This is a genomic window from Lysinibacillus sp. NPDC056185 (assembly GCF_047737915.1).
GTDB lineage: Bacteria > Bacillota > Bacilli > Bacillales_A > Planococcaceae > Lysinibacillus.
In genome coordinates this window covers 1-57,671 of sequence record NZ_JBLLLQ010000014.1, presented here as the reverse complement: position 1 = coordinate 57,671, position 57,671 = coordinate 1, and the positions used below count along the sequence as shown (strand labels likewise).

Genomic DNA, 57,671 nt, shown 5'->3' with positions numbered 1-57,671 from the left:
TTTGAATAATATAACAGTGGTTGCAGACAGAGGGATGTAAGCCACGACGTGATGTATGTTATCAAGATGGATGACCACATCGCTACATAATAAAGTAACCTGGGAGACGCTAGGTTGCTTTTTTTTTTTTTTTGAAAATATAATACCTAGTTTTCCAATCTTTTATAGAGAATTAAAACAATTATCTATATAATAGGATAAATAAGTAATTTGTGGAGGGCTTCAGATGAACATTGACCATATCGAAGCGTTTTTATATGTAGTGCATTATAAAAGTATTCATAAGGCAGCAAATGCATTGTTTTTATCTCAACCAACTGTGACAGCACGTATTAAATCATTGGAGCGAGAGTTGAATGTGGAGTTATTTCATCGTGATGGGCGAAGTGTAATATTATCGGATAAAGGCAAGGATTTTGTACCGTTTGCGACACAGATTGTGCAAACCTTCGAACAAGGAAAGAAACAATTAGAGGAAACGAAGGAGCCTGATGAGGTGTGCATTGGTACAAATGGAGTCACAGCACAATATTTTTTAGCTTACGCATTGCCTAAATGGAAAAAGGATTTTCCTCATTTGCGCTTTCAGATTATCACAGGTTCAACAGCAGTGATTTTAGAGAAATTGCAAAGTCATCAAATCCATCTTGGTCTAGTTCAATACGTGCATATGGAAGGAATTTGCAATGAGCTATTATTAAGCAATGCTGTTAAACTTGTGATGCATCGTGAGCACCCATTTATACAACAAAATCTAATGAAAGCAAAGGATCTGGCACAGCAGAAAATGGTGTTTTTTGAATGTGGGGCTTTTGATTGGAATTATGTGCATAAAATGTTTGAGGTAGAGGGCGTATCTGCAAATATTGAAGTGCGAACGGATCATTTAGAGGTAGCGAAAGAATTTATTCGTACGAGAGAATATATGAGCTTCTTACCACATCTTTGTGTAAAAAAGGAGCTTGAAAGTGGGGAATTTGTTGAGATTGATGTGAAGCATTTACTTGATATGAATCAACACATTTTTTTAACGTATAAAAATAAAGCGACGCTGGCGCCAGCCTTTTGGAAAACATTACAAGAAACTGCTATACAATATGAAAGTATTCAAGAAAATTCGAATTGATAAAATATTTTATAAGACAGTAAATTTTTTTCTATTATGTAGCCTATTGCAAATTGTATAAATGAACTGTATTATCTTCCTCAATCCTATTTTATCTATGCGCAACCATAAATAAAATATTTTTTTAATAATAAAGCATACTTAACCACTATGTTTAGTAAAAATAAGATTTGAGGAGGAACAAATGGTGAGACAGGACAAAATTCGATTCGGGGCTATTATTCATGGTGTAGGTGGCAATATTTCAGGTTGGCGTCATCCTAAGGTGGCTAGCAATCAAAGTGTAAGTTTGCCGTTTTATATTCAGCAAGCACAAAAGGCTGAGCAGGGGAAATTTGATGTTGCTTTTATTGCAGATGGTTTATTCATCAATGAAAAATCTATTCCTCATTTTTTAAATCGTTTTGAGCCAATTACAATTCTTTCGGCGCTAGCAGTAGCAACTAAAAACATCGGGTTAGTAGGTACTGTATCAACCTCTTATAGCGAACCATTTACAGTTGCACGCCAATTTGCCTCTTTAGATCATATTAGCGGGGGCCGTGCAGGATGGAATGTCGTCACGACACCATTAGAAAGCACTGCCTTGAACTATAATAAAACAATTGAACAGCATCCTAGCCACGCAGAGCGCTATCAAATTGCTGAGGAATATTTAGAAGTGGCAAAGGGCTTGTGGGATTCATGGGAAGATGATGCTTTCATTGCCGATGTAGAAAATGATGTATTTTTCGATCCTGAAAAGCTGCACACACTAAATCATAAGGGCAATTATTTTTCAGTACAAGGTCCGCTAAATATTGCACGTTCTAAGCAGGGGCAGCCTGTTATTTTCCAAGCGGGTTCTTCAGATCCAGGTATTCGATTAGCGGCAAAGGATGCAGATGCAATTTTTACACATGGTGCATCGTTAGAAGAGTCACAGAAATTTTATAAAAGGGTGAAGACTGAGGTTGCGACATTTGGACGCAATCCAGATGAAGTTAAAATTTTCCCAGGAATCTCTCCGATTATTGGCGATACGCTCGAGGAAGCGGAAGCGAAGTATCAGGAAATCGTTGAGCTTGTTTCGATAGAGCGCGCACTTGCTTATCTAGGTCGATATTTCGATCATCATGATTTTTCACAATATGATGTAGATGCTCCGTTCCCAGAGCTTGGTGATATTGGAGCAAACAGCTTTAGAAGTACGACTGATTATATTAAAAAATATGCCAAACAAGAAGGGCTAACATTGCGACAAGTAGCGTTACGTGAGGCAACCCCAAAAACAGCATTCTTTGGTACAGCAGAGCATGTTGCTGACCTCGTGCAGGAATGGTTTGAGCAAGAGGCGGCTGATGGCTTTATTATAGGCGTTACTGTACCTGGAGCACTGGATGATTTTGTAGACAAGGTTGTGCCGATTTTACAAGCAAGAGGGTTATACCGTGAAGAATATGAGGCTGACACATTACGTGGTAACTTAGGTTTACCATTTAAAGAAAGCCGTTATGTCAAACAGTCTGTCTGAAAACCTAGTAAATGTATATGAATAAATGTATTTAAGGAGGCAATGTATGAGCTATTCATTAGGTATATTAGATCAAAGTCCTATTATTGAGGACGCAACGAATGAGAAGACCTTACAAAAAACAGTGGCTCTAGCACAAAAAGCAGAGCAATTGGGCTACTCACGTTTTTGGGTGTCAGAGCACCATAATACAGATACATTAGCGGGGTCATCTCCAGAAGTATTAGTATCTTATCTACTTGCTAAAACTAAATCTATCAATATTGGATCGGGTGGAGTGATGCTACAACATTACAGCCCTTACAAGGTAGCAGAAAATTTCCACGTTCTCGCATCGTTGGAACCAGGACGAGTTGATTTAGGCATAGGAAAAGCACCGGGCGGTTTACCTCTTTCTACGAAGGCGTTGCAATATGGCACGCTCAATCAAGGCGAAGATTTTGAGGAAAGATTAACATTTTTACAGCAATTAATTAAGCAAACAATACCAGCAGAGCACGAGTTATATGGAGTACAGGCAACGCCGATTCCAAAGATAAAGCCAGCGTTATTTTTACTTGGGGCAAGTCCACAAAGTGCCGCTCTTGCAGGCACACTAGGCATTGCGTTCGTCTTTGCGCGATTTATTAATAGTGATAATGATGTATTAGCACAAGCAGCTACAGCTTATCGCAAGCATCATCCAAACGGTCATTTTGCCGTCTCCATCGCAGCCCTTGCAGCCCCTACAAAAGAGGAGGCAAAAGAGCTTATTGGTGATCAAAAAATTACGAAGGTGCATTTAGCGAGTGGCAGAAGCCTAACATTACAATCGGTAGAGCTAGCAGAGAAATTTGGTCAGGAATCTGGAGAGTCATATGTGGTGAAGCAATATGATGCAGATATTTTATATGGGACTCCGGATGATATTAAAACGATATTAGATGACTACCATATGCGCTATCAAATTGATGAATTTATTTTGCATACGCCTGTGTTAAAGGAATTTGAACGAGAACGATCATTTGAGCTATTAAGTCCAATAAATTTAAATTTACACTTCCAGCAAAAAGAAGCGGTTAGCTAAGGAGGAAATAAACATGGCAAAAAATATAGATGTAATAGTTTGGTCAAAGCAAGGCTGTAGTTATTGTGATGAAGTGAAAACATACTTGCAACAACAAGGCATTTCTTACAAAACAGTGGATGTGACACATAATGACGCATTCCGTGACATCCTTGAAACAAAATATGGTGTCCGTTATGTTCCGGTTGTCGAAATTGGATCAAATGGCATCTTTAAAGCAGTAACAGAAATTGGACTGGAGCATTTAAAAACAGCACTTGCCGTTGATATACCGTCGCACGCATAAGAAGAGAGGGAATTTCTATGAAAAAATTATCATGTTATTTACTATTGCTGTTAGCTTTACTTTTAACAGCTTGTAGTTCTGAAAAGTCCGAAGGGGATGCTAGTGAGAATAATGCAGCACTAGGTGGAAAGGGAGTTCAAAAAATTGTTGTCGGTACCGGTACTCAATTTCCAAATATCTGCTTCATTGATGACAAGGGGAATTTAACCGGTTATGATGTGGAGCTTGTTCGCGCTATCGATGAGAAGCTACCAGAATATGAGTTTGAATTTAAAACAATGGAATTTTCAAATTTATTACTAAGTTTAGAGACAAGGAAGATTGATTTTGTTGCCCATCAAATGGAAGTCAATAGTGAACGAGAGGAGAAATTCCTCTTTAATAAGGAGCCTTATAATGTATTCCCATTAAAAGTAACAGTCAATGCAAAAAACGATTCTATTCAATCCATTGATGATTTGAAGGGGAAAAACGTTAGTGTTTCACCAACTAGTAACTCTGCTGTCTATATAGAGAAATACAGTAAGGAACACAATTTAGGCGCTAATATTATCTATTCGTCCGGCTCAGTTGATGTTCACAATCAACTTGCGACAGGGCGAATCGATGCAATCATTACAACACCGTTTGCAGTAAAGTACTATAACGAAAGCAATAAAGCACAGGAGAAGGTTGTAGGAGATGCTTTATTAAATTCAAAAGTTTACTTCTTATTAAATAAAGACGAGGTTGTCTTGCAGGAGCGACTTGATGATGCTATTCGAGAATTAAAGGCAGAAGGCGTCATTAGTAAGCTAAGTAAGAAATGGCTTGGTGACGATTATTCGGTAGACTTCTAAACGAAATAGAGAGGGAGAAGGAAGTATGGCTAATGACTTTGACTTCACACTAATTGCAAAAGTACTTCCAATATTGCTTCAGTATTTACCCGTAACACTTGAAATTTTAGTGTTCGCAATCTTTTTTGGCATGCTGCTTGGTATAGTGATTGCTATACCAAAGCTGCTACACATACCAGTTTTGAAGCAAATCATAACGATTTATATTTCGTTTATTCGAGGTACGCCGATTTTAGTGCAATTGTTTTTAGTGTTTTATGGTATACCAGCGTTATTAAAGCTTGTGCATATTGATGTAACAAGAATGGATGCTATGTATTTTGTAATTATTACTTATACGTTGAGCAATGCTGCATCGTTTGCTGAGATTTTTAGAGCGGCTATTTTAACGGTTGATCGTGGGCAAATGGAGGCAGCTTATTCAGTTGGATTAAATGGAATACAGTCCTTTCTACGTATTGTTCTCCCTCAGGCGATTCGTGTCGCCTTTCCAAATATGACAAATACGATGATTAGTTCATTAAAGGATACCTCTTTAGCATTTTCAATTGGTGTCATGGATATGGTGGGACGTGGAGAAACTCTTATCGCTTCAACGACAAGGGCGCTGGAGATTTATTTGGCGCTGTCCATCGTTTATTATGTCATTGTTATGCTGGTAGAAAAGGGTTTAAAACGCAATGAACGATATCTTAATCGATATATGCCAAAGGAAGCTACATCTAGCTAGGGGGATATGCTATGACGATAGATTTTGCTTTTATTTTTGAAGCTTTAATAGAAATTAGTAAAGTATTGCCGTTAACTTTGTTCATGGCAGTTACGCCTGTCTTATTGGGCATATTAATCGGCATAATTGTTGCTTTTGTGCGGATACAACAAACAAAAATTCTCGCACCATTGCTGAATTTTTACGTATCTTTTTTTAGAGGAACACCAATCATTATGCATATTATGCTTATTTATTTTGGAATACCAATTGTTGTTGATGTCATTGCAAAAGCTTTCAAGATAGAGTATCAATCAAGCTCTATCCCTATTTTATTTTTTGTTATTTTGGCTTTGACGCTAAGTGCAGGAGCATATGCCTCCGAAATAATTCGGTCCGGTATTTTAAGTGTACCTAAGGGACAGCTAGAGGCAGCTTATGCAGTCGGTTTAACATTTTCACAGGCGATGCGACGCTATATTTTACCGCAAGCATTTAGTAAATCCATTCCTAACTTCACAAATGTCTTTATCGGTTTCTTACATGCTACGTCACTAGCTTTTTTCCTATCCGTTAAAGAGTTAACAGGAGTTGCGAATATCGTTGCTTCTATTAATTTAAAGTTTTTGGAGGCATTTATCGCTGTCGGGCTAATTTATTGGGGTGTTTCAGCTATCGTTGAATGGCTGGCACATCGTATCGAAAAAAGAGTAACTGCCTATAGTAGGGGCGGCATTTAAATAGAGTTGTTTATATAGAAAGGGGATAGAACGATGACAGTAGCTGAAATAGTGATTGAACATTTGAAAGAGGAAGACTATGCAAGGTATTTAGAAGTCCTAGTAGAAAGTTATGCACAATATGAAAAAGAATATGAAAACCCAGAGAACTGGGCTTCTTACTTAAGCGATATTCGGGCATCTGTTGGTAATCCTAATGCAGAAACAATTTTAGTGGCAAAGCGTGGCGATGAAATTTTAGGAGGACTGCAATTATTTACAGATGCTGAAAAAGCATACGGTTTGCCAGAGCTTAACATACAGTCTACCATTGTGCGCTTGCTTGGCGTGCATCCTAAAGGAAGAGGGCTAGGTGTTGCTAAAAAATTATTGCACGAAAGCTTCGCCTTTGCACGCAATCGTCAGGATCAAGCATTATATTTGCACTCAGGTGATATTATGCAGGCTGCTATTAATCTTTACTTATCGCTAGGCTTCGTAAGAGATGAATCAAAGGAATTTTATAAAGGAGATAAGCTAGTAAAAAGCTTCCGCTATGATTTTTAAAAATGAACCCGTTGATATTGTGTATTAGTAAGTATTGTCAAATAACCATTGATATTAAAGGGAGCAAGGGGGTGTATCCTTGCTCCCTTTTTGCTCCTTAAAGGTTAGTTTTGAGGTAATATTCAAATTTTTTCGAAAATATAGAAACTACTATAATAAAAGAAACAGTAAAAATAGATGAAGGACAAATATTACAAATTATATTCTACGCATTAAGTTTACTATTTTGGTAACACCCCCTTATTTCGATATTGTGGATATATATTTGTTTATCCAGGATTAGTTCAATAAAAATACCTTTATATACAAATTTTCAAAAATACATAATAGAGTTTTATTAGATAAATTATGTTAAAACGTAGGAGTTTTAACAGAGTTTTAAGCCTCCAAAAAAACTTATGATTAAAGTGTTCCAAAAACAACACAAAGGGAGGAATTAATTATGGCAATTATCAATGGTAATACAAATTTTAATTTGAAGCTTTCACGTTCGGGTGACAAAGGTCTCACAGTAAGCTGGAGCAAATCAGGTGGTATTGGATATGGCAATCGTATTCAAATTTTTGATGGATACGGTAAATTAGCACACACCAAGGAATATGCTCAAACAGATACTAAGGGATCATTTACTTTCCAATGCAGCTATTACGGGGAATTCAAAGTATTCATACAATCGGGTACTTACATGACTGACTGGGCTTATATCCCAATTTATTTGACTACAATAAAAAAACAACCATATACGTATACAGCTGCTGATATCAAAAATATTCAAAATACTGGTAACTTTATAACTGGTATTTTAGCAACAATTGGAGTTTATTTAAAAGTCACAAGTACACTATTAACAATTGGTTTTGGCACGACTAACGTGGCCGCAGAACAAAAAGTGAAATTGCCAACGCCACGAGCAGGGGATGTATTAACAACTACGTTAACTCCAAAAACTGGTGGTGTAGAAACAGTTGTTAGTTTATTAAGTAAAGCGTATACAGACCCTTCAGGTGGGTCTCAAAGTGAATATACGACACACTTCCAGCTACTTTCGCGAAATACCTTGTATACCCACGATAACACCAAGAAGGCACTTATTTTTAAGTGCCTTTTTTAAATCTAATAAAATTGTAATAAAAATCAGCAGCAGTAAGGATAAATACAAAGAATGCGAATTTAGCAGTTAGTGAGGGTAACGGGAAAGCTACGTCTCTAATACCTACTAGCCAAAGTGCTGTAGATATAAAAACAATAGCATCCATTAACATGCATAAAGGACGTTTTTTGTCTTTATAAAAAAAATTAAACAAAATCAATCTTGCTAATACGGGTATCGTTAAAAAGAAAGAATAAAGCTGAGAGATTGGATAATCGGCCATTTCCATATAATCATCCCTTTTTGAGTATAGTATGTATTTAATTTGCCGATATGGCCATTTTTTATCGCCACAAAAGAACGTATGTTCTTTTGTGAAAGTGAAGTCACTCATTTAAAAATAAATAAATGAGTGACTTTTTTTCTATTGTTTATGATTAAAAATGAAATCGTGTAGTATAAGCATCGAAAAATACATGCACATTCTACACAATAAAATTGAACATCATCGGGTTCCCTATGTTTGAACGAAATAATAAGTTTACATGTTGAAAATTTTCCCTGGATTCATAATGTTATGTGGATCAAGCGCTGCCTTTATGCTCTTCATCACTAATAGAGATGTACCGTGCTCTGTAGATTGATATTTCATTTTTCCAATACCAACACCATGTTCACCGGTACAAGTGCCACCACGCAGTAAAGCAAAGTGCACAATATGTTCATTGAAGCGGTCTGCTTTTGCCTGCTCCTCAGCATCGTTTGGATCTAACATTAACAAGGCATGGAAGTTACCGTCTCCAACATGACCTACAATTCCGCCTGCAAGACCAACATCCTCAAGCTGTTCACGAGCATATAAAACGGATTCAGCAAGCATAGATATCGGTACACAAACATCAGTCGACATAAGCTTTTTCCCTGGATAGGCATGGATATATGCATAGGCCAATGAATGGCGCGCCTCCCAGAGCTTATTACGTGCCGCATTGTCTTGTTCAAATTCAACAGAAAGACAGCCGAAGTCCTCGAAAATTTCTTTAGCAAATTCTATATCGGCATGCATACCTGCTTCATTTCCGTGAAATTCTAAAAACAGTGTTGGTTTTTCATCATAGGATGTTTCATTATAAATATTTGCTTGTTTGATAGAGGCTTCATCGACCAGTTCAACACGGCCAATTGAAATACCCGCTTGCAACAATGCGGTTACTGCACTGACAGCATCGCCAACTGTCGTAAAAACTGCACGTCCCGCCGTTACAAATTCGGGTATACCATAGACTTGTAAAGTTAATTCTGTAAAGCAACCTAGCGTACCTTCAGAGCCAATGAAAAGGCCATTCAAGTGATACCCAGAAGAGGATTTTGCTGCTAAGCTCCCGGTATGAATGACTGAACCGTCTGCGAGTACAACCTCTAAATTTCGTACTTGATCGCGCATAACACCATACCGCACTGCTGTTGTCCCGCTGGCATTAGTTGCTGCCATTCCACCAAGTGTAGCATCAGCACCAGGGTCAACTGTGAATTGAAGTCCATGTTTTTTTAATTCTTTATTCAATTGAGCACGTGTTACACCCGGTTGTACTTTCACAAGCAGGTCATCTGGTCGAATTTCTAAAATAGCATTCATTTCAGAGAAATCGATAGAAATGCCATTTGCAATGGGAATTGCATTTCCTTCCAAGCTTGAGCCAACACCAAAAGGTACGACTGGTACACGTTCCGCATGCGCAATTTTTAAGATGGCACTGACATCGGCCGTGGAACGAGGAAAGACAACGATATCTGGTAAGCTCATTGTATGATGAGATTCGTCCCTTCCATGTAGCTGTCGCACCGTTTCGTTTGTTGACACCTGTTCTTCAGATAAAACTTTTTTTAGTTGATTTACTATTAATTCTACAGCAACAGTCATTCCAATCCCTCCTAATTTTCTGATAAGTTAAACTTTATCATGCATTTATTGGAAATGGAATGAACTGTCTATAAAAAATTAGTGAGCAAAGGCTTTTTCAAGTTTTTGAACAAATGCATCCTGCTCAGTAGGACTAGATTGCTGCCACCATTTTTCAAAAAACACACCAAGCCCTGGAAGTAAATGCTCTTCACCACGGTTAATTGCATCTTCGACAATATCCTTAAATTCAGCCGCTGATTGACCATGTACGTTTGTCGTAATCGCATCTCTTATTTGAAAATTCATCTATTTCGCCTCCTTAGTAGTAATTTTGTCCAACCTTTTAAGAAATATGTATAGTATGACAGTTAAAAGATATGATTTTTTAAAAATCATACTGTTTTTATGTATAAATATTAAAAAGGACTTATAAAAACTTTCTGATCATATTGACAAAAGAGCGGTTCGACACCTCCTTGTATAGTAATTAAGATGAAGGCACCTAGGAATAATGGACTGTGCACAGTCGACAGGACAATAGGATGACAACACAGCATAATAAACAGTTATCGCCTGAGCAACCGTTTGAGGAAGTATTAGAATTAGTCCAACCGATGATAACGTCGATTTTGTTAAGGTGCCGCATTTATAAAGATTTTGAGTATTATCGTCATATAGCATCCATAGCCGTGTGGGAGGCTTGGCGTAAAGCGGATCAATCAAAAGGGTTGTTTTCTGCTTATATTTATACAACCGTTAAAGGAGAAATTTTAAAAGAGCTTTCAAAGGAAAAGAGTTTTGGAAATATTCATACACCTATGGATAATGACACGATAAATTATATTCGAGATCATGAAATGAGTGAAAGCAGTCCAGTTCTTATAGAATGCATTGTGTCTCATTTAAAATTTGAAGAAAGAAAAATACTACTACTTTTTTATGTAGAAGGTTTTAGTTACTTGGAAATAGCTAAAGAACTAGGTTTATCTGTGGACGCAGTAAAAAAAAGACGCACAAGAATAATGATTAAGCTTCGCGAGTTATTATATTCAAAAGACGAATAGTGCGATAAGCATCAAAGGTATGCTAATATCAAAACTGAATATTGGCATACTTTTAGTTGCATACAAATTCCAATAAAAATGCTATGATTTGTAAGAAGTCAAAGAAAAATACAATTTTTAATTTTATATTTCCTTTGGGTAGATCATATTACCTATCTAATTTTATATATATTGGTATGGAGGGTTTCTGTTGGAGAATTGGTTGAAACAATTAGAGATAGAAAAGAAAGAGATTTGGTATGTAGTATTGCCACTATTGCTAGTGTTGCCACTATTAGGTTTAAGTAATCAGGTATTTGGTTCTTTTAAGGAAGAAAGTTACATTTGTTTGAATTTGATTATACAAATACTAATTATTGTTTTTACAATGGCAATCGCTATTCAATCTTGGCTCGTTTTTTCACACTTATTATCGAGCCAAACATTATACATAGGTAATTTATTTTTTATCATCGCCTTGTTTGAATTAGTGAGCTTGGTTATCGCTCAATATCCAATGGCTGATACACTATATTTGGAAATATGGTTGGATTTAATAATGCGTTTATGCTTATCAATCGGTTTTCTTTTTATTATTTTAAAGCCAAAAAAACGCTTAACGATGAATGATCGTAATTATACATATAGCAGTTCCTTATTATTTGTACTACTGAGCCTTTTTCTAGTGTATCTCTCTTCAAAATATTTTTTACTTGAAGAACAATTGTTACTGAAAGCAAACGCTATTGTTCATTTATTGTCAGCTGTCTTACAAGGTGTAACGATAGTGATTTTAAGTAAGTATAAAAAAAAGTTACCTAAACGAGTTATGTGGCTTATTACCGCAGCAATTTATTTGATTATTAGTGATATTTTCTTTGCGTTCATCAAAGATTTGAAATCAATTTGGGGTTTTTCAGCATTAATTTATCAATTTTTTGCATTCTACTTTTTCCTAAAAGCCATTTATTATACAACTGTTGAAAAACCATATACGCAACTTTTAAAAATAAAGCGAGATCTTGAGCATTCGCAACAGGAGCTTCATTTTCAAGCTTATCATGATGATATTACTAAGCTTCCAAATGAACATTTATTATTGAAAACATTAAAAGAGGATTTACACGATAATAGTCATCAAAAAGCAATCATTGCTATTGAGATTGACCGCCTTGCTGCTATTCGCTCATCTATAGGTATAAGCTATTCTAATACAATGATGAAGCTCGTAGGTGAGAGAATTCAAGCTATATTACCCCCTCATTATTTTGCTACAAAGCTTCGTGAGGGACAGTTTATTATTTATATTAATCAGGTGAAGACAAGAGAAGAGTTGCTACAATTTTGCTTGAACTTGAAGAGTGCTATGAAAAAACCATTACAAGTACAACTATTTCCGCTCAACGGAAATCTTAATATTGGCATTGCCTTGCATGAAGAAGATTGCTCAGGGGAAGAGCTTTTAATGCACGCCCAGTTAGCGATGAGGGAAGCTGGTCAAATACCTCAAAGAGTTCTTTTTTATAAGCCATATATGTCAAATGGCATTGCTGATCGTATATTGATTGAGCAAGAGCTCCATAAAGCATTAGCTAATGAAGAATTCTACTTGGATTTTCAGCCTCAAGTAAATTTAAAAACGGGTAAAATTGAATCGGTAGAAGCGCTAGTACGTTGGCGTCATCCAACCCGTGGATTTGTTTCACCTGAGTTGTTTATCCCAATTGCAGAAGAATCTGGTCTAATTATTCCTTTAGGAAAATGGATTTTAGAAATGGCGTGCAGTCAAGCGAAGACATGGAAGGAGCAAGGTTTGCCTCCGATGAAGGTTGCTGTGAATTTATCCATTGGACAGTTATTCCAGCAAGATTTAGTGCAAATGGTACAAGAAATCTTACAACGTACAAATTTAGAACCGAAATATTTACAATTAGAAATTACAGAAAGTATGACGATGAACATTGATCAAATAACTCAGCTACTTCATGAGTTAAAGGCAATTGGTATCCAAATTGCTGTTGATGACTTTGGGACAGGGTATTCGTCACTTTCATATTTAAAAGATTTTCCAATCGATTGTTTAAAAATTGATCGGGCGTTCGTTCGAAATATTCAGCATAACCCAAATGATGAGGCGCTCGTTTCCATGATTTTATCAATGGCGAAGCATTTGAGATTAAAGGTTGTTGCTGAAGGAATTGAAGAAGTGGAGCAGCTTGCTTTCCTTATTAACGGTGGTTGTGATTATATTCAGGGCTATTTATTTAGTAAACCGATTTCTGCTGAACAGATTTCCAACACCTTCACAGAGTTAAACAATCGAGCAAGGGATATTTTAACAGAGTTTAAATATGAAGAGGATTACGTCATTTAAATATCAGAGGTGAAAAAAATTGAAAAAAATAATAATGGTAGTAGGGTATAGTATATTTTTAACAACCTTTTTATTTTTATCATTAAAAACATTGATTTTTTCTACGATGAGTGAGTCTTTTCCGAATGCTCCATTTTTTCTAAGTTTACTGTTAATAATAGCCATTTCAGTGATGTTAGGTTTATTATTAAGAAAATTTGCTAGTGATTCTAAACAATTGTTTTTATGGTCTACTGTTATTTCATGGATCTTCGCATTAGCAATATTCTGGGGTTATTAAAGTACTTTTCACTTTTGGGATGCATTAATTTTATAAAAGTTCTATGTTGTTGTTGATTGGAGTGGGAGGCTACTCGACTCCCATGGGAAAGCGAAGCGACAGCAACGTAAGCGGAGGAAGCGGCTCGGCGCTCGCCCACAGGAAGCTCTGCTCTGCGCGAAAGCGAAGCGACAGCGACAAAGCGAGTAGCCTAGAACGGAAACCACCCCCTCGATTTGCCGAGAGCTAAACTTTATTTAATATGACCCCATTAATGTCATTGCCGTAATAGTTTTCAACAACATGAAAACTGCCTACTTCACCACAGGAAGTAAGCAGTTTTTTATTTGATGATAAAATTTAATGTACGAGGTACTCTTCTTTTAATTCTCCTATGTCCACTTCAGATCGTTCCTCTAAAGAACGACGTAAATGGACAGTTGCAGTTTTACCATCATCATGAAGTTTGTCAATCCAAATAGATACACCATTATAGCTTACTTCATATTCTTTTGGTGAGGCGACAATTTCTTGTGCACGTGTATAATCCACTTGAAGGCCCCCTTATTTTTTTGTTTTGCCTTCTTTAGTGACTGAATTAATCATGTTCATAAACTCTTGAGAAAACTCTTCACTAGCTTTTTCACTCACTTTGTCTGGCGCTATTTTTTGGTTTTTTGGCGTTTGAGGCAATGACCCTTTGTTGGCGCTTTTACCTTGCTTATTGTCTCTTCCCATGTTCAGTTTCTCCTTTCGATTTGATATTTCTTAATATGGCTTTGAATTGATTATTTTATCATGGGAAAAACTAGGGAAAGGTAAGAATTTATTGTAGTACTTTTTGTGTTAATAGATCAGCCTTAAATGAGCATAATAAGCTTAAAAAGGCCTGAATTCCAAGGTTTTTTAACGCCCTCATGATCAACATCCTTTTGGCCAAAGTGGCTCATTGGACATCCTTTGAAACCGAAATCACCCTCACGATGAGTCTTAATTTATAAGGAAACCTTTTTGATAGAAAAATCATTATTTAATAACGCCCAGTTTTGTGGGAAAGGGAAACCTAATGCCCAATAGCTAATACCTCGAAGATTATATTCCTTCGTCATGTCAAACTTAGCTTGTGCACTTCTAGCATCTTCAAACCATACCTCATGATTTTTACCTTGTTCATCAACATAACGGAAAAACGGCGACTGTGCGGTCCTATCGTATTGAATGGTTGCGCCATGTTTTATTGCTCTGTTAAGGGCTTCTTGAGAGCTGAATGTTTCTGCCTCCTGACCTTTAACATGAGGTAGAAGCCAATCGCGAGCATAAATTTCAAAGCCTAAAAATATTTTGTTAGCAGGCATAACTGATAAAGCATATTCCACAACTTTTCTCATTTCGTTAATGGGTGAAATGGCTTGTGGTGGACCAAGTCGGTATCCCCACTCATATGTCATCAAAATGACAAAGTCTGCAATTCTTCCGTGTGCTTCATAATCATGTGCTTCATATAATGTTCCTGCCTGCGTTGCGCTCGTTTTTGGCGCAAGTGCCGTTGATACTAGGAATCCTTTTGGGTGAAGACGATCAACAGCTAATTGAAGGAAAGTGTTGTAATTCTCTCGATCTGCTGGAAGAACGTTTTCAAAATCAACGTTTAGAACTTTATAGCCCTTTTCCTGCATCACTTGCAAAGTATTGTTAATAACCTTTTCCCGTAAATCTGCATTAGATAAAATAACATGTGATAAGTTGGAACCGGCCTCTGTGGAAGAGAAATTCGTAAGGGTCAACATAGGTGTAATGTTTTTGGCAATAGCTGCATCGATCATTTCTGTATCCTTTATAGGCTGTAATGTTCCATCCTCCTTCACCATATAAGCAAAGGGACTAAAATAAGTTAGTAAATGACCGATTGCGTTAATCGACTGTACGGCTTCTTTAGGCTCTTCATACGTATAAGCATTTACTTCAATGGAAGGCTTTGCTCTCGGAATAATCAAATGCGCACCAGCATAAATCATGTTTGGATCTGAAATTCCATTTTCTAAAACAATTGCTTGAACAGTCGTTCCGTATTGTGTAGCAATTTGCGATAGAGTTTCCCCTGGCAGCACAATATGTGTAGTGGGTGGAATAATTAGTCTAGTTCCAGGTGTTAAAACATCTGGATTTGTTAAATGATTTTCTGTGATAATCGATTGCATAGCAACCCCATAATGTTGGGAAATCGACCATAAGGTGTCACCCCTTTTTACTATATGAGTTGTGTAGGGAGAAGGGATAACAAGTGCTTGCCCGATTACTAATTGATCTGGATTAGATAAAGCGTTTAATTGGATAATGGAATTTATAGGTACAGAATAGCTGTTTGCAATTTGCCAAAGTGTTTCACCAGCGCTCACAACATGAATAATCATTAGGCCACCTCCTTAGTGGTTTCAATATAGCATCATATGTATGAATAAAGAGAATGAGCATTTATCTTTCATTTTTAAGCGATAAAAATTCCGATTTTCATATTCTTTCCAAGTGATAAGCATAGGATAAAACATATGTATTGCATCATTTGAGAGAGGAGCTGTATTTTGAAGAAAGTAAAGCTCACAGGAAGAATTGTTACCCCTAAAGATCCGGACTATGAGCAAGCAAGAACAAATAATAACTTAAATGATCCCAAATTTCCCGGTATCATTGTATTTTGTCGACGTACGAAAGATGTTATCAACGCATTAAGATGGGCGAGAGAAAATAATGAATCGTTTCGAATCAGAAGTGGAAGACATAACTATGAAAATTATTCATTATTAAATGAAGGTCTTGTTATAGATGTTAGTGATATGAATGACATAACAATTAATCGGCAAGATATGACAGCGACAATTGAAGCGGGCGCTAATATAGGAAAAGTGTATCGGGTATTATGGGAAAATGGTTTTACAATCCCGGCAGGAACTGAAGGTAGTGTAGGGGTTGTTGGTTTAACACTTGGTGGCGGAATTGGCATGCTATCGCGTCCATTTGGGCTAACATGTGACAATCTACTAGAACTGGAAATAGTTGTTGCAGTTGGTCATGAAGGGGCTGAAGTAATCCAAGCTGATAAGCAGAGAAATAGTGATTTATTTTGGGCAAGTTGTGGCGGGGGCGGTGGGAATTTTGGCATCGTTACAGCTCTTACATTTAAACTGCATCCTATTTCTAACGTATCGATTTTCTCCATTACATGGGAATGGGAAGATTTTGAACGAGCCTTTGACGCATGGCAAAAATGGGCACCGTATACAGATGAACGCTTGACCTCACAGATTGAGCTGAAATCTAAGGAAGTGGGCGAAATTGTTGCTCAAGGTGAGTTTATAGGTACGGCATCTGAGTTAAAGAAACTACTCCGTCCTTTAAGGAAAACAGGTTCACCAACGAATATATGGATAAAGGAAGTACCGTATATTAAAGCTGTAGAATTTTTCGACTTACCGAGCGGCAACAAACCAGCCCTTCGTAAAAGGTCAGGATCCTTTATTGAAAGGCCATTCCCTCATGCTGCCATTGTACAAATGAAAGAATTTTTATCGAACGCTCCAAATAGAGATACGACCATTTGGCAGCAATCTCTTAGAGGTGCGGTAAGCCAAATTGCGTCAAACCGAACAGCTTATTATTATAGGAATGCTTTGCTTGCTCAGGAGTATAATACTTCATGGAAAAAAGCTAAAGAAGAAGAAAAAAATATTCAGTGGGTGGAGAATTTAAGAAGAACTTTGTCACCTTACACTGCTGGTGATTATGTGAATTTCCCAGATCGTTTTATAAAAGATTGGCCAACTGCCTATTATGGTCGTAACCTTAGAATGCTTAGAGAGGTAAAGGGAAAATACGATCCGTTTAATGTATTTCATTTTCCTCAAAGTATTCCGCCAAATAGAAAATGGCTTTAAGTGAGAGTCAATGAAAAAAGAAAGAGCAGACTGAAGATGGGAATCTGCTCTTTTTTTCTACATTAACTGCCCATAGACTATTTTTCTGCAAGTATTTTATTGATCGCTGGAATATCAGCAGGAGCAAAATTAAGATTGAGAAGTTCGTTTCGAGGGACCCATCTAATTTCAGTATGTTCTAGCAGGACCGGCTCTCCCTTTGTAATCGACGCTTTAAATGTTTCTAAGCGTACGATAAATTTTTCATATTCATAAATGGTATCCTCAACCTTTTCCTCAACTTGTATAGAGCAATTAAACTCCTCTAATATTTCACGAGTTAAAGCTTGTTCCGGCGATTCGCCCTCTTCGATTTTACCACCAGGGAATTCCCAATAATTTGCTAGTACCATATTAGGATTTCTTAACGCACAAAAAATTTCGTGCTTATCATTTTCGATAATTGCACCTACTACATGTACATTTTTTTTCATTTATTTCACCCTCAAATTTATTTCTCTATTAGCTAGCCATCACCCAAAATAGGAATTGTTTTGTATTTCTAAAATATTGAAAATTATAACATGTATTTCTATGATTTTGTAATTATCGGAGGGTGATAAGTACATTTCGTTCCTTAAAAGAACGTTGATTTTAAAAAAATGAGCTTTAACAATTAAACTGTTTTTTGCATGACTATGTAATTTATCGTTTTCTACTGTATAATAATGAACAATATATAGGAAAAAGGCGGTACGAGGTACGATGAAAAGAATTGAATCTACGCAAAATGCGTTAGTGAAATATTGGAAGAAGCTTGCGACAACACGTAAAGAGCGTGAAAGATCTGGAGAATTCCTAGTAGAGGGATTCCACTTGGTAGAGGAAGCATTAAAAAATAACGAGCAGGTGCTACAGCTAATTGTACGTGAAGGTGTAGATTTACCAATGCTTTGGCCGATTGATAATGTAGCCGTAGTTGAAGTAACAGCAGCTGTTGCCAAAGAGTTTGCTGAAACGGAAACATCTCAAGGTGTATTTGCAGTTTGTAAGCAACCTTTGTTAGAAGAAGATGGAATGGCTTCATGGCGCAAGGTGCTACTAATTGATGCTGTGCAAGATCCAGGAAATATTGGAACGATGATTCGTACTGCGGATGCAGCTGGTTTGGATGCAGTCATACTCGGTAAGGGCTGTGCGGATTTATATAATCCTAAAACGCTTCGCTCTGCACAAGGCTCTCATTTCCATATTCCCGTCCTGCGTGGCGATTTAGAGGAATGGATTGAGCAGCTACAGGATAATGATGTACCAGTATTTGGAACAGCTTTAGATGAGGATGCAGTTGTCTATAGTGATATTGAGCATACTGGTGCATTCGCGATAATGATGGGGAATGAAGGTAGTGGTATTCATCCACAATTACTTTCGATGACAGATCAAAATATTATTATTCCAATTTTGGGACAAGCGGAATCTTTAAACGTAGCAGTAGCAACAGGAATCGTTTTATATGGATTTGTTAAGTAGGTAATAAAAGCAATCAAATATGGAATAATAAGGATATATTAAAATTGAGCTCATCACTAAAAAGTTATAGATAATATATTTAAATATTTGCACTGTATATTAGTTGATTGGAGTGGAGGCTGGGCGACTCCTTGGGGATCAGCGATAGAGGAACAAAGGCTAAAACCATCACATCCTGTGATAACGCCTTCCTGACCAATATCATGTTGGCCCGAGACCCTGCAGCGAAGCGAAGCGGCTCATCGGACTCCCCCGGGAAAGCGCCCAGCCGGAACGGAAATCAACCACACGTTATGGTGATGAGCCTAAAATTGCCAATAGAACCATCAATATCGAAGGTAATAGGCACTTAGCTCTTGATTTGAATTGGTATAGTATTGTATAATCACAGTTAAAATGTGAACTTAAATGCATTGACCGGGAAGTAGTAAAGATTGTGAATGGACGACAGGGAGCGCAGGCCGGAGATTGAGAGCTAGCGCCGTACCAATGCAGTTTTGAATTCATCCCGCGAGCAGCTACCGGGACCAGCGAAATGCTGTAAAGGTACGCCGGCTTTAATCTAGTCGTTATGTCAATGAAGTGATTGCTAGGAATTTGCCTTGCAATAACTAGGGTGGTACCGCGAATATGTCCTCGTCCCTTTTTTAGGGGCGAGTTTTTTTATGCCATCAACCAAATTGGCATTGATTTGAACAAGGAGGGTTTATTACATGGAAGAGCAATTAAAGCAATTAGAGCAAGAAGCACTTGCTAAAATTGAAGCGGCTGCAAATTTAAAGGAATTAAATGATGTGCGAGTAGCATATCTAGGGAAAAAAGGACCTATCACGGATTTATTAAAAGGGATGGGGAAATTATCAGCTGAGGAACGCCCAAAAATGGGTGCCTTAGTCAATACGGTTCGTGAAAATGTAACGGCTGTATTAGAGGAAAAGGTAACTGTGCTAGAGGAAGCAGCAATTGCTGAAAAATTAGCAAGTGAGTCGATTGATGTCACTTTACCTGGTCGTGAAATTAAAGTTGGCAATCGTCATCCATTAACACGCGTTATTGAAGAAATTGAAGATTTATTTATCGGTATGGGCTATGAAATTGCAGAAGGTCCAGAAGTGGAAAAGGATTATTATAACTTCGAGGCACTGAACTTACCGAAGGGACATCCTGCTCGTGATATGCAAGATTCGTTCTATATTTCCGAGGAAATATTACTACGTACACAAACATCACCTGTTCAAGCTCGCACTATGGAGGCAAAAAAAGGTGAATCAATTCGCATTATTTGCCCAGGGAAAGTATTCCGTCGAGACAACGATGATGCTACACACTCGCACCAATTCATGCAAATTGAAGGGTTAGTAATTGGTGAAAATATTCGCATGAGTGACCTTAAAGGTACGCTTGATACATTAGCGAAAAAAATGTTCGGTGCAGACCGCGAAATTCGACTTCGTCCAAGCTTCTTCCCATTCACAGAGCCATCTGTTGAAATGGATATTTCATGCTTCAAATGTGGTGGTTCAGGCTGTAACATTTGTAAAGGAACAGGCTGGATTGAAATTTTAGGCGCTGGTATGGTACATCCAAGAGTACTAGAAATGTCTGGCTATGATCCGAAGAAAGTGTCAGGCTTTGCATTCGGTATTGGTGCTGAGCGTATCGCAATGTTGAAATATGGTGTCGACGATATTCGTCATTTCTATACAAATGACTCACGTTTCTTATCACAATTCGAGCGAACAGAGGCGTAAGGGGGATAAAAGATGTTAGTATCATTAGAATGGTTAAAAGATTATGTAAATACACAAGATTTAGCGACTGAAGAGTTAGCTGAAAAAATTACGCGTTCTGGAATTGAAGTAGATGCAGTAATTGACCGTGCTAACGGCATGGATAAAGTTGTTGTCGGCTATATCGTATCAAAAGAGAAACATCCTGAAGCAGATAAATTAAATATTTGCCAAGTGGATGTTGGTGAAGCTGAACCACAACAAATTATTTGTGGTGCTCCAAACGTTGATGCTGGTCAAAAAGTTATTGTCGCTCGTCCAGGTGCACATTTACCAGGCGGCATTAAAATAAAAAAAGCAAAACTTCGTGGACATGAATCAAACGGTATGATTTGTTCATTACAAGAATTAGGAATCGAAGGGAAACTTGTTCCTAAAGCATATTCTGAAGGTATTTATGTGCTTCCAGAGGGTGCTGAGGTAGGTTCGGATGCCCTTGCTATTTTAGGTTTACGTGACACAGTGTTAGAGCTTGGTTTAACACCAAACCGCTCAGACGCACTGTCAATGCTAGGTGTGGCGTATGAAGTTGGCGCAATTCTTTCAGAAGAAGTGAAGTATCCAGAAATCGCCTACAGCACATCTTCTGAAAAAGCTGAAGATTTGTTTAAGCTTCGCGTAGAAGATTTACAAGCAAACCCAATGTATGTAGCAAAAGTTGTGAAAAACGTAAAAATAGCGGAATCACCAATGTGGCTACAAAATCGTTTGATGGCAGCAGGCGTACGCCCACACAATAATGTTGTCGATGTAACGAACTACATTTTAATGGAATACGGTCAACCGCTTCATGCCTTTGACTACGATAGTCTTGCAACAGGTGAAATCGTAGTGCGTAAAGCAACAGAAGGCGAAAAAATTACTACTTTAGATGACCAAGAGCGTACATTAAAAGCAACAGATTTAGTCATTACAAATGGCAAAGAGCCAGTAGCTATCGCAGGTGTAATGGGTGGTGCAAACTCTGAGGTAAATGATTCTACAACAACGGTTGTCATCGAATCTGCTTACTTCGACGGTTTAACTGTACGTCAAACATCACGTCATCTTGGACTTCGTTCAGATGCTTCTGCTCGTTTTGAAAAGGGTGTTGACCCTAACCGTGTGTTATCTGCTGCAGAACGTGCTGCAGCACTACTAGCTGAATTAGCTGGCGGTGAAGTGTTAGAGGGAACATGCATCGTGGATGAACTAGATAAATCACCAGCACGTGTTGTCGTTTCTCCAGATTTTATTAATGAACGTTTAGGCATGAAAATTTCATTAGAAGAAATGTTGACTATTTTGGAGCGACTTAAATTTGGCGTAGAAGCAGCAAATGGTTTGCTAATCGTTGATGCACCAACACGTCGTCAAGATATTAAAATTGAAGAAGATATTGTAGAAGAAATTGCTCGTTTATACGGCTATGATGAAATCCCAATGACTTTACCAGAGGGAGCAAACCAAGTAGGGCGTCTAACTCCATATCAAGCAAATCGTCGTGTAGTTCGTAACTACATGGAAGGAGCAGGCCTTTACCAAGCTGTCACTTACTCATTAACTTCAGATGCATTGTCACAACGCTTTGCATTGAAAGCTGAACCAGTAACACGTTTACTAATGCCGATGAGCGAGGACCGTTCAACACTACGTCAAAGTCTTATCCCACATTTAATTGAAGCTGCTGCGTATAATGTTGCGCGTAAAGCTGACAATGTGGCATTGTATGAAATCGGTTCAGTTTTCCTTGGGCAATCAGAAGAGGGGCTACCATATGAGGAAGAGCATGTGGCGGCAGTAGTAACAGGAAAATGGCTTGACCATGCTTGGCAAGGGGAGAAAAAAGCAGTAGATTTCTTCGTCTTAAAAGGTATTGTAGAAGGTGTTATCGGTAAGCTTGGTTTAGAGGATCGTATTTCATTTGTGAAAGCTGAAGTAGATGGATTACACCCAGGACGTACTGCTAGCATTCTTTTAGACGGTGAACAAGTGGGCATTATCGGTGGATTACATCCAGCAGAGCAAAAAACATGGGGTGTAAAAGACACATATGTAATGGAAATGAATCTAGTAACATTATTAAATGCTAATGCAAAAGAAGCACCTCTTGGTTATACACCTGTGCCTCGCTTCCCAGCAATGTCTCGTGATATTGCACTTATCATGGACCGTACAACAACAGCTGGAGAAGTTATTGCTGCGATTCGCTCAGCAAGCGTGAAATTATTGAAAGACGTTCGTGTATTCGACGTATATGAAGGTGAAAAAATGGAGGCTGGTAAAAAATCAGTTGCATTCTCTCTAACATACTTCGATCCAGAACGTACTTTAACAGATGAAGAAGTTGTTGCAGCACATAACAAAGTGTTAAAAGCTATTGCAACAATTGAAGGTACAGAAGTACGCTAATTTAATAATAATTTTGTAAGCTGTCTCGTAGTGAGGCAGCTTTTTGTTTTGTTAACCTCATACAACTGCTACAAGTAGTTTTTGCAGAAAGTGTGAGAAAAGTAAGGCACGGGAGAGAAGATACTCTAAGCTAATTCTCAATTTAAGTTTTTCATCAATATTTAGAAATAACAAAAAATAAAATTTTTATCTATATTATGTGTATAGTAAGTTTTGGATAGAAAAATTTACTATGGGGTGGTAGTTATTATGAAAAATCATCGAAAAAGAAGAGGCTTTTCCGTACGAGCCCGATTAATATGGGCGTTTACTTTGACACTTTTAATCCCCAGCATTGCTATTGGTACGTTTTCATATTTGAAGGCTTCTGATCAATATTATAAGGAATTAAGTAAAAGCTCACGCGAAAATGTCGATTTATTAAATACACTAATTTCAAATGAGATATCACCTATTCAAAGTGATGTGGAGTATTTAGCTGCTTCTTTTAATAAGAATGTGCAAGATGCAGATGCTTTAAAGGAATTAGAAAAATATAATGCTTTACATAGCAATGTCTCTGTTGTCAATTTGGCAATTGAGGGGCACAAATTTATGCGTGAACCACAAGCTGAATCCTCAACTGATTATGATCCATTTACGCGACCATGGTACTTAACGGCTATTGAATCACCTGGCAAAAACGTTATGATTGATCCATATAAATCAACGATTACAGGTGAATTAATATTAGCAGTATCAGCTGGTTTACAGGATCGTTCAGGAGTTATTTCTATTGGTCTAAATTTAGACGGAATTTCCGAGCTAGTGAATTCAGTGGAAATAGGTGATAATGGCTATGCTACATTAGTAAATGCCAATAATCTTATTATTGCTGATCCGGAGTTAGAGGCAGGATCGGAGCTTAAAAAGTCATATATAGAAAAGATGCAAGGAAAAGAAGATGGTAGTTTTACCATTAAGGAAGATGGAAAAGAGTATCAAGTGTTTTTTACTACCAATAAACTAACAGGTTGGAAAATTGTTGGTACTATGGATTTAGCAGATGTAGCAACTGTCACAAAACCAATTTTAACAAACACTATGACAGTCATTCTTATTGCTCTTATCATATTTGGAATCATTGGTGCCTTCATTATAAGATCAATCATTCACCCATTACAAAAGTTGTCAACAGTAGCTGAGCAGGTAGGAGACGGTGATTTACGTAATTTAATTGAAATTAAAAGACATGATGAGATAGGTAAATTGGCGGATATATTCAATAAAATGATTCTATCTTTACGTGGTGTAGTTGGTAACATTGGTGAGGAATCAAATCAGTTAGCTGCATCATCGGAGGAACTTACAGCCAGTACATCAGAAAATAAACGAGCTACATCGCAAATTGTTGATTCCATTCAAACATTTGCTGAAACGGTTGATTTGCAAGCCGAAACAATTAATGATAGCACTAACGCTGTACTTGAAATGTCTTCATCCATTCAGCAAATTGCAGTAAAGTCCGATACCGTTAATGAGATGTCGAATAAAGCAATGGAGGCTGTTGTGATAGGAGACAAAACTATTCAAACAGCAATTGGCCAAATGAAAATGATTCAAAGTACTGTCCAAGCACTTGAAAACACAGTACAAACACTAAGTGAACGTTCTAATGAAATCGGACGTATTGTAGAGGCCATTACGCAAATTGCTGATCAAACAAATCTTTTAGCTTTAAATGCTGCAATTGAAGCTGCTCGTGCAGGTGAGCATGGAAAAGGTTTTGCAGTTGTTGCTGATGAGGTGCGAAAGCTTGCTGAGCAATCCGCACAATCAACAATGCAAATAAAAGATATCATTGATTATATTCAAGCCGATACAAAACTAGCGGTTGAATCAATGTCTGCTGGTTCAGCTGAGGTATTAAAGGGAATTGATGTAACAAATATGGCAGGAAAGTCATTCAAAGAAATTAGTGATAATGTACAAAGCGTAACCTATGAAATAGGACAAATTTCAGAGACAGCAAAAGTTATTTCTGAACACTCCAATCAAGTGGCAATGGGTATTGAAAGTGTACTTCAGCGAACAAATGAAAATACAGCAAGTGCACAAAATATTTCCGCCGCAACAGAGGAACAGCTTGCTTCTATGGAAGAAATCGCTGCATCGGCTGAAGCCCTTGCTAAAATGTCTGAAAATCTACAACAAACAATTAGACAGTTTAAATATTAAGCTAAACAAAAATCTGGTCATAATAAGTTTTTGATATAAAGAATTTCGCTAACTACAATAGAGAACAAGTTGTATATAACTTGTAATCTGCTGGAGTATAGCGAAATTTTTTTGTCTAATAGACCAATTTTATTTCATCTTTTTAGCTTTCTCAGTATTCGCAAAATGCCATTTCGTAATGGAGCGTAAAAATTCCTCACCTTGTTTCCGCCAAATGCGTGCTGCTAACGCATCTACTTTCGCTGAAGCTCCCTTCAATAACTCTATTCCAGCAATCTCGCTCAGTCGGTCCATTTCTTTTAAAAATGCAGCACGAGCTAATATCGATGCAGTTGCTACGGAAAGATGTAATTGCTCGGCCTTGGTAGAAAATAGCACATCCTCTCGAACAATATCGCGTTCATTTTTTAAGTAATTGTAATAAACGCCGCGTTCCGCAAACTGATCTATCAAAATATGCTCTGGTTTTTCTGGCGCCATTTTTGCCAGTGCATTTTTAAGTGCCCGATTATGCATCATAGCTTTCATCTTACCTTGAGAGTAACCTCGTGCTTGTAATTCGTTATATTTTTCATTGCGTAGTACAAGTACACTATGGACGCAAGCTGCACGTAGATCAGGTGCTATTTTACGCATGTAATCATCCGTTAGCATTTTTGAGTCTTTGACACCAAGTTCGTTTATAAGCGCAATTTTTGATGATGGAACATATACGGCTGCAACTGTTATTGGGCCGAAATAATCACCAGTACCAGTTTCGTCTGAGCCTAGCACCGACATCGTAGCAAAACCTTCTGGAAGAACATCGCCCTTTGCTCCTATCGACGATGATTTTTGTGTGTTTTTTACTTCTATGTTTCCCCAGCGTGCAGCTTCTCGTTCAGCTCCTCCCCCTTGGAACATTAATTTACCTGATTTGTACATCGTAATTGCTGTATCTGGGAGCTTTGCGGCAAAGATTACACCTGGAGCTTTACGCTCTACAAAATGGTTTGCATAGTAAGACATCACCTCTTTTTGTATATTTGTTGATATGGAAAGTACAATATTTGACATTTACTCGTTCCTTTCTGTCCTCGTTGTTCACAATTTTATACCTTTCATGTTATGATAATAAATAGCTTTTTTGTGTAAGCTGCTCACAATAAAAAAATTCGTGAGCACAAAAATTTTAAAGGAGGGTGCGACTATGGAAAATCAAGAAAAGAATAAAATTTCTGTGGAAATCTACGGTCATACATATAAAATGGTCGGCTCTGAATCCATGGGACATATGCGACTTGTCGCTTCGATTGTTGATGACCGTATGCGCGAAATGAATGTACATAATCCCTCTCTTGATAGCACAAAGCTTGCCGTTCTTACAGCAGTAAATACCGTTCACGATTATTTACTATTAAAAGAACAAATGGAACAATTAGAAGAAGAATTGAAAAAATTAAAGGGTTGAAGTGAATGTTAGATTTAATCATATTAGCGGTGCTATTAGCCGGGCTCATTGTTGGTGCAAAACGTGGTTTCATTGTTCAGATGATGCATATCGTTAGCTTTATAGTTGCCCTAATAGTTGCGTATATCTATTATAAACCATTAGCACAAAAATTTGTGTTTTGGGTTCCGTATCCAGGTGTAACGGATTCAGGTAGTCTTGGAGTAGTTATTGATAGCCTGGATTTAGACCGCACTTTTTACCGTGTCATTGCATTTGCAGTTATTTTCTTTGCGGTGAAAATTACAATGCAAATTGTGGCATCGATTTTTGATTTTATAGCGTATTTACCTGTGTTAGGTACAGTGAATCGCTGGCTTGGAGCATTGTTTGGCATGATTGAAAACTATTTAATTATGTTTATTTTGCTGTACATTCTTGCTTTATTGCCAGTTGCTTCTATTCAAAGTTTAATGTCGAAGTCGTTGTTAAGTGGTCTCATTTTGGAACACACCCCAATTATTACAAGTATGTTCCAAAATTGGTGGTATATTTATATGCAATAGCAAACTGTGCACTTCTCTCGGTTTTGAGGGAAGTGTTTTTACGATAGGAGGAATTCCCAATGAACAAAAAAACAATTATTCGTACATTTGAAAAAATTGCATTGTATATGGAATTACAAGGGGAAAATCCATTCAAAGTGTCTGCCTTTCGAAAAGCTGCTGCCGCACTTGAGGGAGACGAGCGCTCATTAAGTGAGATGGAGGATGTAACAAAGCTTAAAGGTATAGGTAAAGGTACAGCGGCTGTTATTGAGGATTTAATGACAAATGGTGAATCAAGCTTATTAAAGGAATTAGAAGAAATTGTACCAAAAGGATTGCTCCCGCTATTAAAACTTCCAGGCTTAGGTGGTAAAAAAATTGCTAAGCTTCATCAAGAGTTAGGGGTCGATTGTGCGGAAAGTTTAAAGTCTGCTTGTGAGGAAGGTAAAGTTCGTGAGCTAGCAGGCTTTGCGGCAAAAACTGAAGAAAAAATTTTAAAGGAACTTGCAAATTTAGCAAATCGATCAGAACGTTTACCGATTTGGCAGCTGGAGCCAGTTGTTTTACAAATTGAAGCTCTTCTAGGTAGTATGGAAGAAGTGGAACGTTTTTCTGTTGCTGGAAGCTTCCGTCGTGCAACTGAAACAAGTAAAGATATTGATTTTATTGTTGTAACCGAAGCAGTTGAAACTGTACGTGAAAAGCTACTGAATGAGCTTTCTGTACAAGAAGTCGTAGCAGCTGGTGATACAAAAATTTCAGTTATTTTAGATCTAGATGAGCCTGTAAGTGTAGATTTCCGATTAGTAAGAGATGTTGAATATGCAACGGCCTTGCATCATTTCACAGGCTCAAAAGATCACAATGTACGCATGCGTCAAATTGCTAAAGCCCGTGGTGAAAAAATTAGTGAATATGGTGTAGAGCAGGCTGATGGCACCGTATTAACGTTTAAGGATGAAGAAGAATTTTTTGCGCATTTTGATTTACCATTTATCCCGCCGAGTTTGCGTACAGGAACAACGGAATTTGACAAAACAGATGACATTAAAAGTCTAGTGAAAATAGAAGATATGAAAGCAGATTTGCATATGCATACGACTTGGTCTGATGGTGCATACTCTGTAGCTGAAATGGGCAAGGCATTGATAGCGCGTGGCTATCAATATAGTGTTATTACTGACCATTCACAATTTTTAAAAGTAGCGAATGGTCTAACGCCGGAGCGCTTAACAAAGCAACGTGCTGAAATTGAGACATTTAATGAAGCACATCCAGATTTCCATTTATATGCGGGGACAGAAATGGATATTTTGCCGGATGGTTCCCTAGATTTTGAAGATGAGGTGCTAAGAGAATTAGATTTCGTAATTGCCTCTATTCGCTCTAGCTTTACACAATCGCAGGACAAAATTATGGCACGTTTACTGACGGCAATGCAAAATCCGTACGTTCATATGATTGCACATCCAACTGGTCGCATTATTGAGGATCGTAATGGCTATAATCCTGATATGGGGCAATTAATTTCGTGGGCAAAGGAATATGGTAAAATTTTAGAGTTAAATGCGAATCCATATCGTCTTGATTTATGTGTTGATCATTTAGAAATGGCTTTGGCAGCTGGTGTGCCCGTAGCAATCAATACGGATGCCCATGATATTGCTCATTTACGCTTTATGGATATTGGGGTGCGCTACGCAAACAGAGCATGGTTGAAAAAGGATATGATTGTGAATACATGGACGCGAGAACAGTTTGAAGCGTTTATTCGACGAAATAAATAGGTTGAGGAGGTGTTCTCGGTGATCGCAGAACGCGCATTGAAAACACTAGAATATGATAAAGTACGTCAGCAAGTGGCTACATACTGTACTTCTTCAATCGGTAAATCAGCGGTTGATGAACTTGTACCACAGACAGACTATGAAAAAGTTGTACAATTATTAGAAGAAATGGATGAAGGACTATCCATTTTACGTGTTAAAGGCAATGTGCCGATGGGTGGAATTTTTGATGTGCGACCAGCTGCAAGGCGTGCACAAATCGGTGGCATGCTGTCAGCGATGGAACTAATGGAAGTTTCAAGTACAATTCGAGCTAGTAGAATTCTTCGTAATTTTATCGAAGATATAGAATCAGAAGAAGTGATTGAGATTCCTCATTTCATCGCCAAAAAGGAAGTAATGCCTGTTTTGACAGGCTTGCAACATGAAATTAATAACTGTATTGATGACAATGGCTCAGTGCTAGACTCTGCTAGCCAAACTTTGCGTTCAATTCGCCAGTCTTTGCGCGCTGAGGAAGCTAAAGTACGTTCTAAGCTAGAAAGCCTTATACGTGGGAGTAATGCTTCAAAAATGCTCTCAGATACACTTGTAACGATTCGTAATGATCGCTTTGTTATTCCCGTTAAGCAAGAGTATCGTCATCATTATGGTGGAATTGTGCATGACCAATCATCTTCTGGCCAAACATTATTTATCGAGCCAGATTCGATTGTACAAGCGAATAATGAAATTCATCGATTAAAAATGAAAGAGCAAGCTGAAATTGAACGTATCTTACTTGCCTTAAGTGCAATGGTAGAGGAAGTAGCTCCAGATTTATTTAACTTAGTAAAAGTACTAGGTGAGATTGACGTCATTTTAGCTAAAGGCAAATACGGTCAAGCGAACAAATGTACAATGCCTAAAATGAATAACGACGGCTATATTCGACTTGTTCGTGCACGTCATCCACTTTTACCAATTGAAACGGCGGTTGCTAATGATATTGAATTTGGGAAAGACATTACGGCAATTGTGATTACAGGACCAAACACGGGTGGTAAAACCGTCACTTTAAAAACAGTTGGACTATGTACATTAATGGCACAGGCTGGGTTACCAGTGCCTGCACTTGATGGTTCAGAGCTTGCTGTTTTCAAGCAGCTTTTTGCAGATATTGGAGATGAACAGTCAATTGAGCAATCATTGTCAACATTCTCCTCTCATATGGTCAACATAGTAGATATCTTACAAAAGTTTGATGACGAATCACTCGTTCTATTTGATGAATTAGGTGCCGGGACAGACCCTCAGGAAGGGGCAGCTCTGGCCATCTCCATTTTAGATGAAGTACATGGTCGTGGCGCCCGCGTTATGGCAACAACGCACTATCCTGAGCTAAAAGCATATGGCTATAATCGTCCAGGAGTTGCCAATGCAAGTGTAGAGTTTGATATTGAGACATTGAGTCCAACATACCGTCTACTTATTGGTGTACCAGGCCGCTCTAATGCATTTGAAATTTCAAGTCGCCTGGGCTTACCAGAATCGATTATTGACCGTGCGAAAAGCTTTACAGGTACAGATCGCCATGAAGTAGAGTCAATGATTGCTTCACTTGAAGAGACTCGTCGCCAATCCGAAGATGATGCAGAACGCTCTCATGAATTAATGATAGAGTCTGAAGCCCTACGAAAAGAGCTACAAGAAAAACTACAAGCTTACGATGACCGCAAAGAAGCACTCGATAAAAAAGCAAAAGAGAAGGCTCGTAAAATTGTTGATGAAGCAAAAAGAGAAGCAGAATCAATTATTGCTGAGCTTCGAGAAATGCGCAAAAATGCAGACCAAGTTGTCAAAGAGCATGAACTCATAGAAGCACGTAAACGATTGGAAGAAGCTACACCACTTGAAAACAATAAAGTGCTAAAAAAAGCGGCACAAGTAAAGGCTCGTGCACAAAACTTAGTTGTCGGAGACGAGGTAAAGGTGTTAAGCTATGGACAACGGGGTACATTGCTCGAAAAAGTATCAGATATCGAATGGGTTGTCCAAATGGGTATTTTGAAAATGAAAATCTCGGATAGTGATCTAGAGTACATTAAACCCGAAAAAGAACCTGTTCAACGTATGGCTGGTGTGAAAAATCGCAATAGCCAAGTGAAATTAGAATTAGATTTACGCGGCGAACGGTATGAAGATGCCATCATACGTACGGAAAAATATATTGATGATGCCTTGCTTGCTAACTATGGGCGTGTATCAATTATTCATGGTGTCGGTACAGGTGCATTACGTCAGGGAATTCAAAGCTATTTGAAAAAGCATAAGCGTGTAAAATCCTTCCGTTTTGGTGAAGCGGGCGAGGGAGGATTAGGTGTCACGGTTGTGGAATTGAAATAAGCAGTAAAGGGGACGGAGAAAAATGCTGAATTCTAGCTTTTGGCGATATCCAATTATCGAAACGGCGGGATATTTTAGTGTTGTTGTATTATGTTTAGTCGTCTCGATGGCATTGTTCGAAGTCGTTACGAAATATAAAAACTGGGAAGAAATTAAAAATGGTAATATCGCTGTGGCACTTGCAACCGGCGGGAAAATACTGGGGATCTGTAATATTTTTCGTTTTTCCATTGCGCGCCATAGCACTTTAAGTGAAATGATTGGCTGGGGCCTCTTTGGTTTTACATTACTGATTGTGGCGTATTTTTTATTCGAATTTATGACCCCACGTTTTAATGTTGATCAAGAAATCGCAAACGATAATCGCTCAGTCGGTTTCATTTCCTTTACCATTTCACTCGGTCTATCGTTTGTTATTGGGGCAAGTATTGCATAGGAGTGTAATGACATGGAAAAATTAGCAAAAGTACTAATCGTTGTCTGCATCGCATTTTTGGCAGTCGGTGTCTATTATATGATGACCCTTTAAGCAAAAAACGCATCCTTTTATGAGGATGCGTTTTTTTATGGGTAAAGAGAAGAATTGCTCGAGTGTCTAGCGACGGAAAGAAGTCAAAGCGACGGAAAGAAGAGTCAGGGCGACGGAACGAAAGGTCAAAGCGACGGAAAGAAGAGTCAGTGCGACGGAACGAAAGGTCAAAGCGACGGAAAGAAGAGTCAGGGCGACGGAACGAAAGGTCAAAGCGACGGAAAGAAGAGTCAGGGCGACGGAAAGAAGAGCCAGAGCGACGGAACGAAAGGTCAAAGCGACGGAAAGAAGGCAGGGCGACGGAAAGAATAGCCAGAGCGACGGAAAGAAGGCAGGGTGACGGAAAGAAGAGTCAAAGCGACGGAAAGAAGAGCCAGAGCGACGGAACGAAAGGTCAAAGCGACGGAAAGAAGGCAGGGCGACGGAAAGAATAGCCAGAGCGACGGAACGAAAGGTCAAAGCGACGGAAAGAAGGCAGGGCGACGGAAAGAAGAGTCAAAGCGACGGAAAGAATAGCCGAAGTGACGGAAAGGTGTTAAGAACTACTCAGGCCCGAAGAGAGCCCCCTCAGGTTGAGTGTGTAACCGCCCCAATAAATAAAAAACTACTATACCCTCAAAAAAAATCATAAGTTACATCATCCTCATATTAACTCTATCTAAAAATAATACTAAAACCTATTAATATTCCTTCATCTATCTAAAAAGTTATCATTAAAAAAATATTTTTGGAATATAGAAATATTAACTCAGTTTTGTGCATGAAAAAAGAAAGAATGAATGAGTATTCATACGCTCTGTCGATCAAAAATCCTAAGAAATACAGTTATATAAATGTTGTTAAACGCATAATAATTAATCGAAAATGCACTTATTTTCTATTTTGTGTTTGAAAGAGTATTTCTTTTTCATTATAATTAAAATAAGAGTTTACAAATTTGGGGCAAAGGGAGAGGACGTATGACAACAAAACCATGGCTAAAAAATTATCCTGAAGAAATACCATCGTCTTTAACGTTTGAGGAAATTCCTGTGCAAGAGTTTTTGACACGTGCCTATAAAAAGAATCCATCCAAAGTTGCGATTCATTTTATGGGAAAGGATTTGACGTACACTGAGCTATATGATTCAGCGCTAAGGTTCGCAAACTATTTACAAGCCCTTGGAGTAGAGAAGGGAGATCGAGTAGCTATTATGCTGCCAAACTCACCGCAAAGTGTAATCGCTTACTACGGGGCAATGTATGCTGGAGCGATTGTCGTACAAACAAATCCACTTTATACTGAGCGTGAACTTCAATATCAAATGGCTGATTCAGGTGCGAAAGTTATTTTATTGATGGATATTTTGTATCCACGTGTTATGAAAATCATAAAAGAAACTGCACTTGAAAATGTAATTGTCACGGCTATTAAAGATTATTTACCATTTCCAAAAAATTTGGTTTATCCCTATATTCAAAAAATGCAGTACGGTTTTAGTGTAAAGGTTGAACATAGTGGTCAAAATCATTTATTTACAGAAATTATGCGCTCAGCGCCCATCAAAATGATTGATATTCCATTTGATTTTGAAGAGGACGTAGCATTGCTTCAATATACAGGTGGAACGACTGGCTTCCCTAAAGGTGTAATGTTGACCCATAAAAACTTAATTGCTAATACAACAATGTGTGATGCGTGGATGTATAAATGTGTACATGGCGAGGAAACCATTATGGGCATACTGCCATTCTTCCATGTTTATGGTATGACGGCTGTTATTTTATTATCCGTATTCACGCAAAATAAGATGGTGTTATTACCAAAGTTTGATGCAGAGACAGCGTTAAAAACAATTGATAAGCAAAAGCCAACACTATTCCCAGGTGCACCGACTTTATATATTGGTTTATTAAATCATCCGGATATTGCAAAGTACGACTTGTCGTCTATCAAAGCATGCATAAGTGGATCCGCTTCATTGCCTGTAGAGGTGCAGGAGAAATTTGAAGCGGCAACAGGGGGAAAACTTGTCGAAGGATATGGATTAACAGAAACTTCTCCTGTCACACATTCAACACCTATTTGGGGTAAGCGTGTCATGGGCTCGATTGGTTTACCTTGGCCAAATACGGATTCAATAATTTTACGTGCAGGGGATGCTGAGGTGCTTCCAGTCGGTGAGGTTGGTGAAATAGCTGTAAAGGGTCCTCAGGTTATGAAAGGCTATTGGAATCGCCCTGAGGATACTGCAGCGGCGTTCGTAGATGGCTGGTTTTTAACAGGCGATCTTGGCTATATGGACGAGGAAGGCTATTTCTATGTAGTTGATCGTAAAAAAGATATAATTATTGCAGGTGGTTTTAATATTTACCCTCGTGAGGTAGAAGAAGTACTATATGAGCGCGAAGAAATCCAAGAATGTGTTGTTGCTGGTATACCTGACCCGTATCGTGGAGAAACAGTAAAAGCTTATATTGTTTTAAAAGAAGGATATTCGATTACAGAAGACGAATTAAATAAATATTGCCGTCAAAACTTAGCTGCTTTCAAAGTTCCTCGTTATTATGAGTTTAGAGATGAGCTACCGAAAACAGCTGTTGGAAAAATTTTGCGTCGCGCATTAGTTGATGAAGAAAAAACGAAATTAGTGAATAAAGAAGCAAAATAAATACGTGGTAAAGTATTGACAAGCAAAGATGTAAATTATAATATGAAAATATGAATGAATGACCATTCATATTTTCATGTTTTTTTAGGTTACCACGTCATATCCTTACCAATATATCAGTTTGAGATGGCTGGTCATTGAAGGATGACATCATGTATCGAGCATGAATGTAGACGTGTGCAAGTTTTTTTAGGTGGTGATATAAAAGTGAAACGTGATAAGCCGAAATATAAGCAAATTATTGATGCAGCTGTCATCGTTATTGCAGAAAATGGGTATCACCAAGCACAGGTATCGAAGATTGCTAAACAGGCAGGGGTGGCCGACGGAACTATCTATTTATATTTTAAAAATAAAGAAGATATATTAATTTCTGTCTTTAATGAAAAAATGGCTGTTTTTGTAGAGTCATTACAAGATATAATAGAAAATGGAAGTACGTCTAAGGACAAACTTTCACGAATGATAGAAAATCATTTTAATGTTCTAGCGACAGATCGATACCTAGCAACCGTCACACAATTAGAACTACGACAATCGAACAAAGATTTACGACTGAAGATCAATTCGGTGTTAAGAGAGTATTTACAATTACTTGATCAAATTTTAATTGAAGGTATGCTATCAGGTGAGTTCAATCAAACAATGGATGTACGCTTGGCACGTCAAATGGTATTTGGAACAATTGACGAAACCATTACGTCGTGGGTCATGAATGAATATCGATATGATTTGATAGAACAGGTTCCAAAAGTTCAGGCACTAATCCTGAACGGCATTAAAGCTTAAAAGGATGTGGAGAAATGGAATTTCTAAGTTGGAAAGCAGAGGATGGAGTAGCGATTATTACAATTGCACGCCCACCAGCAAATGCATTATCTCGTGGGATCATTACCGAAGTAAATGCTGTGCTAGATGAAGTAGAAAATGATGACACTGTACGTGTCCTTGTACTTCATGGCGAAGGTCGTTTCTTCTCAGCTGGTGCAGACATTAAAGAATTTACAGAGGTTGGATCTGGTGATGAATTTTCAAAACTAGCGAACAATGGGCAACAAGTTTTTGAGCGAGTTGAATCGTTCTCTAAACCTATTATTGCTGCAATTCATGGTGCTGCACTAGGTGGGGGCCTTGAACTAGCGATGAGCTGTCATCTGCGCTTTGTGACAGAATCTGCGAAATTAGGACTACCTGAATTACAATTAGGTCTTATTCCAGGTTTTGGGGGTACACAACGACTACCTCGATATGTAGGGGTTGCAAAAGCTGCAGAAATGATGTTTACAAGTGAGCCGATTTCTGGTACAGAAGTGGTACAATGGGGTTTAGCGAATCGTGCATTTACAGATGAAGCATTATTGGAAGAAACGCTAAAGGTAGCGAAGAAAATTGCGAAGAAGAGCCCAGTTGCTTTAAAAGCAGCTATTCAAACATTGCAATATGCTAAGCATGCTTCGTTTTATGAAGGTATTGAGGCAGAAGCAAAATCCTTTGGCACAGTATTCGTTTCGGAAGATGCAAAAGAGGGAATTCAAGCATTTATTGAAAAACGCGAGCCTGTGTTTACTGGTAAATAATATTCCATCAGTGTCGATAGCGACTTGAAAGAGTGATATCGACGTTATCGACACTGAAAATATATAATATTTATAAGTTTACTTAGAAATAAAAAACGTTGCAGGAGGTATGGATATATGAATATTTTTGCATTAATTAAACGTACGTTTGATACAGAAGAAAAAATTGTTGTGTCGGGTGGTAAAATCCAAGAGGATGGCGCAGAGTTCATCATCAATCCTTACGATGAATATGCCATTGAAGAGGCAATCCAAGTACGTGACGCTGCTGGCGGTAAAGTAACAGTTGTGTCAATTGGTGGCGAAGATACAGAGAAGCAATTGCGTACAGCTCTTGCGATGGGAGCAGATGAAGCAGTTCTTATTAATACAGAAGACGATCTAGATGAACTGGATCAAAATGCAGCAGCATATATTTTAGCTGAATATTTAAAAGATAAAGATGCTGATTTAATTTTAACAGGAAACGTTGCAATTGACGGAGGCTCTGGTCAAGTAGGACCTCGTGTTGCAGATTTACTAGGTATTAACTATGTAACAACAATTACAAAGCTTGAGATTGACGGAACATCTGCGAAAATTGTACGCGATATTGAAGGTGACTCAGAAGTTATCGAGACATCTTTACCACTTTTAATAACAGCTCAACAAGGTTTAAACGAGCCACGTTACCCATCTTTACCAGGGATCATGAAAGCGAAGAAGAAACCGCTTGCAGAACTTGAGTTAGATGATTTAGATATTGATGAAGATGATGTAGAGGTTAAGGTAGAAACAGTTGATATTTTCTTACCGGCTCAAAAGGCAGCAGGCCGTATTCTAGAAGGCGAACTTTCTGCACAAGTAAAAGAGCTAGTAAACCTACTTCATACAGAGGCGAAAGTAGTTTAAGTCATCTGATGACACAAATCGAATCTTAAAGGGTAACGGAGGGAATATACTATGACAAAAAAAGTATTAGTATTAGGTGAAGTTCGTGAAGGAAGCTTACGTAATGTTTCTTTCGAAGCAATCGCAGCTGCAAAGCAAATCGCAGATGGTGGTGAGGTTGTTGGTGTTCTTTTAGGGGATGCCGTAGCAAACTTAACTGGTCCATTATTTGAATATGGTGCAGACCGTGTTGTAACAGTGGAGCATCCACATTTAAAACAATATACATCTGATGGCTATGGTCAAGCTTTATTAGCAGTAATTGAGGAAGAAAAGCCAACTGGTATCGTATTTGGTCATACTGCAAACGGTAAAGATTTATCACCGAAAATTGCAAGTAAATTACAAGCAGGTCTTGTATCTGATGTAACGTCAATTGAGGGTGCTGGCGATGATGTTGCATTCATCCGTCCAATTTACTCTGGTAAGGCTTTTGAAAAAGTTAAAGTAAAAGACGGTTTGGTTTTAGCTTCAGTTCGTCCAAATAATATTGCACCATTAGAAAAAGTAAGCGGTAAATCAGGTGACATCACTTCTATTACTGTAGATATTACAAACCTTCGTACAATCATTAAAGAAGTAGTACGTAAATCTTCAGAGGGTGTTGATCTTTCTGAGGCAAAAGTAGTTGTAGCAGGTGGTCGTGGCGTAAAATCTGAGGAAGGCTTTGAACCATTAAAAGCGCTAGCAGATTTACTTGGTGGTGCAGTTGGTGCTTCACGTGGTGCATGTGATGCTGAATATTGTGACTACTCACTTCAAATCGGTCAAACAGGTAAGGTAGTAACACCAGACCTTTACATTGCAGCGGGTATTTCTGGAGCGATTCAACACTTAGCTGGTATGTCAAACTCAAAAGTGATCGTTGCGATTAATAAAGATCCAGAAGCAAATATTTTCAAAGTTGCGGACTACGGTATCGTAGGTGATTTATTTGAGGTAGTGCCTCTTTTAATCGAAGAATTTAAAGCGTTAAAAGTGAATGCCTAATTAAATTATCTTCATTCAGCAAATTTACTGAATGAAGATAAAGCCTCCGGCGGATGTCACGGATTTTGAATTGTGCAGGCACAATTCGAAATCCGGACACAATTACGCCAAGGCGAAATTAATATTTGTTTTGTAGCGGGGAGGATGTGTCTTCCCCGCTTTTTTGCGTTCGAATTTTTTGATTTTTTAAAGTTATTGCAAAATAAAATGTTGACATAATTAATTTTAGAACGTATAGTGATGAATATTAATTTAACTTCTTTCAGCGGATCAAACATCTGTACCTGTCGCTACGCTTTCGGTACAAAAAACATCCGCTGAAAGAAGTTAAAGCCTCCGGCGGATGTCATGGAATCGGGAAGGAGTTCTTTGTGCAAGCACAAAGCCGATTCCAGACGCAATTATGCCGAGGCATAATTGATTTTTATAAAGAAACGCAAAGATTAGGAGTAGTAAAAGCTCATTATTTGGTGAAGAGAGCTGCGGGTTGGTGCGACGCAGTCCAATAAGACTTTGAACTTGCCTAGGAGCGGTAAGATAAATGGAATTTGCAGAATATTCTATTTGCTGAACGGTTAACCTTCGTTATTAGGTTTTAAAGCTGGGTTCTAATAGAACCAATTAGAGTGGTACCGCGGTTTGCTTATGGCATATCGTCTCTTCTTTCATTTGATAATGAAGGATCAGACGATATGCCTTTTTTGCGTCTAGGCTAAAGCGCTACATCCTCGAGGTCGCTTCGATCCTCGGGCAAAAGTGGAGGAGCACTTACTTTTGCTTCGGGCTCTCCAGCGCTTGTCGGATGTAAACGAGCACTTTAGCGCATTTGTTGATTTTAGGAGGTAAGGAAATGGAAAATGATAATCAGAAATTACAGAGAACGATGACCTCACGGCATATTACGATGATGGCTTTAGGTGGTGCCATTGGTGCAGGGTTGTTTAAGGGAAGTAGTACAGCCATTGATATGGCAGGACCATCAGTACTTATTGCGTACTTAATTGGTGGGATTATTCTGCTATTTGTTATGCAAGGTTTAGCAGAAATGGCAGTCCGCAATAGCGAAGCGAGAACATTTAGAGATTTAGTGCAAGCCGTTTTAGGAAAGTATCCAGCTTATTTCCTAGATTGGATTTATTGGAAAATGTGGGTGTTAAATATTGCGGCGGAATCTATAGTGGCGGCCATTTTTATTCAGTATTGGTTGCCAGATTATCCAATTTGGATACTTGCATTATCTGTTTCGGTGTTAGTTACAGCCATTAACTTGTTATCGGTGAAAGTTTTTGCTGAAACTGAGTATTGGCTGGCGTTAATAAAAATTACCGTTATTGTGGTGTTCATCATAGCGGGACTAATTTTATTGCTTGTTACTTTTGGTAATCATACAGCTGTTGGTTTTTCAAATTTAACGGAGCATGGTGGTTTCTTCCCGAACGGATCAATGGGGTTGATTGCTGCAATGCTTGTAGTTATTTATTCTTATGGTGGTACTGAAATTATTGGTATTACATTAGCGGAAACGAAAAATCCAGAGAAAGTAGTGCCAAAAGCTGTTCGCAGTACATTAGTACGTATCGTGACTTTTTATTTAATTCCTTTCTTTATTATCGTTAGTTTGATTCCTTGGAATGAAGTAAACGGGGTGCCAGAAAGTCCGTTTGTAATGGTTTTTAAAATGATTGGGATTCCTGGTGCTGACCATATTATGAACGCTGTTGTTCTACTTGCTATTATTTCATCAATGAACTCGGGACTTTATGGTTCATCACGTGTTCTGTATACACAAGCTGTGGACGGGCGTGTACCTAAAATCTTTGCCCATTTATCAAAAAGAAAAGTTCCGGTATATGCCATATTAGCGTGTACGTTAGCTTTATATATGGCTGTAATATTTTCTTTATTTGCGGGAAGCAAAACTTTTGATTTCTTAATGGGTTCACTTGGATATACCGTGTTATTTATTTGGTTAATTATTGCGATTGCACATCTGAAATCGCGTAAAAAACAGCCGGAAAAAACAAGTACCTATGCAGTAAAATTGTTCCCTTATACAACTTGGATCGCTATTATTGCGTTAAGTGCAATCCTGATTGGTATTATTTTTACAACATCTATTATCGTAACAGGTATTACATTAGCTATTTATCTCTTTATTACGTTAACGTATGTCTTTAAAGGTCGTTTTCAAGAGAATGAGGCTTAATAACAAAATCAACTAATGCCTTTTCCGACCTTATTTTTCATAAATTTTGCATACTAGGCAGATTGTTCGCTCAAGAGAATTTATCCATGCTATACTACAAACATAGTAAGTTTAAGGAGGATTTCAAATGGCAATTGTACATGCAACAGATGCAACTTTCCAAGACGATATTAAAGAAGGTTTAGTACTAGTAGACTTTTGGGCTGCTTGGTGCGGACCATGTAAAATGATTGGACCAGTTCTTGAAGAAATGGATGCTGCAGGTAGTGCGGCTAAAATTGTAAAAGTAGATGTAGATAACAACCAAGGTACTGCAGCGCAATACCAAATTATGTCTATCCCATCATTACTTTTATTCAAAGACGGTGAATTAGTAGATAAAACTGTTGGTTTCCAACCAAAAGAAGCGTTAGAAGCATTTATCGCAAAACATGCTTAATTTGTAAGAAAAAAAGAGTCAAGCCATCAATATGATGTGCTTGGCTTTTTTTCGTTATATAATATAGAGGAAAAGCGAACGTTATATTTGAGAATAGACAAATCTTTATTTGCTTTTTTAGAAAAAGGGGGCAGGTAGGCGATGAATGATTTAATTAAACGAAAGCTTGAAATTTTACCAGATCAGCCTGGCTGCTATTTGATGAAAGATCGACAAGGAACTATTATTTATGTCGGGAAGGCAAAAGTGCTGAAAAATCGAGTACGCTCGTATTTTACTGGTACGCATGAAGGGAAAACACAGAGACTTGTAAGCGAAATAGAAGACTTTGAGTACATTGTGACATCTTCCAATATTGAAGCTTTAATTTTAGAGCTTAATCTTATAAAACTACATGATCCGAAGTACAATATTATGCTAACGGATGATAAAACGTATCCGTATTTAAAAATTACAAATGAGAAACATCCACGTCTTATTACAACACGAAAAGTGAAAAAGGATAAGGCGAAATATTTTGGGCCATATCCGAATGCGTATGCAGCAAGTGAGACAAAAAAGTTGCTAGATCGTTTGTATCCTCTGCGAAAATGTGTACAACTCCCTACCAAGGTTTGCTTGTATTATCACATGGGGCAATGTCTAGCCCCTTGTGTGAAGGATATTGAAGCTGACATTTACCATGAGATGATTGAGGATATGACAAAATTTTTAAATGGTGGGGTTGAGGAAGTCAAAAAGGAGCTAGAAGTAAAAATGCTAGCGGCCGCAGAAAATTTAGAGTTTGAGCGTGCAAAAGAATTTCGCGATCAAATTGCACATATCGATACAGTCATGCAAAAGCAAAAAATCGTATCAAGTGATACAACGAATCGTGATGTATTTGGCTATGCCGTCGAGAAGGGTTGGATGTGTGTTCAAGTTTTCTTTGTTCGTCAAGGAAAGCTTATAGAGCGAGATGTCTCGATTTTCCCGGTTTATCAAGAGGCAGAAGAGGAATTTTTAACGTTTGTTGGACGATTTTACGAGAAGCTAGAGCACATTAAACCTAAGGAGATTTTTATCCCACAATCTATTGATGCAGATATTTTAACGGAATTACTAGAAGTTAAGGTACTGACACCAAAACGTGGGCAAAAAAAAGAGCTAGTTGAATTAGCGACGAAAAATGCTGAAATTGCTGTAGCAGCAAAGTTCCAACTTATTGAACGTCAGGAAGAGCGCACAATAGGAGCGTGTGAGGCGCTCGGTGAAGCGATGGGCATTTCTACGCCGTTACGGATTGAAGCCTTCGATAATAGTCATATGCATGGGACAGATGCTGTATCTGCAATGGTTGTATTTATCGATGGAAAACCTGCGAAGAAGGAGTATCGAAAATACAAAACACGTACCGCCGCCAAGCACGATGATTACGGGGCAATGCAAGAAGTAATACGTCGTCGATACACACGTGTATTAAAAGATGGTCTACCTTTACCGGATTTAGTACTAATAGATGGTGGGAAGGGGCAAATGGAAGTCGCGCGTGAAGTATTAGAGGATGAGCTCGGCCTTGTCATTCCAATTGCCGGATTAGCAAAAGATGAAAAGCACAATACGTCACAGCTTCTATTTGGTGATCCACCAGAAGTTATTGCGTTAAAACGTACAAGTGATGGATTCTACTTATTACAACGAATTCAGGATGAAGTACACCGCTTTGCTATAACCTTCTTACGACAGCAGCATGAGAAACACGCTATACAATCTGTCCTCGATAATATAGAGGGAATTGGTCCGAAGCGAAAACAACAATTACTCAAGCATTTTGGCTCTGTCAAAAAAATTCGTGAGGCAAGTATGCAGGCATTACAGGAAGCCGGGATGCCTGCTAATCTTGCTAGCAATATTCATGCTTATTTTCATTCAGCAGAAGACTCTCACCTCTAAAGGTAGTGAGATGAATGCAGATGGAATTCCTTTTCAGTGGATGTACAAACACCTACTGAATGAAAATGAAGCCTTCGGACGCATTGTTTATCTGCGCGAAAGCGAAGCGTCAGCGGCAAATGTCTTCTGCGCGAAAGCGAAGCGTCAGCGGCAATTACGCCAAGGCGAAATTGATTTTCGACAAGACACATTGTCAAAGGATTGGACGTATGCTAAGGTTGTATATAACATTGCTCTTCAATAAAGCGATGTTATATACGGCGCCTTAGTTTTTTTAGTAGTTTCTACTTATTGAATTGGAAATTTCTTCACTAAGGTTCAATTAAATACGATCACTATTTAGTGATGATAGAGGTGCAAGGTTCAAGAGTAGTACATGCGAGGACGAACAAGTCCAGTGAAAATGTATGAAAGGGGAACTTGCCGAAGTGGAGCATCGTTGTTTCCGATGCTGTGCTGGTTTTACATTTAAGAGATGTAAGACTGTCGATTCTAAACGTTTCGGAGAGCTATCACACATGCGCAAGTTACTTTATTGTACATGTTATAGGCAGCTTTCACGTTATGTGAGGAGCTGCCTTTTTAGTTTTCCGAAACAACATTTTTTCAAGTCTGTTACTTTTACCTAAGAGGTGAAGGGGTGCTATTTGCTTTTGTGGTGTTATTTTGTGAAAAGCTGCAAAAGCATAGCTACTTTATAATCAGTAAAATGATTGAATACGAAGGAGAATGATAAAGATGGCGAGAGTTGTGATGAAATTTGGTGGTGCTGCATTAGCATCAACAGAGCACATTCAAAATGTTGCGCAAAAGGCGATTGCAGAAAAGGAAAGAGGTTTTGATGTTGTCGTTGTCACTACAGCTATGAGGAGTATATCTAAAGAATTAACAAAGATGGTTCGTGATTTATCAGACAATGCATCTAAGCGTGAACTAGACGCATTACTTTCAACAAGCTCACAACTTACTAGTACATTAGTGGCAATTGCTTTACAGGAGGAAGGATATGATGCTGTGTCATTAACGGGCTGGCAGGCAGGCATTGAAACTGATGCTATGTATAGCAATGCCCGTATTGATGGGATGGATGCTAGACGAATAGAAGAGCATTTTGTACAGGGGAAAATCGTAGTCGTTGCTGGGGAACAGGGTATCGATAATTTACGGAATATTACGACGTTAGGTAAAGGTGGGGCGGAAACGACGGCTATAGCCATTGCAGCAAAATTGAAGGCGAAGCGGGTAGATATTTACACGAATGTGGATGGAGTCTATACAGCTGATCCAAGTCATGTTGCTGGGGCACAAAAGCTAAAAGAAATTTCCTATGATGAGATGCTAGAGCTATCAAACTTAGGGTCACAAATTTTACACCCGCGAGCTGTAGAGTTAGCAAAGAAGTTTCAAATCCCGGTTATCATTAGGTCGAGCGAAATAGATACAGTAGGTACTTTATTGAAGGAGGAAGTTGAAATGGAAAAAAATTTAATTGTACGAGGTGTTGCCTATGAGTCAGACGTTATTCGCTTAACGATTGGTTATGATGCTTATTCTAATGCTTCGTTAGCAGATATGTTCACAATACTTGCGGAAAATCGTATAAACGTCGATATAATCGTACAAGCAATAATTGATGGCTTAAAGCCGACTGTATCATTTACCATTTTAAAAGAGGAGTTCGCTGAAGCATTACGTGTACTAGAAGATAGTAAAGTATCACTAGGATTTAGTTTTGCAGATTTTGAAATTGGTTTAGCGAAAGTTTCCATTATTGGATCTGGTATGGCGTCTAATCCAGGGGTGGCTGCCCGAATGTTTGATCGTCTACGTCGTGAAGATATCCCTGTAAAAATGGTAAGTACTTCTGAAATAAAAGTGTCTGTCGTTGTACCTCAGGACGAAATGATTCGTGCAGCAAATGCATTACATGATGAATTTAATTTATTTCAGGAAATGTCTTTTGTACAGAAAGCGTAGCGACAACTGAGTGATCAACTTCGTGCCGCTGACGCTACGCTTTCGCGCAAAAAACATCAGTTGCTGACGCTACGTTGCACTACGCTTTCGCACAAAAACATTTGTTGGCCTAATGCCTTCGGACGCAATTTAAAAGAGTCAAAGATGGATAGAGCACCCAAAGTCAAATTCGTGGATAGAGCCACCAAAATCGTGGATAGAGCATTCAACTTCGTGGATAGAACCACCAAATTTGTGGATAGAGCACTCAAAGTCGAATAGAACCACCAAAGTCGTGGATAGAGCACTCAAATTCGTGGATAGAACCACCAAAATCGTGGATAGAGCACTCAAATTCGTGGATAGAACCACCAAATTCGTGGATAGAGCACTCAAAGTCGAATAGAACCACCAAAGTAGTGGATAGAGCACTCAAATTCGTGGATAGAACAGCCAAAGCGACGGAAAGAAGGGCATAATTGATTTTAGAACAAGCACTTTTCATATAATGTTGAAGAGGATGTGTCAGTAAAAGGCACATCTTTTTTTGTTCACATCAATTTAATACTTTATCTAATTCTATTGTTATATAATAAAATATGACATGTTTTACCAAAGGGAAGGTGGAAGTTTGTATGGGGTTATTTGGTTTATTTCAAAAGCCAATGGATGAAAGCGTTGAGAGGCACAACGATATAGAAATACAAATATTAAAAAAACGAATTTTGGAATTGGAACTTGAGCAGGAAAGTATTGATGTGAAAAATGCGATTTTAGACTTTGTACTAGCGCATATGGAGTTAATTAATTTTCAAACGGCTTTAAAGGTTCAAAATGTCTCTACGAGTGTAGGGGATATTTCAGCAATGAGTGAAGAAATGTCGTCAAATACAGAGGAGGTGCTTGCGGTTGAGCAAAATGTTAATGCAAACATTCAAGAAATAAAACAGCATTCATTACTACTTGTAGAAGAAATGGAATCATCCATTTCAAAAGGTGAAATGGTTCAGGAGCTGTTGACCAAAGGAGCAAATTCAACAGAGCAACTGAATGATGAAATGACTAAAATGGATGATATCAGTAAAGGTGTAACCGGGATTGCCGATCAAACGCAACTACTATCTTTAAATGCCTCTATTGAAGCCGCACGTGCTGGTGAGCATGGAAAAGGCTTTAATGTTGTCGCGATGGAGGTAGGGAATTTAGCCAACAGCTCGAAAGGTTCATTGCAAGAAATGACAAAGATTCGCTCAGTCATTGATAAGAAATTACATAATACAATAACAAATATTAAAGAAGTCGAACATTATTTAACTGACTTTATAAGTGTCATGAAGGACAATATTGCTAATCTGACTGTAACAAGTAGAAATATTGAAGAAGCAGCACATGGTATTCATCAAATAACAGTTGCATCAGAAGAAAATGTAATAGCTGCAGGTCGTTTAGCGGAAACGACGACGGAATTATCACATTCTAGTGACTTCTCGGATATAATACAAAATCAAGTATCTGAAATGTTAAAAGCTATTGCACCGACAATCAGAAAACCATCAGAGCAAACGGTAGTTAGCCAATTGGCAGCAAGGTTAATGGATCATGCTAGCTTTTTACGAAATGCTATTCAAAAGGCTGGTCAGAAAGAAACGATAAAAACGTATCATCAATGTATGTTTGGAAAATGGTATTACGGACATTTTGAGGAATATCAGAACTTACCAGAATATCGTCATATTGAACAACCACATGAATTAGTACATATGGCCGCACAAAAATTAGTGAATGAACTGTCAATTAATAACATAGAAGAAATGATTCAACACTCACTTAATATTTTGGAGGCATTTATTGGGTTAATAGATGTACTTTTAAAAGAAAGACGTGCACAACTATAAATTAGAAAAATGATTCGTAAACATAAACGAGGGGGTGATTTCCGTTCCGGCTAGGCGCTTTGTAGCTGTCGCTTTGCTTTCGCGCAGAGCAGAGCTTCCTGGGGGCGTCCGATGAGCCGCTTCACTCGCTATGCTCGCTCCAGGGTCTCGGGCCAACACGATGTTGGTCACGAAGGCGTTATCACAGGACGTGATGTTCTTAGCCTTCGTTCCTCTATTGCTGATCCCCAAGGAGTCGCCCAGCCTCCACTCCAATCAGCCAATTCACATGACATACGCTTTAGCAACATGTCATCCCTAAACTCATCATCTTAACGAGGGGGTGATTTCTGTTCCATCACGACGCTTTACTGGGGGCGTCCAATGGAGCTGCTTCGCTTGTCCATTTATGACGCTACTCCAAGGAGTTGCCCAATCTTCGCTACAATTAACTTCTATTGTATACATAAAAAGGATTGTCATCCATAAATGTGGGATGGCAATCCTTTTCGTTTTATTCTGTAGGAACGGTATTCATGATTCTTTCTTTAACGTCCCATTTTACTGTGAACGTTACATTTTGTTGCTTTTCACGTTTTTCATCATAGCATTCTGTTAAATAACCTTTTACTTGCTGGATTTGCTCAGCTATAAATCCTGCTTCAAGTCTAAAGCTTCGAAGACCGATTTGTAACAGTTCTGGATCATTTGTCAACTGGAATATACGTCCATCTTTCGATTCTTTGACAAGCTCTAAATTACCCCAACAGGCATCTGCGAAAAATGCGATAAGTTCATCTTGACTTGTACATGGGAACTTCCGAGCTAGATCTTTTCCTGCCCAGTAAAGGACATCATCTTCGTGTTTACCAAGAATGGAAGATAAAATATAATCGCGAATTATCTCATAGCCAAATGCTGAGATTGTAGGAGATGAAGTGTTTAACATTGAAAGCCTTCTTTCTTAGAATTTTCTTAAAATTTGACACTGATAAAGTAAAGATAGATTTTTCGAGAAAAAACGATGCATCATGTACTAGATTACTTATTTAATAAGGAATATGAAAAACTTTAAGTTGCCTTGACGCTCGTAGCTCTTGAGAGTACAATAAACATGTCATAATATTGTACCATGATGAAATACACAGTCAATGAAGTATCAGTTACAAAATGATGACTTCTTTAGTTGTGCTATTTTAAGTACTAAGGGGGGTAACAGTCTTGTCGAAAGATCGAGAGTTTTTATGGCGTCGCTTACATTCTCTACTTGGTATCATTCCAGTAGGTCTGTTTTTAACGATGCACCTGTTCATTAACTTTACAGCAACAGGCGGAGCAGAAAGTTACAACGATGCTACCGCAGTAATGGAAAAGATTCCATTCCTTATCCTAGTTGAATGGATTGTCATTTATATTCCATTAATGTTCCACGCATTCTATGGTGTCTACATTGCATTCACTGCTACACCAAATACAGGACGTTTCAGCACATACCGTAACTGGATGTACTCATTACAACGTTTCACTGGTGTATTCTTAGTGATCTTCATTGCATGGCATATTTTCCAAACTCGTATTCAAAAAGCACTTGGTACAGAAGTTGATTACGACATGATGGCGGATATCGTTTCTAATCCATTCATGCTTGGATTCTACATCGTTGGTATTATATCAGCAACTTTCCACTTATCTAACGGTTTATGGGCATTCCTAGTTAGCTGGGGTATTGTACAATCTCCTCAGTCTCAAAAGATTGCTACTTATGTAACAAACATTATTTTCGTAATTCTAAGTGTAGTTGGTGTGGCTGCTATTTTAGCTTTTGTTTAATTTAATAGAAGCTACTATAGAGTACATGCAATCATTGCAATTTTTTAAGAGGAGTGAGAAATAATCATGGCGAAAAGCAAAATAATTGTTGTCGGCGGCGGTCTAGCTGGTCTGATGGCAACGATTAAAGCAGCTGAAGTTGGTACTGAAGTTGATTTATTCTCATTAGTTCCTGTAAAACGCTCACACTCTGTATGTGCGCAGGGCGGAATTAATGGTGCGGTAAATACAAAAGGTGAAGGGGATTCTCCTTGGATCCACTTTGATGATACAGTTTATGGTGGGGACTTCTTAGCGAACCAACCACCTGTTAAGGGTATGTGTGATGCAGCCCCTGGTATTATTCACTTAATGGACCGTATGGGTGTAATGTTCAACCGTACACCAGAAGGTCTTCTTGACTTCCGTCGTTTCGGTGGTACTTTAATGCACCGTACAGCCTTCTCTGGTGCAACAACTGGTCAGCAATTACTATACGCACTAGACGAGCAAGTTCGCTCTCACGAAGTAGCTGGTTTAGTGAATAAATATGAGCACTGGGAATTCCTTGGTGCAGTAGTCGATCCTGACGGCGTTTGTCGTGGTATCGTAGCGCAAGATATGCGTACAGAAGAAATCAAATCATTCCGTGCAGACGCTGTTATTATGGCGACTGGTGGCCCTGGTATTATCTTCGGTAAAACAACAAACTCTGTTATTAATACAGGTTCTGCTGCTTCTATCGTTTACCAACAAGGTGCTTCATACGCGAATGGTGAGTTCATCCAAATTCACCCAACAGCGATTCCTGGAGATGACAAAAACCGTCTAATGTCAGAGTCAGCTCGTGGTGAAGGTGGCCGTATTTGGACTTATAAAGACGGTAAACCTTGGTACTTCCTGGAAGAAAAATATCCTGCATATGGTAACTTAGTACCACGTGATATTGCAACACGTGAAATTTTCGACGTTTGTGTAAACCAAAAACTTGGTATCAACGGCGAAAACATGGTATACCTAGATCTTTCTCATAAAGATCCACATGAATTAGATGTAAAACTAGGTGGTATTATTGAAATCTACGAAAAATTCGTAGGTGATGATCCACGTAAATTACCAATGAAAATTTTCCCAGCAGTTCACTACTCAATGGGTGGATTATGGGTTGACTACAACCAAATGACTGAAATTCCTGGTCTATTTGCAGCAGGTGAATGTGATTATTCTCAACATGGTGCAAACCGTCTTGGTGCGAACTCATTATTATCAGCTATCTATGGCGGTATGGTTGCTGGACCAAACGCAGTAGATTATGTTAAACATCTTAAAAAGCATGCTGAAGATATTCCACAAGAAGTATTCGATGCTCGCGTTAAAGAAGAACAAGCTAAGTGGGATGCTGTCATGAAAATGGACGGCACAGAAAACGCTTACTTGCTTCATAAAGAGCTTGGTGAAATGATGACAGCTACTATGACAGTAGTACGTTATAATGACCAACTTCAAGATACATTGAATAAACTTGATGAATTCCAAAAACGTTGGGAAAACATTAACATCAACGATACACAAAAGTGGAGTAACCAAGGTGCTCACTTTACGCGTCAGTTAAAAAATATGATTTACCTTGCGAAAGTAATGACAAAAGGTGCATTATTACGTAATGAATCTCGTGGTGCACATTATAAGCCAGACTTCCCGAACCGTGATGATGAGAACTTCTTAAAAACAACAATGGCGAAGTTTGATCCAACTACTGGTAACCCAGTCATTACTTACCAAGAAGTCGACGTTTCATTAATTCCACCACGTAAACGTGATTACTCTGCGAAAGGAGACTAAGAATTATGAATATCGCAGCTAATACTGGAAGAATGGTAAAAGTTGAAATTTTACGTCAAGATACAAAAGGTGGCAATGGCTACTGGCAGAAATTCGAAGTTCCTTATCGCCATGGTATGAACGTCATTTCTGTATTAATGGAAATTCAAAAGAATCCAGTTTTGTCAACTGGTGAAAAAACAACACCAGTTGCATGGGATATGAACTGTCTTGAAGAAGTTTGTGGTGCATGTTCAATGGTTATCAATGGCCGCCCACGTCAATCTTGTTCAACTCTTGTTGACCAATTGACTGAGCCAATTAAACTTGAGCCTATGAAAACTTTCCCAGTTATTCGTGACTTACAAGTTGACCGTGAACGCATGTTCAATGCACTTAAAAAAGTTAAAGCATGGGTTCCAATTGATGGTACTTATGATTTAGGTGAAGGTCCACGTATGCCAGAAGGTAAACGTCAATGGGCTTATGAATTATCTAAATGTATGACTTGTGGTGTATGTATGGAAGCGTGTCCAAACGTGTCTGAAAAAGCTTCATTCATCGGACCAGCACCATTATCACAAGTACGTCTATTCAACACTCACCCAACTGGTGCAATGATTAAAGACGAACGTTTAAATGCAATCATGGGTGATGGAGGCCTTGCAAACTGCGGTAACTCACAAAACTGTGTAGCTGCTTGTCCAAAAGGTATTCCTTTAACAACATCTATCGCATCATTAAACCGTGCAACTACAGTGCAAATGTTCCGTAACTTCTTCGGTTCTGACCACTACGTTGACTAATAGTACAAGCTTTACTCCCAAACTCCCTTACACTAAATGTGTAAGGGAGTTTTTTTCTATGAAAAATATTAAATAATTTTGTAGAATAAAACTCATAAATGCTTGATTGATCCTACTCACCATTAAAGTTTCGTACTATAGGTAGTTCAGATAGGGGCATTTTCAAGAAAGAGTAATAAACTAAATATGATGTCTTCATTACAGCATAAAAAGATCGAATTACGCAAAAATAGGATAGGTATCATTGGGGTGTACAGAAAATGAGTTTTACCGAGTAAAAATGTGAATTTTCTATGATAATATAGTGTTTTCCTTTATAATGAATGTATATTCATTTATGACTTGCGAATTCCATTTGTTGTTTTGGAAGAAGCGAATAAAAATTAGGGGGATGGCTAAGATGAAAGCAAATTATATCGGAGATTTTCAGGAATGGACAAAGGATTTTGCATTTTTTATTGAGGTTCGTGTACGTTTTTCAGAAACGGATATGTACGGTCATATGAACAATACAGTTAGCTTTACATATTTTGAACAAGCACGAATCGATTATTTCCGTCATTTAGGTGTTCTAATGCCATCAGCAATTGATGAACATGTAGAGGGTATTCCGATTGTAGCCGACTTACAGTGTGATTACGTGAAGCAAGTTTTCTTTGATGATGTGCTAAGAATTTATACGAAGGTAGCGACAGTAGGGAACTCATCATTGGATATTCATTACTTAGCGAAAAACCAGCATGATGAAGTTTGCTTTACGGGTCGTGGTACGGTAGTGCAAATGAACCCTCGAACTGGTAAGAGTGTACCACTATCTGAGGAAGAAAAAACTCACTTAGCAAGCTTGGTGTTCCTATAGTATTGGAAACGGATTACGAAAGTTAATTGTCCATAGACAGAAATAGTGAGAGTTATATTTTTCAACATTGCAAAAAGTTTTCTCGAGGAAATAAGTATAGACAATGATTTCGACGATTGAAATTGCACTTTTACGACTCATTACAAAAAGTTGTGGATGACACCATATATATAAGTTGATTGAAGTAAAGACTGGGCGACTCCTTGAGGATCAGCGGCTCATTAGACGCCCCGTGAAAGCGCCCACTCGGAACGGAAAACAACCACTTGTTATGGTGATGATCCATTTTTACATAAAATCATTAATTGGTGGAAGTAATTTCCGATTTTTTTTAGGAAACACGAGATATTAATGAAAATAGCCGTCACCGCTCCTCATTCCTTAACATAAGTTACAATACGTGCGGGGGAGGAGGGTGTAACTGAAAATGAATGGCTCTCATCATCGTTCTCTTTTAACGAACCGAGAACGTGAAATATTTGCGCTTTTATTAGCTGAAAAAACAACGAGGGATATTGCAGAGCAACTTGGTATTAGTGAAAAAACAGTGCGAAATCACATTTCCAATACAATTCAAAAGTTAGGTGTAACGAATCGATCTCAGGCGTTAATTGAGCTGTTACGCTTAGAAGAATTTAAATTAGACTAATTGGACACTTGCTATTTCAGAAAAAAAACGACAAAATAGAACTATTCAACGTATTTTTAGGAGTGAAATAGTTATATGTCGGATGAAGTAACAAAGCACTCACCTGAAACCGTTGCAACGGTTGAAAAGGAATTACGCTATATAGCGGCGATTGTGAAGCAAAAAGGAAGAGAGATTGTTTCACAATATGCGATTACGCCGCCACAATTTGTTGCATTACAGTGGTTAGAAGAGCTTGGAGATATAACAATTGGCGACCTGTCAAATCGATTATACTTAGCTTTTAGTACAACAACAGATCTAGTGGACCGAATGGAGAAAAATGAATTAGTCAAGCGAATGCGTGACGAAAATGATCGTCGTGTCGTTGTTGTTCATCTTCTCGAGAAGGGCGAACGTATTATTCAAGAGGTTATTGAAAAAAGACAGCAATATTTGCAGGAGAAGCTTGTTGGTTTTAACGAACAAGAAGTCGCGCAATTATCAAGCTATTTAGAAAAACTACATGTACACATGAAACAGGATTGAGGCGGAAAGTATGAATGCCCCGATAGGCGTTATTGACTCAGGAGTAGGCGGTTTAACCGTAGCAAAAGAAATAATGAAGCTATTACCAAACGAAACGATCTATTATATTGGTGATACAGCAAGATGTCCGTATGGTCCAAGAAGTCGTCAGGAAGTACGAAACTTCACTTGGCAAATGGCAAAAGCACTAGAAAAAATGAATATCAAAATGCTCGTCATTGCTTGTAATACAGCGACTGCAGTAGCACTCGAAAGTTTACAAAGAAATATGCCTTTTCCGGTACTAGGCGTTATTAATGCTGGCGCACGTGCAGCTGTAAAGAAAACGAAGCGACATGAAGTCGTTGTGCTTGCAACAGAAGGAACAATTAAAAGCGGGGCGTATGAGGAAGCCTTATTATCACTGAATACGTCGACTCATATTATTCCGCTTGCTTGTCCAACATTCGTACCACTTGTAGAAAGTGGCGAATATAAAGGCGAATTTGCAAATAATTTAATTGCGGAAGGCTTAAAGCCGTTGAAAAATGAACAATTTGATACGGTCATACTAGGATGCACGCACTATCCAATTCTGCAAAAACAAATTGAAGCTGTTGTAGGAGAAGAAGTTTTTGTGCTTTCTTCTGCTGAGGAAACAGCAAAGGATGTTCAAGAAATGCTTGAATATAATGGCACTTTGGCTGATCCAGACGCTGTGCCTGCCCATAAATTTTATGCAACTGGTTCAGTACCGATTTTCCGTTCAATTGCTGAAAGCTGGCTTGAGCAAGGTACTCTCCGTATAAAACGTATGACATTAAAATAAAAAATCAGCTTAGCTAGGGGCTAGGCTGATTTTTGCCGTTTTTAGCATTGTACATAAGGGGACCGAGCACTTTTTTGAAGGTGAAAATTATGTTAAGATGAGTGCGCGAAAGATTTTAGGAGGAACGAAAATTATGACAAGATTTGATGGAAGAAATGTAGATGCGCTGCGTCCTGTGAAAATAGATAGTGAGTATTTATTGCACCCAGAAGGCTCAGTGTTAATTCAAGTAGGCAATACAAAAGTAATTTGCACAGCAACGATTGAGGATAAGGTTCCTGGATTTTTACGTGGACAAGGCAAAGGGTGGATTACTGCAGAATACTCGATGCTACCTCGTGCAACAGCACAGCGTACAGCACGTGAATCATCTCGTGGCAAAGTCAATGGCCGCACAATGGAGATTCAACGATTAATCGGTCGTTCATTACGTGCGGTCGTTGATTTAGAAGCACTTGGTGAGCGTACAGTGTGGATTGACTGTGACGTGATTCAAGCAGATGGAGGGACGCGTACAGCTTCAATTACAGGAGCATTTGTAGCGATGACACAAGCAATTGCTAAGTTTGCAGAAGAAAAACAATTAGCAAAATTCCCAATCACAGACTATTTAGCTGCAACAAGTGTTGGTATTGTAGAGGATCACGGAGCAATTTTAGACTTAAACTACGTTGAAGATGTTGCTGCTGCTGTAGATATGAATATCGTCATGACAGGTGCAGGACGCTTTGTTGAGCTTCAAGGGACAGGTGAAGAAGCAACCTTTTCACGTGAAGAGTTAAATGAACTGCTGGCGTTAGGTGAAGTAGGCATTCAACAATTGATTGCACTTCAAAAAGAGACACTAGGTGAATTGGCTAACAAAGTGGGAGGAAATGAATAACATGAAACAAGTAGTCATTGCAACTAAAAATAAAGGAAAAGCAAAAGATTTCGAAGCGTTATTTGGTCCACTTGGCTATGAAGTAGTAACGATGTTTGATGTTGCCCCAGAGATGGAAATAGAAGAAACAGGCACTACTTTTGAGGAAAATGCAATCTTAAAGGCAGAAGCATTGGCAAAAGAGCTAAACACAATTGTTATTGCTGATGATAGTGGCTTAGCTGTGGATGCATTAAATGGTGAACCTGGTGTTTATTCTGCACGCTATGCGGGTGATCATGATGATGAAGCAAACATGGTTAAGTTGTTAGAAAACCTAAAAAATGTCGAAGATGAAAAGCGTACAGCACGCTTCTGCTGTTGCATCGCTATTGCAGGACCTGATTTTGAAACGACAACAGTTTTTGGTACTTGTGAAGGTATCATTGCACACGAAAAACGTGGTACAAACGGATTTGGTTACGATCCAGTCTTCTTTGTCCCAAGCTTAAACCGTATGATGGCAGAGCTAACAGCCGATGAAAAAGGAGCAATTTCCCACCGTGGGAATGCTATTCGTAAGTTGAAGGAACAATTACCTAATCTTATAAAATAAGAGGTGATATCCATGCAAATACTGGTCATGAGTGATACACATGGTGATAGTAATGTGATTGAAAAAGTGCGTAGCTTTTACCCAAATGCTGATGCTTTCATTCATTGTGGAGATAGTGAGCTTCCTTTCTCTCATAAAGCATTGGATGGCATGAAGAAAGTACGCGGAAATTGTGACATCGATCAAGCCTTCCCTAATGAGGAAGTATTCGGTTTAGAGGACGTCACAGTCTTTGTAGCACATGGACATTTATTCAATGTTAAAACTTCAATCTTATCGTTATCATATCGTGCCAAAGAGGTAGATGCACAAATTGCGTGCTTTGGTCACTCTCATATTCTTGGGGCGGAAATGATTGATGATGTGTTATTTTTAAATCCTGGGAGCTTATTAAAACCACGTGGTCGTAAAGAAAAAAGCTTTGCTCTTGTAGAGGTTGAAGCTACGTATTTTGAAGTAAAGTTCTTTACGGATGATAATAGCTGTATTTCCAGCCACAAGTTTATGCGAAAATGATGTAACAAAAACGCTTAAGTTTTAGAAACTCTAAGCGTTTTTTGTTTTATCTCGGCCCGATTGGTAAGACAAAATGGTAAAAATGGCTATGAATTGTTTATGACGAAGTAGAAAAAATAAAGATAAACGTAACGAAGGAGAAAACATGGAAAATACAATAGGATGGAATTTTGATAATAGCTATACTCGCCTACCAAGCATTTTTTATTCATTAATTAATTTAAATCCAGTTCGTTCACCAAAGTTAATAATGGTAAATGAATCAGTTGCCAATGCACTTGGATTAAACGTCGATGCTTTGCAAAGCGAGGAAGCAGTAGCGGTTTTTGTAGGTAACAACAATCCGACTGGTGGCATGCCTATTGCACAAGCTTATGCAGGTCATCAATTTGGTCACTTTAATATGCTCGGAGACGGAAGAGCACTGTTATTAGGGGAACAACTAACACCAGCTCATGAACGCTTTGATATCGCATTAAAAGGTTCAGGGAGAACTCCTTATTCCCGTGGCGGAGATGGTAGAGCAGCACTTGGTCCAATGCTACGTGAATATATTATTAGTGAAGCCATGCATGCACTTGGTATTCCAACTACTCGAAGTTTAGCTGTCGTGACTACTGGAGAATCGATCATCCGTGAAACAGAACTTCCAGGTGCAGTTTTAACCCGTATTGCAAGCAGTCATTTGCGAGTAGGAACTTTCCAATATGCAGCGAACTTTGGAACTGAGGATGAGCTAAAAGCTTTGGCGGATTATGCTTTGGAACGTCACTTTCCTAATGCTGATGAAACTAAAAATCGTTATTTAACACTACTACAGGAAGTTATCAAGAAACAAGCATCTCTCATTGCAAAATGGCAGCTAGTTGGTTTTATTCATGGCGTCATGAACACAGATAATATGACCATTAGTGGAGAGACGATTGATTATGGTCCTTGTGCTTTCATGGATACGTATGATCCAGCGACAGTATTTAGCTCTATTGATCGACAGGGACGTTATGCTTACGGGAACCAGCCTAATATCGGTGGATGGAATTTAACACGACTGGCGGAATCATTAATACCGTTAATCCATGAAAATCAGGAAGAGGCTATACACTTAGCTCAAGAGACTTTAAAGCAATATTCTCAGCTGTATTATGCAAACTGGCTAACAGGTATGCGGGCAAAGCTTGGGATATTTAACGAAGCAGATCAGGACGTGACACTCATTGAAGAGCTTCTAAAATTAATGCAACAACATCAGGCAGACTATACGAATACATTTATCGCATTAACCTTCGATAAATTTGATGACTCACCGTTATTTAATACAAATGAATTTAAAGAATGGCATAAGAATTGGCTCGCAAGGATAGAAAGACAGCAAGAAACAAAAGACATGTCTCAACAATTAATGCGCGATCATAATCCAGCAGTTATTCCACGAAATTACCGTGTAGAAGAAGCATTAGAGGCTGCTGTTGAGCAGGGTGACTATAGCGTTATGGAGCGATTATTGGATGCGCTTGCTCAACCTTTTGCACATTGTGTGGAGCAGCAGGAATATGCGACATTACCAACGCCATCTAACCAACCATATCGAACGTTTTGTGGCACATAAGTTGAAAAACGAGGGAATAGAGCCATATTAAATAAAGTATGCCTCTTGGCAAAAAGAGGGGTTGATTTCCGTTCCGACTGGGCGCTTTGTAGCTGTCGCTTTGCTTTCGCACAGATAAAACATTTGTCGCTGACGCTTCGCTTTCGCACAGAGCAAAGCTTCCTGGGGGCGTCCGATGAGCCGCTTGGGCCAACACGATGTTGGTCACGAAGGCGTTATCACAGGATG

Annotated in this window: 55 protein-coding genes, 1 riboswitch and 1 other annotated feature; of the genes, 44 read left to right on the top strand and 11 right to left on the bottom strand. The window is 38.4% G+C overall.

Annotated features, from left to right (window positions below; genetic code table 11):
• The first annotated feature begins 226 nt into the window (after positions 1–226).
• The 9 genes from ACMZ42_RS14675 to ACMZ42_RS14635 all read left to right on the top strand — a co-directional run bounded on the left by ACMZ42_RS14675 (position 227) and on the right by ACMZ42_RS14635 (position 7,936).
• Positions 227–1,126 carry a LysR family transcriptional regulator gene (locus ACMZ42_RS14675; protein ID WP_415731901.1) on the top strand — a complete coding sequence of 300 codons (900 nt, stop codon included), beginning with the start codon at positions 227–229 and terminating at the stop codon, positions 1,124–1,126.
• Positions 1,127–1,310: 184 nt separating this feature from the next.
• Positions 1,311–2,639 (top strand): LLM class flavin-dependent oxidoreductase, encoded by a 1,329-nt coding sequence (locus ACMZ42_RS14670; protein WP_415731900.1) that lies wholly within the window; start codon positions 1,311–1,313, stop codon positions 2,637–2,639.
• Between the two features lie 46 nt (positions 2,640–2,685).
• Positions 2,686–3,705 (top strand): LLM class flavin-dependent oxidoreductase, encoded by a 1,020-nt coding sequence (locus ACMZ42_RS14665; RefSeq protein ID WP_370075626.1) that lies wholly within the window; start codon positions 2,686–2,688, stop codon positions 3,703–3,705.
• 13 nt (positions 3,706–3,718) lie between these two features.
• Positions 3,719–3,991 (top strand): glutaredoxin family protein, encoded by a 273-nt coding sequence (locus ACMZ42_RS14660; RefSeq protein WP_370075625.1) that lies wholly within the window; start codon positions 3,719–3,721, stop codon positions 3,989–3,991.
• 17 nt (positions 3,992–4,008) lie between these two features.
• A complete protein-coding gene (locus ACMZ42_RS14655) occupies positions 4,009–4,830 on the top strand; it encodes a transporter substrate-binding domain-containing protein (protein WP_415731899.1) in 822 nt (273 codons plus the stop codon).
• 25 nt (positions 4,831–4,855) lie between these two features.
• Positions 4,856–5,560, top strand: a complete 705-nt coding sequence (locus ACMZ42_RS14650) for an amino acid ABC transporter permease (protein ID WP_370075623.1) — start codon at positions 4,856–4,858, stop codon at positions 5,558–5,560.
• 11 nt (positions 5,561–5,571) lie between these two features.
• Entirely contained in the window at positions 5,572–6,279 is a 708-nt protein-coding gene (locus tag ACMZ42_RS14645; protein WP_370075622.1) for an amino acid ABC transporter permease, read from the top strand.
• A 33-nt stretch (positions 6,280–6,312) separates the two neighbouring features.
• Complete coding sequence (locus tag ACMZ42_RS14640; RefSeq protein WP_370075621.1) at positions 6,313–6,825, top strand: GNAT family N-acetyltransferase; 513 nt, start codon at positions 6,313–6,315, stop codon at positions 6,823–6,825.
• A gap of 442 nt (positions 6,826–7,267) precedes the next feature.
• A complete protein-coding gene (locus tag ACMZ42_RS14635) occupies positions 7,268–7,936 on the top strand; it encodes a hypothetical protein (protein WP_415731898.1) in 669 nt (222 codons plus the stop codon).
• On the opposite strand, the gene ACMZ42_RS14630 is transcribed toward ACMZ42_RS14635, so the two are convergent.
• The 3 genes from ACMZ42_RS14630 to sspI all read right to left on the bottom strand — a co-directional run bounded on the left by ACMZ42_RS14630 (position 7,920) and on the right by sspI (position 10,124).
• Positions 7,920–8,204, bottom strand: a complete 285-nt coding sequence (locus ACMZ42_RS14630) for a hypothetical protein (RefSeq protein ID WP_415731896.1) — start codon at positions 8,202–8,204, stop codon at positions 7,920–7,922. The genes ACMZ42_RS14635 and ACMZ42_RS14630 overlap by 17 nt on opposite strands.
• 252 nt (positions 8,205–8,456) lie before the next feature.
• Positions 8,457–9,836 carry an FAD-binding oxidoreductase gene (locus ACMZ42_RS14625; protein WP_415731895.1) on the bottom strand — a complete coding sequence of 460 codons (1,380 nt, stop codon included), beginning with the start codon at positions 9,834–9,836 and terminating at the stop codon, positions 8,457–8,459.
• Between the two features lie 78 nt (positions 9,837–9,914).
• Positions 9,915–10,124, bottom strand: a complete 210-nt coding sequence (gene sspI / locus ACMZ42_RS14620; RefSeq protein ID WP_370075607.1) for a small acid-soluble spore protein SspI — start codon at positions 10,122–10,124, stop codon at positions 9,915–9,917.
• Positions 10,125–10,360: 236 nt separating this feature from the next.
• On the opposite strand from sspI, the gene ACMZ42_RS14615 reads away from it, so the two are divergent.
• The 3 genes from ACMZ42_RS14615 to ACMZ42_RS14605 all read left to right on the top strand — a co-directional run bounded on the left by ACMZ42_RS14615 (position 10,361) and on the right by ACMZ42_RS14605 (position 13,515).
• The gene (locus ACMZ42_RS14615) at positions 10,361–10,882 is read left to right on the top strand and encodes a sigma-70 family RNA polymerase sigma factor (protein ID WP_415731894.1); all 522 of its coding nucleotides are present in this window, start codon (positions 10,361–10,363) and stop codon (positions 10,880–10,882) included.
• A 190-nt stretch (positions 10,883–11,072) separates the two neighbouring features.
• Complete coding sequence (locus ACMZ42_RS14610; protein ID WP_415731893.1) at positions 11,073–13,235, top strand: EAL domain-containing protein; 2,163 nt, start codon at positions 11,073–11,075, stop codon at positions 13,233–13,235.
• 19 nt (positions 13,236–13,254) lie between these two features.
• Positions 13,255–13,515, top strand: coding sequence for a hypothetical protein (locus ACMZ42_RS14605; protein ID WP_402868434.1), 261 nt, complete (start codon positions 13,255–13,257; stop codon positions 13,513–13,515).
• Positions 13,516–13,854: 339 nt separating this feature from the next.
• Here the strand turns inward: ACMZ42_RS14605 and ACMZ42_RS14600 are convergent, their stop codons facing one another.
• The 3 genes from ACMZ42_RS14600 to ACMZ42_RS14590 form a co-directional block, all read right to left on the bottom strand.
• A complete protein-coding gene (locus tag ACMZ42_RS14600; protein ID WP_100544861.1) occupies positions 13,855–14,046 on the bottom strand; it encodes an H-type small acid-soluble spore protein in 192 nt (63 codons plus the stop codon).
• Positions 14,047–14,058: 12 nt separating this feature from the next.
• Complete coding sequence (locus ACMZ42_RS14595) at positions 14,059–14,232, bottom strand: hypothetical protein (protein WP_370075599.1); 174 nt, start codon at positions 14,230–14,232, stop codon at positions 14,059–14,061.
• A gap of 257 nt (positions 14,233–14,489) precedes the next feature.
• A complete protein-coding gene (locus ACMZ42_RS14590; RefSeq protein ID WP_415731891.1) occupies positions 14,490–15,905 on the bottom strand; it encodes a LysM peptidoglycan-binding domain-containing protein in 1,416 nt (471 codons plus the stop codon).
• 168 nt (positions 15,906–16,073) lie between these two features.
• On the opposite strand from ACMZ42_RS14590, the gene ACMZ42_RS14585 reads away from it, so the two are divergent.
• Positions 16,074–17,423, top strand: coding sequence for an FAD-binding oxidoreductase (locus tag ACMZ42_RS14585; protein WP_415731890.1), 1,350 nt, complete (start codon positions 16,074–16,076; stop codon positions 17,421–17,423).
• Positions 17,424–17,500: 77 nt separating this feature from the next.
• Here ACMZ42_RS14585 and ACMZ42_RS14580 read toward each other — a convergent pair whose 3' ends face one another.
• Positions 17,501–17,896, bottom strand: coding sequence for a (deoxy)nucleoside triphosphate pyrophosphohydrolase (locus ACMZ42_RS14580; RefSeq protein WP_415731889.1), 396 nt, complete (start codon positions 17,894–17,896; stop codon positions 17,501–17,503).
• A 271-nt stretch (positions 17,897–18,167) separates the two neighbouring features.
• On the opposite strand from ACMZ42_RS14580, the gene ACMZ42_RS14575 reads away from it, so the two are divergent.
• The 4 genes from ACMZ42_RS14575 (at position 18,168) to ACMZ42_RS14560 (ending at position 25,330) form a co-directional block, all read left to right on the top strand.
• On the top strand, positions 18,168–18,932 hold the full coding sequence (locus tag ACMZ42_RS14575) for a TrmH family RNA methyltransferase (protein WP_415731888.1): 765 nt from the start codon (positions 18,168–18,170) through the stop codon (positions 18,930–18,932).
• A gap of 713 nt (positions 18,933–19,645) precedes the next feature.
• Positions 19,646–20,683 (top strand): phenylalanine--tRNA ligase subunit alpha, encoded by a 1,038-nt coding sequence (gene pheS, locus ACMZ42_RS14570; RefSeq protein WP_402868440.1) that lies wholly within the window; start codon positions 19,646–19,648, stop codon positions 20,681–20,683.
• 12 nt (positions 20,684–20,695) lie between these two features.
• Complete coding sequence (gene pheT / locus ACMZ42_RS14565) at positions 20,696–23,113, top strand: phenylalanine--tRNA ligase subunit beta (RefSeq protein ID WP_415731887.1); 2,418 nt, start codon at positions 20,696–20,698, stop codon at positions 23,111–23,113.
• 249 nt (positions 23,114–23,362) lie between these two features.
• A complete protein-coding gene (locus ACMZ42_RS14560; protein WP_415731886.1) occupies positions 23,363–25,330 on the top strand; it encodes a methyl-accepting chemotaxis protein in 1,968 nt (655 codons plus the stop codon).
• A gap of 129 nt (positions 25,331–25,459) precedes the next feature.
• Here the strand turns inward: ACMZ42_RS14560 and rnhC are convergent, their stop codons facing one another.
• Positions 25,460–26,386, bottom strand: coding sequence for a ribonuclease HIII (rnhC, locus tag ACMZ42_RS14555; protein WP_370075583.1), 927 nt, complete (start codon positions 26,384–26,386; stop codon positions 25,460–25,462).
• A gap of 133 nt (positions 26,387–26,519) precedes the next feature.
• Here rnhC and zapA point away from each other — a divergent pair, with 133 nt between their 5' ends.
• The 5 genes from zapA to ACMZ42_RS14530 are packed head-to-tail and all read left to right on the top strand — an operon-like array spanning position 26,520 to position 31,915.
• Positions 26,520–26,780, top strand: a complete 261-nt coding sequence (zapA, locus tag ACMZ42_RS14550) for a cell division protein ZapA (RefSeq protein ID WP_370075581.1) — start codon at positions 26,520–26,522, stop codon at positions 26,778–26,780.
• A 5-nt stretch (positions 26,781–26,785) separates the two neighbouring features.
• A complete protein-coding gene (locus ACMZ42_RS14545) occupies positions 26,786–27,325 on the top strand; it encodes a CvpA family protein (RefSeq protein WP_370075579.1) in 540 nt (179 codons plus the stop codon).
• Positions 27,326–27,384: 59 nt separating this feature from the next.
• The gene (gene polX, locus ACMZ42_RS14540) at positions 27,385–29,094 is read left to right on the top strand and encodes a DNA polymerase/3'-5' exonuclease PolX (RefSeq protein ID WP_415731885.1); all 1,710 of its coding nucleotides are present in this window, start codon (positions 27,385–27,387) and stop codon (positions 29,092–29,094) included.
• An 18-nt stretch (positions 29,095–29,112) separates the two neighbouring features.
• On the top strand, positions 29,113–31,479 hold the full coding sequence (locus ACMZ42_RS14535; protein ID WP_415731884.1) for an endonuclease MutS2: 2,367 nt from the start codon (positions 29,113–29,115) through the stop codon (positions 31,477–31,479).
• Between the two features lie 22 nt (positions 31,480–31,501).
• Positions 31,502–31,915 carry a DUF350 domain-containing protein gene (locus tag ACMZ42_RS14530; protein ID WP_132357141.1) on the top strand — a complete coding sequence of 138 codons (414 nt, stop codon included), beginning with the start codon at positions 31,502–31,504 and terminating at the stop codon, positions 31,913–31,915.
• 159 nt (positions 31,916–32,074) lie between these two features.
• On the opposite strand, the gene ACMZ42_RS14525 is transcribed toward ACMZ42_RS14530, so the two are convergent.
• A complete protein-coding gene (locus tag ACMZ42_RS14525; protein WP_415731883.1) occupies positions 32,075–32,467 on the bottom strand; it encodes a hypothetical protein in 393 nt (130 codons plus the stop codon).
• A gap of 500 nt (positions 32,468–32,967) precedes the next feature.
• Here ACMZ42_RS14525 and ACMZ42_RS14520 point away from each other — a divergent pair, with 500 nt between their 5' ends.
• The 10 genes from ACMZ42_RS14520 to ACMZ42_RS14475 all read left to right on the top strand — a co-directional run bounded on the left by ACMZ42_RS14520 (position 32,968) and on the right by ACMZ42_RS14475 (position 44,710).
• Positions 32,968–34,659, top strand: coding sequence for an AMP-binding protein (locus ACMZ42_RS14520; protein WP_415731882.1), 1,692 nt, complete (start codon positions 32,968–32,970; stop codon positions 34,657–34,659).
• A gap of 207 nt (positions 34,660–34,866) precedes the next feature.
• Positions 34,867–35,448 (top strand): TetR/AcrR family transcriptional regulator, encoded by a 582-nt coding sequence (locus ACMZ42_RS14515; protein WP_049667778.1) that lies wholly within the window; start codon positions 34,867–34,869, stop codon positions 35,446–35,448.
• A gap of 14 nt (positions 35,449–35,462) precedes the next feature.
• On the top strand, positions 35,463–36,236 hold the full coding sequence (locus ACMZ42_RS14510) for an enoyl-CoA hydratase (RefSeq protein WP_415731881.1): 774 nt from the start codon (positions 35,463–35,465) through the stop codon (positions 36,234–36,236).
• 117 nt (positions 36,237–36,353) lie between these two features.
• Positions 36,354–37,127, top strand: coding sequence for an electron transfer flavoprotein subunit beta/FixA family protein (locus ACMZ42_RS14505; protein WP_049667561.1), 774 nt, complete (start codon positions 36,354–36,356; stop codon positions 37,125–37,127).
• A 51-nt stretch (positions 37,128–37,178) separates the two neighbouring features.
• A complete protein-coding gene (locus ACMZ42_RS14500; RefSeq protein ID WP_370075571.1) occupies positions 37,179–38,156 on the top strand; it encodes an electron transfer flavoprotein subunit alpha/FixB family protein in 978 nt (325 codons plus the stop codon).
• 430 nt (positions 38,157–38,586) lie between these two features.
• Positions 38,587–38,820 (top strand) — a binding site (T-box leader).
• 186 nt (positions 38,821–39,006) lie between these two features.
• Complete coding sequence (locus tag ACMZ42_RS14495; RefSeq protein ID WP_415731880.1) at positions 39,007–40,362, top strand: amino acid permease; 1,356 nt, start codon at positions 39,007–39,009, stop codon at positions 40,360–40,362.
• A 127-nt stretch (positions 40,363–40,489) separates the two neighbouring features.
• A complete protein-coding gene (trxA, locus tag ACMZ42_RS14490) occupies positions 40,490–40,801 on the top strand; it encodes a thioredoxin (protein ID WP_004226420.1) in 312 nt (103 codons plus the stop codon).
• Between the two features lie 141 nt (positions 40,802–40,942).
• Entirely contained in the window at positions 40,943–42,733 is a 1,791-nt protein-coding gene (gene uvrC / locus ACMZ42_RS14485) for an excinuclease ABC subunit UvrC (RefSeq protein ID WP_415731879.1), read from the top strand.
• Positions 42,734–42,743: 10 nt separating this feature from the next.
• Complete coding sequence (locus ACMZ42_RS14480; RefSeq protein WP_415731878.1) at positions 42,744–42,977, top strand: hypothetical protein; 234 nt, start codon at positions 42,744–42,746, stop codon at positions 42,975–42,977.
• A gap of 97 nt (positions 42,978–43,074) precedes the next feature.
• A riboswitch (Lysine riboswitch) is annotated at positions 43,075–43,253 on the top strand.
• 218 nt (positions 43,254–43,471) lie between these two features.
• The gene (locus ACMZ42_RS14475) at positions 43,472–44,710 is read left to right on the top strand and encodes an aspartate kinase (RefSeq protein WP_402868460.1); all 1,239 of its coding nucleotides are present in this window, start codon (positions 43,472–43,474) and stop codon (positions 44,708–44,710) included.
• Positions 44,711–44,957: 247 nt separating this feature from the next.
• On the opposite strand, the gene ACMZ42_RS14470 is transcribed toward ACMZ42_RS14475, so the two are convergent.
• Complete coding sequence (locus ACMZ42_RS14470; RefSeq protein ID WP_415731877.1) at positions 44,958–45,230, bottom strand: hypothetical protein; 273 nt, start codon at positions 45,228–45,230, stop codon at positions 44,958–44,960.
• A gap of 94 nt (positions 45,231–45,324) precedes the next feature.
• Between ACMZ42_RS14470 and ACMZ42_RS14465 the strand changes: the two genes are divergently transcribed.
• Positions 45,325–46,584, top strand: coding sequence for a methyl-accepting chemotaxis protein (locus ACMZ42_RS14465; protein WP_415731876.1), 1,260 nt, complete (start codon positions 45,325–45,327; stop codon positions 46,582–46,584).
• Between the two features lie 493 nt (positions 46,585–47,077).
• On the opposite strand, the gene ACMZ42_RS14460 is transcribed toward ACMZ42_RS14465, so the two are convergent.
• A complete protein-coding gene (locus ACMZ42_RS14460) occupies positions 47,078–47,512 on the bottom strand; it encodes a YslB family protein (RefSeq protein WP_370075562.1) in 435 nt (144 codons plus the stop codon).
• 272 nt (positions 47,513–47,784) lie between these two features.
• Between ACMZ42_RS14460 and ACMZ42_RS14455 the strand changes: the two genes are divergently transcribed.
• The 11 genes from ACMZ42_RS14455 to ACMZ42_RS14405 all read left to right on the top strand — a co-directional run bounded on the left by ACMZ42_RS14455 (position 47,785) and on the right by ACMZ42_RS14405 (position 57,443).
• A complete protein-coding gene (locus tag ACMZ42_RS14455) occupies positions 47,785–48,393 on the top strand; it encodes a succinate dehydrogenase cytochrome b558 subunit (protein ID WP_370075560.1) in 609 nt (202 codons plus the stop codon).
• A gap of 66 nt (positions 48,394–48,459) precedes the next feature.
• On the top strand, positions 48,460–50,214 hold the full coding sequence (sdhA, locus tag ACMZ42_RS14450) for a succinate dehydrogenase flavoprotein subunit (protein ID WP_415731875.1): 1,755 nt from the start codon (positions 48,460–48,462) through the stop codon (positions 50,212–50,214).
• A 5-nt stretch (positions 50,215–50,219) separates the two neighbouring features.
• On the top strand, positions 50,220–50,999 hold the full coding sequence (sdhB, locus tag ACMZ42_RS14445) for a succinate dehydrogenase iron-sulfur subunit (RefSeq protein WP_415731874.1): 780 nt from the start codon (positions 50,220–50,222) through the stop codon (positions 50,997–50,999).
• Between the two features lie 400 nt (positions 51,000–51,399).
• Positions 51,400–51,858: an acyl-CoA thioesterase gene (locus ACMZ42_RS14440; protein WP_370075554.1), complete on the top strand. Its 459-nt coding sequence runs from the start codon at positions 51,400–51,402 to the stop codon at positions 51,856–51,858.
• A gap of 427 nt (positions 51,859–52,285) precedes the next feature.
• Positions 52,286–52,507, top strand: a complete 222-nt coding sequence (locus ACMZ42_RS14435) for a helix-turn-helix domain-containing protein (protein WP_004226437.1) — start codon at positions 52,286–52,288, stop codon at positions 52,505–52,507.
• Positions 52,508–52,582: 75 nt separating this feature from the next.
• Positions 52,583–53,035: a MarR family winged helix-turn-helix transcriptional regulator gene (locus ACMZ42_RS14430; RefSeq protein ID WP_323653188.1), complete on the top strand. Its 453-nt coding sequence runs from the start codon at positions 52,583–52,585 to the stop codon at positions 53,033–53,035.
• 10 nt (positions 53,036–53,045) lie between these two features.
• Positions 53,046–53,843, top strand: coding sequence for a glutamate racemase (gene racE, locus ACMZ42_RS14425; protein ID WP_370075552.1), 798 nt, complete (start codon positions 53,046–53,048; stop codon positions 53,841–53,843).
• 133 nt (positions 53,844–53,976) lie between these two features.
• Positions 53,977–54,726 (top strand): ribonuclease PH, encoded by a 750-nt coding sequence (gene rph, locus ACMZ42_RS14420; protein ID WP_415731873.1) that lies wholly within the window; start codon positions 53,977–53,979, stop codon positions 54,724–54,726.
• A 1-nt stretch (position 54,727) separates the two neighbouring features.
• Positions 54,728–55,321, top strand: coding sequence for an XTP/dITP diphosphatase (locus ACMZ42_RS14415; protein WP_402868467.1), 594 nt, complete (start codon positions 54,728–54,730; stop codon positions 55,319–55,321).
• A 12-nt stretch (positions 55,322–55,333) separates the two neighbouring features.
• Positions 55,334–55,837, top strand: a complete 504-nt coding sequence (locus ACMZ42_RS14410) for a metallophosphoesterase (RefSeq protein ID WP_370075546.1) — start codon at positions 55,334–55,336, stop codon at positions 55,835–55,837.
• 145 nt (positions 55,838–55,982) lie between these two features.
• Positions 55,983–57,443 (top strand): protein adenylyltransferase SelO, encoded by a 1,461-nt coding sequence (locus ACMZ42_RS14405; protein WP_415731872.1) that lies wholly within the window; start codon positions 55,983–55,985, stop codon positions 57,441–57,443.
• The last annotated feature ends 228 nt before the right edge of the window (positions 57,444–57,671 follow it).

What these genes read in the sequence shown, in the direction of transcription:
- ACMZ42_RS14675 (WP_415731901.1), top strand. Translation starts at nt 227, where the DNA reads ATGAACATTGACCATATCGAAGCGTTTTTATATGTAGTGCATTATAAA.
- ACMZ42_RS14670 (WP_415731900.1), top strand. Translation starts at nt 1,311, where the DNA reads ATGGTGAGACAGGACAAAATTCGATTCGGGGCTATTATTCATGGTGTA.
- ACMZ42_RS14665 (WP_370075626.1), top strand. Translation starts at nt 2,686, where the DNA reads ATGAGCTATTCATTAGGTATATTAGATCAAAGTCCTATTATTGAGGAC.
- ACMZ42_RS14660 (WP_370075625.1), top strand. Translation starts at nt 3,719, where the DNA reads ATGGCAAAAAATATAGATGTAATAGTTTGGTCAAAGCAAGGCTGTAGT.
- ACMZ42_RS14655 (WP_415731899.1), top strand. Translation starts at nt 4,009, where the DNA reads ATGAAAAAATTATCATGTTATTTACTATTGCTGTTAGCTTTACTTTTA.
- ACMZ42_RS14650 (WP_370075623.1), top strand. Translation starts at nt 4,856, where the DNA reads ATGGCTAATGACTTTGACTTCACACTAATTGCAAAAGTACTTCCAATA.
- ACMZ42_RS14645 (WP_370075622.1), top strand. Translation starts at nt 5,572, where the DNA reads ATGACGATAGATTTTGCTTTTATTTTTGAAGCTTTAATAGAAATTAGT.
- ACMZ42_RS14640 (WP_370075621.1), top strand. Translation starts at nt 6,313, where the DNA reads ATGACAGTAGCTGAAATAGTGATTGAACATTTGAAAGAGGAAGACTAT.
- ACMZ42_RS14635 (WP_415731898.1), top strand. Translation starts at nt 7,268, where the DNA reads ATGGCAATTATCAATGGTAATACAAATTTTAATTTGAAGCTTTCACGT.
- ACMZ42_RS14630 (WP_415731896.1), bottom strand. Translation starts at nt 8,204, where the DNA reads ATGGAAATGGCCGATTATCCAATCTCTCAGCTTTATTCTTTCTTTTTA.
- ACMZ42_RS14625 (WP_415731895.1), bottom strand. Translation starts at nt 9,836, where the DNA reads ATGACTGTTGCTGTAGAATTAATAGTAAATCAACTAAAAAAAGTTTTA.
- sspI (WP_370075607.1), bottom strand. Translation starts at nt 10,124, where the DNA reads ATGAATTTTCAAATAAGAGATGCGATTACGACAAACGTACATGGTCAA.
- ACMZ42_RS14615 (WP_415731894.1), top strand. Translation starts at nt 10,361, where the DNA reads ATGACAACACAGCATAATAAACAGTTATCGCCTGAGCAACCGTTTGAG.
- ACMZ42_RS14595 (WP_370075599.1), bottom strand. Translation starts at nt 14,232, where the DNA reads ATGGGAAGAGACAATAAGCAAGGTAAAAGCGCCAACAAAGGGTCATTG.
- ACMZ42_RS14590 (WP_415731891.1), bottom strand. Translation starts at nt 15,905, where the DNA reads ATGATTATTCATGTTGTGAGCGCTGGTGAAACACTTTGGCAAATTGCA.
- ACMZ42_RS14580 (WP_415731889.1), bottom strand. Translation starts at nt 17,896, where the DNA reads ATGAAAAAAAATGTACATGTAGTAGGTGCAATTATCGAAAATGATAAG.
- ACMZ42_RS14575 (WP_415731888.1), top strand. Translation starts at nt 18,168, where the DNA reads ATGAAAAGAATTGAATCTACGCAAAATGCGTTAGTGAAATATTGGAAG.
- pheS (WP_402868440.1), top strand. Translation starts at nt 19,646, where the DNA reads ATGGAAGAGCAATTAAAGCAATTAGAGCAAGAAGCACTTGCTAAAATT.
- pheT (WP_415731887.1), top strand. Translation starts at nt 20,696, where the DNA reads ATGTTAGTATCATTAGAATGGTTAAAAGATTATGTAAATACACAAGAT.
- ACMZ42_RS14560 (WP_415731886.1), top strand. Translation starts at nt 23,363, where the DNA reads ATGAAAAATCATCGAAAAAGAAGAGGCTTTTCCGTACGAGCCCGATTA.
- rnhC (WP_370075583.1), bottom strand. Translation starts at nt 26,386, where the DNA reads ATGTCAAATATTGTACTTTCCATATCAACAAATATACAAAAAGAGGTG.
- zapA (WP_370075581.1), top strand. Translation starts at nt 26,520, where the DNA reads ATGGAAAATCAAGAAAAGAATAAAATTTCTGTGGAAATCTACGGTCAT.
- ACMZ42_RS14545 (WP_370075579.1), top strand. Translation starts at nt 26,786, where the DNA reads ATGTTAGATTTAATCATATTAGCGGTGCTATTAGCCGGGCTCATTGTT.
- polX (WP_415731885.1), top strand. Translation starts at nt 27,385, where the DNA reads ATGAACAAAAAAACAATTATTCGTACATTTGAAAAAATTGCATTGTAT.
- ACMZ42_RS14530 (WP_132357141.1), top strand. Translation starts at nt 31,502, where the DNA reads ATGCTGAATTCTAGCTTTTGGCGATATCCAATTATCGAAACGGCGGGA.
- ACMZ42_RS14520 (WP_415731882.1), top strand. Translation starts at nt 32,968, where the DNA reads ATGACAACAAAACCATGGCTAAAAAATTATCCTGAAGAAATACCATCG.
- ACMZ42_RS14510 (WP_415731881.1), top strand. Translation starts at nt 35,463, where the DNA reads ATGGAATTTCTAAGTTGGAAAGCAGAGGATGGAGTAGCGATTATTACA.
- ACMZ42_RS14505 (WP_049667561.1), top strand. Translation starts at nt 36,354, where the DNA reads ATGAATATTTTTGCATTAATTAAACGTACGTTTGATACAGAAGAAAAA.
- ACMZ42_RS14500 (WP_370075571.1), top strand. Translation starts at nt 37,179, where the DNA reads ATGACAAAAAAAGTATTAGTATTAGGTGAAGTTCGTGAAGGAAGCTTA.
- ACMZ42_RS14495 (WP_415731880.1), top strand. Translation starts at nt 39,007, where the DNA reads ATGGAAAATGATAATCAGAAATTACAGAGAACGATGACCTCACGGCAT.
- trxA (WP_004226420.1), top strand. Translation starts at nt 40,490, where the DNA reads ATGGCAATTGTACATGCAACAGATGCAACTTTCCAAGACGATATTAAA.
- uvrC (WP_415731879.1), top strand. Translation starts at nt 40,943, where the DNA reads ATGAATGATTTAATTAAACGAAAGCTTGAAATTTTACCAGATCAGCCT.
- ACMZ42_RS14480 (WP_415731878.1), top strand. Translation starts at nt 42,744, where the DNA reads ATGAATGCAGATGGAATTCCTTTTCAGTGGATGTACAAACACCTACTG.
- ACMZ42_RS14475 (WP_402868460.1), top strand. Translation starts at nt 43,472, where the DNA reads ATGGCGAGAGTTGTGATGAAATTTGGTGGTGCTGCATTAGCATCAACA.
- ACMZ42_RS14470 (WP_415731877.1), bottom strand. Translation starts at nt 45,230, where the DNA reads ATGTGCCTTTTACTGACACATCCTCTTCAACATTATATGAAAAGTGCT.
- ACMZ42_RS14465 (WP_415731876.1), top strand. Translation starts at nt 45,325, where the DNA reads ATGGGGTTATTTGGTTTATTTCAAAAGCCAATGGATGAAAGCGTTGAG.
- ACMZ42_RS14460 (WP_370075562.1), bottom strand. Translation starts at nt 47,512, where the DNA reads ATGTTAAACACTTCATCTCCTACAATCTCAGCATTTGGCTATGAGATA.
- sdhA (WP_415731875.1), top strand. Translation starts at nt 48,460, where the DNA reads ATGGCGAAAAGCAAAATAATTGTTGTCGGCGGCGGTCTAGCTGGTCTG.
- sdhB (WP_415731874.1), top strand. Translation starts at nt 50,220, where the DNA reads ATGAATATCGCAGCTAATACTGGAAGAATGGTAAAAGTTGAAATTTTA.
- ACMZ42_RS14440 (WP_370075554.1), top strand. Translation starts at nt 51,400, where the DNA reads ATGAAAGCAAATTATATCGGAGATTTTCAGGAATGGACAAAGGATTTT.
- ACMZ42_RS14435 (WP_004226437.1), top strand. Translation starts at nt 52,286, where the DNA reads ATGAATGGCTCTCATCATCGTTCTCTTTTAACGAACCGAGAACGTGAA.
- ACMZ42_RS14430 (WP_323653188.1), top strand. Translation starts at nt 52,583, where the DNA reads ATGTCGGATGAAGTAACAAAGCACTCACCTGAAACCGTTGCAACGGTT.
- racE (WP_370075552.1), top strand. Translation starts at nt 53,046, where the DNA reads ATGAATGCCCCGATAGGCGTTATTGACTCAGGAGTAGGCGGTTTAACC.
- rph (WP_415731873.1), top strand. Translation starts at nt 53,977, where the DNA reads ATGACAAGATTTGATGGAAGAAATGTAGATGCGCTGCGTCCTGTGAAA.
- ACMZ42_RS14415 (WP_402868467.1), top strand. Translation starts at nt 54,728, where the DNA reads ATGAAACAAGTAGTCATTGCAACTAAAAATAAAGGAAAAGCAAAAGAT.
- ACMZ42_RS14410 (WP_370075546.1), top strand. Translation starts at nt 55,334, where the DNA reads ATGCAAATACTGGTCATGAGTGATACACATGGTGATAGTAATGTGATT.
- ACMZ42_RS14405 (WP_415731872.1), top strand. Translation starts at nt 55,983, where the DNA reads ATGGAAAATACAATAGGATGGAATTTTGATAATAGCTATACTCGCCTA.